Consider the following 57,671-nt stretch of genomic DNA (forward strand, 5'->3'; position numbering starts at 1 on the left):
AATCGACCCTAAGCGCTCGCGTCGCATCGCGACAGGCCCGTGTGTCGGACCGTCTCGGGAGGTGCGTCGTGTCAGTTCGTCGACGGGGGCAGCGAGTCCGGCGCGTACAGCGCGCGGGCCAGCCCGTCCATGATGTCGGGGATGCGGGTGCCACCGGCGAAGATCTCGGTGTCGGGGGCATCGACGATGCGGCGGTTCTCACCGGCGGCGGTGAGGGCGATGCTCGGCTGCGCTTCCAGCAGGCCGTCGATGCCACCGGCGCTCTCGAGCCCCTTCGTCATGACCAGGATCACATCGGGGTCGATCTCGATGAGCGCCTCGGGAGTCATCGGACGCTCGCCCTGCCAGCCGATCTCGGTGGCGACGTCGATCGCCCCCACCGAGCTGATGAGCGAGTCGGCACCGCTGCCTTCGCCGAAGAGGTAGTAGATGCCCGCGGTGCCGCGCACGTAGAGGAAGGCGACCCTGGGCAGCAGGGCCGGGTCATCGGGCAGCAGTGTAGTCGTCGAGCGAGCCTTTGCCGCGCATGAGGTCGGCCATGAAGCTCGCACCCTCGCTGTCGCCGTGGTCGCCCCAGGTCGCCGTGCGCAGGCGGTGGGCGAACCCCTCCCCCGCCGGCACCTCATGGGCCCCCGGATGCGCGTGCGCCGCCGCCAGACCCGGGTGTGGGTGAGCAGGGGCCGGCGCATGCTCCTCGCGCGGGGAAACGCCGAGCATCTTGCACGCAGCCCGGTAGATCGTGACCACCTCGCGCCGGATCTGCGAACGCTCGGTCACTTCGCCGCCGGGCCAGTCAAGCGTGAGTGTGTGCTCGCCGGCCGCATCGCTCACCCGCCAGGTGCCGCCGTGCACGTCGAGCGAGGTCATCACCGACGACGTGGCCTCGGGATGCCCGAATGCGCGCGCGATGAGCAGACTGTCGCCGGTGTGGCCGACCGCGCACCAGGATTCAGTCGCCGTCGATGTCGATCGCCAGCACCAGCACCGCGCTCAGCGAATCACGCCCGACGGCCAGCGACGGTCCGCCGATGTCGACGATCACACCCGCGATCTCGGAGTGGTCGCTGAGCACCTTGGCCAGCTGCTCGGGCTGGAACGGCATCGGCCGGTCGTTGCGGCCGAGTGCCACCACCTCGAGCGGGTGCGAGAAGACCTGCAGGAAGCGCGCTCCCTCTGGCGTGTGCACCTCGGCGATGCCGACCGGCTGGCCGTTGGCGCCATCGTTCACGGCCACCCAGCTGCGGGTCTTGGCCAGCGCCTCGGCGACCTTCACCGGCGTCTGCTCGTCGCGCGGGGATGCCAGCAGCGTCTTGATCGCCATGTTCTCATCGCCCTGCTCGAGCGCCTTCTGCAGCAGCTCGGTCGGGAAGACGGCACGATGCGGGGCGGAGGAGTTGTCGAGGATGATGCCCGCGAATTCACCGGTGACGACCTGCTTGTACACCGCGGTGACCGGCTGGGCGATCGCCGAGGTCGAGGCGGCATCCTCAGAGCCCTCCACGGAGTCGCGCAGCGCCTTGCCCGACGTGTAAGCCAGCATGAACGCGCGATCGCCGTCACGCACGACGCCGACCGACAGCGGCTTGCCGGCGTTCAGCTGCTCACGGGCGTCGCCGCTCACACGCAGATAGAGGTGGCCCTGCAGCGACTGGCGCATGACGCCGATCAGCTGCTCGTTCGTGGCGCCCTCCACCAGCTCTGCCAGCGCTTCGCGCAGCAGCACGTTGTCGTTCATCCCGTCGACGGTCTGCGTCGGCTTCGGCGGCACGGCAGCCGCCAGCGGCAGGCGCGGAGGGGTCTGCTCCTGGCCGGGCATCCGGGCCGAGGACGGGGAGGTGGGCGCGGTGCGTTCGCCGGATGCTGCGGGCCTGGCCGCGGCGGATTCGTCGGTCAGCTCGACCTCGGGTCCGGCGTCGGCGCCGACACCGCGGAACGCCTGCACCGAGATGCCGACGTCGGGCACGGACTCGGACGGGGCCGGTTCCGAGGTCATCTCGGCATTCGCCTGCTCCGGCCCCTCCGGCTGGTCGGCAGCGAGGTCTTCCGGCGCGGCGGCGGGCTGGTCGACGGACTTCTTACGGCGGGAGAAGAGGGCCATATCTGCCAGCCTAACCGCCCACGTGGTCGGCCCACTCCCCTCATGTCCGCGGGAACGTCGAGCGACCGCTACAGCTTGGCGATCGGGGCGATCTTGATCAGCAGCTTCTTCTGACCCGCGGTGTCGAAGCGCACATGCGCGATGCGCTTGGCGCCCTCGCCCGTGACCGCCTCGACGCGACCCTCGCCGAAATCGTCGTGGCGGATGCGATCGCCGGCGTTCAGCTCGAGGTCGCCGTTGTCGCGCACCTTGCCCGTGACCTTGTTCGGGAAGCGGTCCATCGCCGTGGAGAGCGGCTTGAGCCCGCCGCCCTTGGGCAGCGCCTTCGCCGCGAAGGGATCGTTCCCGCGACCGCCGAAGCCGCCGGGCCGGCGTGCGTTGAGCGCCCTGGACTGCGTGCCGCCGCGCGAGTTCACATCGCCCGGCGACTGCCGCCAGTCGACGAGATCGGCGGGGATCTCCTGCAGGAACCGGCTGGGCATCGCGACCGACACCTCGCCGAACTGGGCACGGGTCATCGCGAGAGACAGGTGCAGGCGCTTGCGGGCTCGGGTGATGCCGACGTAGAACAGCCTCCGCTCCTCCTGCGGACCGCCGGGCTCCCCCGCCGAGATCCGGTGCGGGATGAGGTCCTCCTCGACACCGGTGACGAACACCGCGTCGTACTCGAGGCCCTTGGCGGTGTGCATGGTCATCAGCGAGACGGTGCCCGACTCGTCGTCGAGATCATCGGCATCCGACACGAGCGCGACCTCGGTGAGGAAGTCCGCGATCGTGCCGTCCGGGTTGTTCCGCGCGAAGTCGCGGGCCACGGCGATGAACTCGTCGAGGTTCTCGAGCCGTGCCTCGTCCTGCGGATCGCGACTCGCGCGCAGCGACTCGAAGTACCCGCTCTTGTCGAGCAGCACGGTCAGCGCATCGGCGACCGATGTGGCAGGGGGCACCTCCCCCGAGGGTGGCAGCATGATGCCGGTCGCCTCGTTCAGCACCTCGTCGAGGCGCGTGATCGCCGCCTGGATCTTCGGCCCCACGCCGAGGGATGCCGGCGAGCGCAGCGCATCGCGGAAGCTGATGGTGTTCTGCTCGGCGAACAGCGCGATCTGCGCCTCGGTGACGCCGCCGATGCCGCGTCGGGGCTTGTTGAGGATGCGCCGCACCGCCATCTCATCGGCGGGATTGGCCACCGAGATCAGATACGCGAGCGCATCCTTGATCTCGGCGCGCTCGTAGAACTTGGTGCCGCCCATGATCTTGTACGGCACGGCCGCGCGGATGAAGATCTCCTCCAGTGCGCGGGACTGCGAGTTGGTGCGGTAGAACACCGCCATCTCGGAGTACGGCACACCCGCCCGGCGCAGCGACTCGACCTCGTCGGCGACGAACTGGGCCTCGTCGTGCTGCGAGTAGCCGGTGAATCCGACGATCTTCTCGCCCGCACCGCGATCGCTCCACAGATTCTTGGCCTTGCGGTCGAAGTTGTTGCCGATGACGGCATTGGCCGCCGAGAGGATGTTCTGCGTCGATCGGTAGTTCTGTTCGAGCAGCACGACCTTCGCGCCGGGGAAGTCGCGCTCGAACTCGGTGATGTTGCGGATGTCGGCGCCCCGGAACGCGTAGATCGACTGGTCGGAGTCGCCCACGACGGTCAACGACGCGCCTTCTGCTCCCCCTTCGTCCGGTTCCGCACCCGCAGAAAGCTCGGGTTCGAAGATCATCATGCCGTTCATGGCGTACGGATCGGGGGCGGTACCCTCACCGGCCGGCGGGCGGGTGAGCTCGTGGATGAGCGCGTACTGGGCGTGGTTGGTGTCCTGATACTCGTCGACGAGGATGTGCCGGAAGCGCCGACGATAGGTGTCGGCGACACGGGGGAACGCCCGGAACAGGAACACCGTCTGGGCGATGAGGTCGTCGAAGTCGAAGGCATTCGCCTTCTGCAGCGCGCGCTGGTAATCGGCGAAGATGTCGGCGAACTTGCGTTCGGCCGGATCGCTGAGGTTGGCCTGGCGTGCGTGGCCCTCGGCGTCGGTCAGCTCGTTCTTCAGCTTCGAGATGCGCGACTGCACCGCCGCGGGAGTCAGACCGAATGCGTCTGCCTCGTGCTCCTTCACCAGCCGCTTGATCAGCGCCCGCGAGTCGCCGGAATCGTAGATGGTGAACGACTTCGTGAACCCGAACTGCTCGGCCTCGCGGCGCAGGATGCGCACGCACGCGGAGTGGAAGGTCGAGATCCACATGCCGCGCGCCGTCTCACCGACCAGCCCTGCGACGCGCTCGCGCATCTCTCCCGCGGCCTTGTTGGTGAACGTGATCGCCAGGATCTGGCTCGGCCACGCCTCGCGCTGACGCAGCAGCAGCGCGATGCGCCGGGTGAGCACGCTCGTCTTGCCCGATCCGGCGCCGGCGACGATGAGCAGTGCCCTGCCGCGATAGGTGACGGCTTCGAGCTGCTGGGGGTTGAGCCCAGCCAGCAGCGGATCTTCGCCCTGGGCCGGACCGGCGGATCCGGAAACGATGAGAGGTGCTTCGGTCATGTCGTTACGAGTCTAGAGCGGGCCTCGGACGCCGGGTACGCTCGAAGGCCCGGGAGAACAGGAGCCGGAGATGGTCACAGAGCTGAATGAGCAGGAATGCCTCGAGCTGCTCGAGACGACGACGGTCGGACGGGTCGGATTCGTCGACGACGACCGGGTCCTCATCATCCCGGTCAACTTTCTGCTGCACGGTCGCGACATCGTGATCCGCACCTCGCCCACCGGCGTGCTCAGCACGCTGCCCTCGCATCGCGAGCGGGTCGCGTTCGAGGTGGACCACCACGACGACCTCGCCGGCGCAGGATGGAGCGTGCTGCTGAGCGGCCGGATGGTCCAGATCACCGCGGACGCGGTGGAGGGCATCCCCGGCGCCTCGCGCAAGCATCCCTGGGCCGGAGGCGACCGCTCGCTCGCACTCCGGCTCGCCACCGAGACGATCTCGGGGCGGCGCGTGCGCCGAGAGCGCACCTGACGCTGCCGCAGCCGGTGCCGCTGCCGCTCAGGCGATGCGCGTGCCCGGCGGCAGGTGCCGTGCGGGTGTGCGCGTCCGCGCCCAGGCGCCGGAGAACAGGCCCCCGGCGATCAGCACCTGCAGCCCCAGGCCGGCGAACCAGCTCGGCACCGTCCCCTCGATCTGCTCCTCGGGGGTCGGTCCCGCGTACCAGCCGCGATCGCAGGCATCCCAGCGATCCGCTTCCGGTGGCAGCTGAGTCATGCGCACGCCGACCTTGATCTGGCCGAACAGGTCGTTCGGGCGTCCGTCCACGAAATCCGTCGGTGTGGCATCGGCGAGCACCACGAACGGGTTGGCCGCCAGAAACCCCCACACCAGGTCGAAGCGCGGCTGCTCGTAGGTGTACTCCTGCCAGCTGTCGCAGATCGGCTCGCCGGTGGTCTCATCCCAGGGCCGCTCGTAGTGCGTCACGTCGCTGCGGATCGCCGCACCCCCGAGACCGAACGCGATGAGCGTGCCGATCACCAGTGCGGCGACGGCCAGATAGGTCGCGGCGATGGAGAACAGCGGCCGGGCGATCAGTCCGCTCAGGCCGACGCCGATCGCGGCGACGATGATGATCTCGGCGAGCAGCACCAGAATCGACACGAAGAACATGCCGGCGGTCACCCCGCCGCCGAGCATGCCGATCAGCAGGAACGGCACCGCGATCAGCAGGAAGGCCGATCCGGTGGCGACGGCTGCGAGCAGCTTGCCGAGCATGATGTCGCCGGTCGTGGCGGCCGTCACCTGAACGGGTGCGAGCGTGGCCGCATCGCGGTCGCCGTTGATGGCGTTGCCGCTGAGCGTGGGCGAGACCAGCACGACCAGCAGCAGCACGAAGTTGACGACGATCGAGTAGACGCCGGCGTTGGGCTGATCCTGGAACGAGAAGACCATGAACGCCAGCGCCGTGATGCCGATCAGCAGGAGGGCGAAGATCCCCAGCAGCACGTACCAGCCGACGCTGCGCAGACGCTGCGTCAGCTCGAGTCGGGCGATCGTGGTGATGCGCGCGAGGCTCATGCGCCCGCTCCTTCCTGCGGCGTGGCGCGTGGCGCGGGTGTGGCGGGTGGCGCGGGCGTGGCGCGTGGCGCGGGTGTGGCGGGTGGCGCCGGCGGGGCGGGCTGTGGCGGTGAGTCGGATGCCGGCGCCGCCGGCTGCCGCAGCGCGAGGAACGACTCCTCGAGCGAGCTCTGTGCCGGCGAGAACTCCAGCACGGCCAGCCCTGCGGTCACCATGCGCCGCAGCCCCTCGACCGCCGCGTCGTCGTCCGTGAACGAAACCAGCGCGTCCCCGCGGTCGTGCCCGACGCTTGCGTCCGGCACGCCCAGCGCGTGGGCGACGGATGCTGCAGCATCCGACCCCGACAGCCGCACGCGGTACATGCGCGCCGACGGCGTCCGCCCGGGATCGGCGACGGCGCCCGCGACGAGGAAGACGGCATCGTCGATGACCTCTTCGAGCTCCGACAGCACGTGACTCGAGATCAGCACGGTCTTGCCCTGCGCGGCAAGGGCGCGCAGCATCACGCGCAGGTGCACGCGTGCCTCGGGATCGAGGCCCGACGCGGGCTCGTCGAGCAGCAGCACCTGCGGATCGTGCACGAGGGCGCGGGCGAGGCCCAGCTTCTGCTTCTGTCCGCGGGAGAGCACCCGCGCCGGTGAGGATGCGTGCTCGGCGAGCCCGACGACGCGCAGCAGCTCGTCGGCGCGCGCAGCCGCATCCGCGGCCGGCATGTCGTGCAGTCGCGCGGTGGTCACGATGCTCTCGCGGGCGGTCAGCGATGGCCAGGCGCCCAGCGCGTCGGGCATCCACCCCAGCATCCGCCGCGCCGATGCCGGGTCGGCGACCGGGTCGACATCGCCGATGCGGATGCTGCCGGCATCGGGCGCCAGCAGCGACGCGAGCATCAGCAGCAGGGTGGTCTTGCCGGCGCCGTTGGGGCCGACAAGACCGGTGACGCGACCGGCTTCGGCACGGAACGAGGCGTCGGTGACCGCGTGCACGTGACCGAACGAGCGCCGGACACCCTGCGCGACGATTCCACTCATGCCCGAAGCCTAGGGCAGGGGGTGCGAGAATCAGCGCATGCGCACCATCCTCAACATCATCTGGGTCATCTTCGCCGGGTGGTCGATGTTCCTCGGCTACGTCGTCGCGGGCATCCTGCTGTGCATCCCGATCGTGACGATCCCGTGGGCGATCGCCTCGTTCCGTCTGGCGAACTACGCGTTCTGGCCGTTCGGGCGCGACGTCGTCGACCGGTCGACCTCGGGCATCGGCTCGATGCTGGGCAACATCATCTGGGTGGTGCTGGCCGGGTGGTGGCTGGCGATCGGCCACATCGTGACCGGTGTGGCGATGTGCCTGACGATCATCGGCATCCCGATGGGCATCGCGGCGTTCAAGATGGTGCCGATCTCGCTGATGCCGCTCGGCAAGGAGATCGTGCCCGCCGCCCGCTGACCGCCGAGCCGCGCCTCCAGGTCGCACTCGTTGCCGCTATTCCGGGCGATGAGCGGCATCCATTGCGACCTGGACGGGTCGTCGTCGGATCAGCGGCATCCATTGCGACCTGGACGGGGTCGTCGTCGGATCAGCGGAAGAACGCCACGCCGAGGTCGGGGTGGTCGACGAACACGCCGTCGACGCCGGTGCGCGCGATCGCGCCCCACTCCGCCTCGTAGTCGCCGAAGGCGGCCTTGCCGCCACCGGCGCGGAACGGCGCGGACAGGAACGCATTCTCCGGACGGCATGTCCAGGTGAACACGCGCAGGCCGCGCGCGTGCGCGTCGGCGACGAGGGTGGTGTCGGATGCCAGCAGCATCCGCTTGTTCACGCTGATGCCGTCCACCGTGCCGGCCAGCCGGTCGAGTCCGCGCGGCGCGACCGCCGCGGCGTAGGTCGGTGCCGCCTTGCCCAGTGCGGTGACGAGGTCGAACGGCCTGCCGGTCGCCTCGATGAGATAGACGAAGGATGCGGCGATGCCGGTGCTCTTCAGGCGGGTCAGCACCGTCGACTCGAACGCCTCGACGATCAGCGGCAGCTCGCCGTCGGCCCAGCCCGATGCACGCAGGTCGCGCTCGATGAGCGGCACCAGGTCGAGTCCGATGCGCTCGAAGTAAGTGGCGTGCTTGACCTCGAGCACCACGCCGATCTCGCGGCCGTGCTCGACCGACGCGCAACGCACCATGTCGAGCAGATCGGTGAGGCGCAGGATCGGCTGGGCATCGTCGAAGGTCGCGCTGGCGCGGCGGATCTTCGGCAGCCGCTCGCGGGTGCGCAGCGTGGCGAGCTCGTCCCAGGTGAAGTCCTCGGTGAACCAGCCGGTCAGCGAGACCCCGTCGATCTTCTTCGTGGTGCGTCGAGCCTCGAACTCCGGATGGTCGGCGACGTCGGTCGTGCCGGAGATCTCGTTCTCGTGCCTCAGCACGAGCACCCCGTCACGGCTGGCGACGATGTCGGGCTCGACGGCGTCGACCCCCATCGCGAAGGCGAGCTCGTACGACGAGCGGGAGTGCTCGGGTCGGTAGCCGGGGGCGCCGCGATGCCCGATGACGAGCGGAGATCTCCTGGGCACGTTCTCAGCGTAAAGCAACGCACACATAGCATCACGCCGGTATCGTAGGAGAAAGCGTTGACCGATCCCTCGGGAGTAGAGGCCACCCCATGAGCAATTTTGCATTCAACAACCCCGCGTTCCAGAAGCAGGACGCCCGCGGCGGGGCGCAGACGCAGTACGCGCCGCCGCCCCCGCCCACGGCACAGCACGCCGCAGTGGATGCGGCCACCAACGCGCAGCTGGAGGGCATGTACACCGCACCGCCCGCCGGCGCCATCGAGACCGACCGGATGACGGTCGAGGACACGATCTGGAAGACGGTCGGCCTGTTCGCCATCCTGCTGGCCACCGCGGTCGTCGGCTGGGTATGGACCGCATCGAGCTTCTACAACACCGGCCAGGCGAACCTCGTGCCGTGGATGGTCGGCGCCCTGGGCGGCTTCGTGCTCGCCATGGTGATCACGTTCACGTCGCGCAAGAAGGTGCGCCCCGCGCTGATCTTCGCGTACGCGGCCTTCGAGGGCCTCTTCGTCGGCGGGATCTCGGCGTTCTTCGAGATCATCTGGCCCGGTATCGTCATGCAGGCGACGCTCGCCACCCTGGCCGTCGTCGGTGTGACCCTCGCTCTCTTCGCCAGCGGCAAGATCCGCGCATCGAAGAAGGCGACCAAGATCTTCATGATCGCGATGTTCGGGTACCTGGCGTTCTCGGTGCTGAACCTCATCCTGATGTGGACCGGTGTGCTGCCCGAGGGGCAGGCGTTCGGCATGTACAGCGCGACCATCGCCGGCATCCCGCTCGGCCTGATCATCGGCGTCCTCGTCGTGATCATGGCGGCGTACTCGCTGGTGCTCGACTTCGACCAGATCCAGCAGGGCGTGCGCAATGGCGCACCACGCAAGTACGGCTGGCTCGGCGGCTTCGGCATCATGGTCACGGTCGTCTGGCTGTACGTCGAGATCCTGCGCATGATCGCGATCCTGCGCGGCGACAACTGACATCGTTCACCGCGAAAAGGGGCCGCTCTCCTCGGAGGGCGGCTCTTTTTGCGTCTCATCGCCGGCGCGATCGCGAAGCTGATCCTGCCCGGCAAGCAGGGTGGCGGATGGATCGTCACGCTGCTGCTCGGCGTCGTCGGCGCCCTGCTGGGCGGCTGGCTCGGCAGCATCCTGTTCAACGCTCCGCTAGAGGAGTTCTGGAGCCTGCAGACGTGGCTGCTCGCGATCGGCGGATCGATCGTCGTGCTCCTGATCTACGGGCTCATCGTCGGACGCGGAGACCGCAGCAGGACCTGACCCTCAGCTGCGCGCCTTCTGCTGCAGCAGAGCACGTTCGCGGTCGTTGCCCGACAGTCGGGCAGCGGCCGCGAACTCGTCTCTGGCCTCGGCGTCGCGGCCCAGCCGCAGCAGCAGCTCACCCCGCGTGGCGGGGAGCAGGTGGTAGCCACGCAGAGCGCCGTCCTCGACGAGGCGGTCGATGATGTGAAGAGCGGATGCCGGGCCGGTGGCCATCGCGACGGCGGCCGCCCGGTTGAGCTCGATCACCGGTGACGGAGTGAGCTGCCCCAGCGCCTCGTAGAGCAGCACGATCCGCTCCCAGTCGGTGTCGTCGACGGATGCCGCCACGGCATGGCACTCGGCGATGGACGCCTGCAGTGCATAGCCACCGCGACCCCGCCCCAGGGCATCCACGCGGGTGAGCGCAGCCCGGCCACGGGCGATCGCGCTGCGGTCCCAGCGGGTGCGGTCCTGCTCGGCGAGCAGCACCGGATCACCGTTCGCGTCGGTGCGCGCGGGGAAGCGCGCGGCTGTGAGCTCCATCAGGGCGAGCAGACCGTGCACCTCGGGCTCGCGCGGCAGGAGCCCGGCGACGATCCGGGTCAGCCGGGCGGCCTCGCGCCCCAGGTCGGGACGCAGCCAATCCTCCCCCGAACTCGCCGTGTGCGCCTCGTTGAAGATCAGGTACAGCACACCGAGCACCGCGGCCAGCCGCGCCGGCTGCTCCTCGCGCGGCGGCAGCTCGAAGGGCACGTGCGCCGCGCCCAGAGTCTTCTTCGCGCGCACGATGCGCTGCTGCACGGTCGCGACCGGAACGAGGAACGCCCGGCCGATCTGCTCGGAGGTCAGGCCGCCCACCACCCGCAGGGTCAGTGCGACCTGCGCCTCGCGGGAGAGCACCGGGTGACAGGCGATGAAGATCAGTCGCAGCAGGTCGTCGTCGATGGCATCCGGATCCCACGGCGCAGCATCCGACGCCTCCTCCTGCTCCCGCTCGAGATCATGCGCGAGCGTCGCGATGCGCTCGTCGTACCGCTCCCGGCGCCGCCAGCCATCGATGGCGCGGCGCTTGGCGACGGCAGTCAGCCACGCGGCCGGATTGGCCGGAACACCGGCATCCGGCCACTGCTGCAGCGCCTCGGCGAGGGCATCCTGCGCGAGATCCTCGGCGAGCGCGAAGTCGCCGGTGAGGCGGGTGAGCGTCGCGACGATCTTGGCCGAATCGATGCGCCAGATCGCCGCGACGGCGCGGGCGGCGGCCTCCGCGCCGTCGCCCACGCCGTTCGGGTCGCTCACGTCAGTCCTTCGCGGCGCGCTGGGCCTGCTCCTCGCGCCAGCCCTCTTCCTTCTGGATCCACTCGTTGTCGGCGGGGAAGTCCTCCATCTCGGTCACGCGGCGCACTTCGAGGAAGCTGCCAGGGCCGAGCGGGGCGCGGCTCGCCCACTCGGCGGCCTCCTCGCGTGTGGAGGTCTCGATGATCCAGAAGCCGTTGAACAGCTCCTTCGTCTCGCCGTAGGGGCCGTCGGTGACGAGCGGCTTCTCGGCGCTGAAGTCGACGACGAATCCCTCGGCGGCATCGGTCAGGCCCTCGCCCGCCAGCAGCACGCCGGCCTTCATCATCGATTCGTTGTACTTGCCCATCGCCTCGATGACCTGCTCGAAGGGCATCTGCTCGTATGCCTTCACAGCCTCATCGGTCGCGCGCATGATCAGCATGAACTTCATGGTGTCTTCTCCTTGTGTGCGGGGCCGTCGTTCGACCCTCTCACTGAAGACGTCGAACGGGAAAGACCGAGATCGACATCGTCGGAGAAAAACTCTCAGCGAGCCGCGCAGGTCACTCCCACTCGATGGTGGCCGGCGGCTTCGACGTCACGTCGAGCACCACGCGGTTGACCTCGCGCACCTCGTTGGTGATGCGGTTCGAGATCTTTGAGAGCACGTCGTAGGGCAGGCGGGTCCAGTCGGCGGTCATCGCATCTTCCGACGAGACCGGACGCAGCACGATCGGATGCCCGTAGGTGCGGCCATCGCCCTGCACGCCCACCGAGCGCACGTCGGCGAGCAACACGACGGGGCACTGCCAGATGGTCTGGTCGAGGCCGGCCTTCGTCAGCTCCTCGCGAGCGATCGCGTCGGCCTCGCGCAGGATCTCGAGGCGCTCGCGGGTCACCTCGCCGATGATGCGGATGCCGAGGCCGGGGCCCGGGAAGGGCTGGCGTCCCACGATCGCCTCGGGGATGCCGAGTTCACGGCCGATCGCACGGACCTCGTCCTTGAACAGGGCGCGCAGCGGCTCGACGAGCTCGAAGTCGAGGTCGTCGGGCAGACCGCCCACGTTGTGGTGCGACTTGATGTTCGCGGTGCCCGCTCCCCCGCCCGACTCGACGACGTCGGGGTAGAGGGTGCCCTGCACCAGGAACTTCACCGGCGCACCGCCAGTGGCCTTGGCCTCTTCGACGAGATCGCGCTGCACCTGCTCGAACGCGCGGATGAACTCGCGGCCGATGATCTTGCGCTTGGTCTCGGGGTCGGTCACCCCGGCGAGGTGGCCGAGGAAGGTGTCGACAGCGTCGACCGTGATCAGACGCACACCGGTGGACTCGACGTAGTCCTTCTCGACCTGCTCGCGCTCGCCCTTGCGCAGCAGTCCGTGGTCGACGAAGACCGCGGTGAGCTGGTCGCCGATCGCCTTGTGCACCAGAGCGGTGGAGACGGCCGAGTCGACGCCGCCCGACAGTGCCGAGATGACTCGGGCATCGCCGACCTGTTCGCGGATGCGCTCGACCTGCTCAGCGATGACGTTGTCGCTGTTCCAGTCGGCGGGCAGCCCCGCACCCTTGTGCAGGAAGTTCTCGATGATCGCCTGACCGTGGTCGGAGTGCTTGACCTCGGGGTGCCACTGCACGCCGTACAGGCGGCGCTGCTCATCGGCGAAGGCCGCGACCTTGGTCGCGTCGGTGGTGGCGAGCACCTCGAAGCCCTCGGGAGCGCGCGCGACCTGGTCGCCGTGGCTCATCCACACGTTCTGTTCGGCGGGCTGGCCGGCCAGCAGCGTGCTGTCGTTCGCGGGGATGTGCGCGTCGGTCGCGCCGTACTCGCGCAACCCGGTGTGGGCGACTTCGCCGCCGAGGGTCTGCGCCATGTACTGGAACCCGTAGCAGATGCCCAGCGTCGGCACGCCGAGCTCGAACACGGCCGGGTCGAGCTTCGGGGCGCCGTCCTCGTACACCGAGGAGGGCCCGCCGGAGAGGATGAGGGCGACCGGGTTCTTCGCGGCGATCTCCTCCGCCGTGGCGGTGTGCGGCACGATCTCACTGTAGACGCCGGCCTCGCGCACGCGACGGGCGATCAACTGCGCGTACTGCGCTCCGAAGTCGACGACGAGCGCCGGGCGCTGCTGGGTCTCGGTCTGCTCGGTCACCGGGTGCCTTCCGTGGTGGTGGAGATCTGGGAGTCGGTATCGGTGACGGCGTCGCCGGGAGCGTCGGATGCTGCCGCTTCGCGCCCTGCGAGATACGCCTTCACATCGCGCGCGACGCGCGTCTCCATGAAGAACGACAGCAGCGGGATGACGCCGCCGAGCGCGAGCATGATGAAGCGCAGGAACGGCCAGCGCATCATGCTCCACATGCGGAAGCAGGCGAACAGGTACACGACGTAGAACCAGCCGTGCACGATCAGGATGCCCAGCGACAGGTTGATGCCGTCGCCGGTCGATTCGAGGCCCTCGGGGCCCTCGACCACGTCGGCGAACCAGAGGAACCCGCCGGATCCTCCGAGGAAGAGTTCGAGGCGGATCGGCGTGTACTTCAGAACCATCTCGGCGCAGAGCAGCAGCAGCATGACGCCGGTGATGATCGATGCGATCTGATAGAACTTCAGCGCTCCGCGGATCGCCGGAAAGCTGGCGACTCTGGGCTCGGGCATGCCCTCCATTCTAGCCGCCGCACGCGGGCCGGCGATCCGGTGCGGATCGGCCGCCCGCAGCGGCGGCGTGCGGCCCTGCATCGGATTGCCCATCGACGGGCATCCGGAATGGGGCATCCTTCCGATGCGCGCAGGACGTCCCGCTCGTAGCGTCGGAATCAGCCGACGGAACAGGTCGGCGATGAACCGACGGAACACGTCGGCGATGAACCGAGGAGGGGTCATCATGGCCGAGCACATCGAGACGGTGATCATCGGCGGCGGGCAGGCCGGGCTGTCCACCGGATTCGCTCTGCAGCGGCGGGACCGACCGTTCGTGATCCTCGAGGCGCGTGCGCGCATCGGCGACCAGTGGCGCGGTCTCTACGACTCGCTGGCCCTGTACTCGCCGGCGAAGTACGACGGGCTGCCGGGGATGGACTTCCCGGGTGACCCGTGGTCGTTCCCCCGGGGTGATGAGGTCGCCGACTACCTCGAGGACTACGCCGTCACGAAGGCGCTGCCGGTGCGCACGAACACTCCTGTGCGGCGGGTCGGCCGCACCGACGAGGGCTTCGTCGTCGAACTCGACGGCGGCGCCACCACATGCGACAACGTGGTGGTGGCCAGCGGGCGCTTCGGCCCGCCCGCCGTCCCGGCCGAGGCCGACGACCTGCGCGGCGACATCGTGCAGCTGCACTCCAGCAGCTACCGGCGGCCGGATCTTCTGCCGCCGGGGCGCGTTCTCGTCGTCGGAGCGGGGCACTCGGGCACGGATATCGCCCATGAACTGGCGGCGACCCATGCCGTCACACTCTGCGGCCGCGTGCACGGGCAGCTGCCGTTCCGCCCCGAGCAGCGCAGGGCGCGCGTCATGATGCCGCTCATGGTGTTCGCCTGGCGGCACGTGCTGACCCGCCGCACACCGATCGGCCGGCGGATGATGCCCGATGTCCGTCATGGCGGAGGACCGATGATCCGCGTCCACCGCGACGATCTCGACGCACGCGGCGTCGTGCGCACCGCCAGCCGCCTCGTCGGGACCCGTGACGGCCTCCCGCTGCTGGACGACGGCACCGTCGTGGACGTCAGCAGCGTCATCTGGGCGACCGGCTACCACCTCGACCTGAGCTGGCTCGACATCCCGGTCGTCGGCGATGACGGGTACCCCCGCGAGTACCGCGGGGTGGCGGAGGACGTGCCGGGACTGTTCTTCTGCGGGCTGCCGTTCCAGTTCGGCTTCGGCAGCATGGTGTTCGCCGGCGTCGGGCGCGATGCTGAGTACGTCGCCCGTCGCGTCGCGGAGCGGAGCGCCGCTCGCACACAGCCTGTCGCCTGACCGAGGCGCGCCGTATCGTCGAGGTGATGGACATCGTCGAGGCGCTGCAGCGTGCTCGCGACGCTTACGAGCGCCACGAGTGGCTCACCGCGTACCAGGTGCTGTCCCACGCCGGCGATGCGCTCACGGCCGCCGACCTGGCCGACCTCGGCACGGCCGCACTTCTGGTGGGCCGGCACGACGACTTCGTCCACACGATGTCGCAGGCGTACCGCCAGTACGAGCAGAACGGCGAGGTCGCCAGGGCCGTGCGCTGCGCCGCGTTCCTGGTGGACGCGCTCGTGCTGCGCGGCGAGATGGCGGTCGCCGGCGGCTGGCTCGGCCGTGGCGAGCGTCTGGCCACCGGCCTTCCTCCGGATGATGCGGCCACCGGACACCTGGTGTTCAGCGGCATCGTGCCCGACCTGCAGGCCAGGCGCCCCGACGCGGCTCTCGAGCGCGCGGAGCGCGCGCTGCGGATCGCCGAGCGGAGCGGCGACGTCGAGCTGCGTGCGAAATCGCTGATGGGGCTGGGACGCTGCCGCATCCTGTTCGGCGACGTTCCGGCCGGGCTCGCGCTGCTCGACGAGGCCATGATCGGGGTGCTCACCGGTGAGCTGTCACCCGTCGAGGCGGGGCGCGTGTACTGCTCGTGCATCGAGGCGTGCCAGGAGATCGGCGAGCTGCGCCGCATGGCCGAGTGGACGCGGGGGCTGACCGCCTGGTGCGACGGGCAGCCCGAGCTGGTGGCGTTCACCGGGCAGTGCGCGCTGCACCGCGGTCAGATCCTGTGCGCACACGGCGCCCTGAGCGAAGCGGCGGAAGAGCTCGAGAGCGCGGCCCGGCGCTACGACGCCGGGGAGCTGCCGCGAGCGGCCGGCGCGGCCTTCGCCGAGCTGGCCGAAGTGCATCGGCGGCGCGGCGACCTGCCCGCCGCCGTGGTCGCGCTGGAGCGCGCGCGGAGCCGCGGGTACGTGTCCCGCGTCGAGGAGATGCTGGTGCGGCTGTCGAGCGGTGATCAGGACGAAGCGGTCGCGAGCGCCCATCGGATGCTGGAATCGCGGGCACCCGCCGCGCGCCGCGCGCGCCTGCTGCCCGCGGTGGCGGAGGTGCTCGTGATCGCCGGTGACGCCAAGGACGCGGCCGACGCGGTGACCGCGATGGAGCAGGCTGCGACCGCGATGGGCACTGCGACGGCATCCGCTCACGCACTGCTCGCGCGCGGTCGCCTTGCCGCGCGCGAGGGGTCGGATGCTGCCGAGACGGCACTGCGCGATGCGGCGGCGGCGTTCCGCCGGGTGGGATGCCCGTGGGAGGCGGCGCAGGCCCATCTGACGCTGGCCGACCTGCTGGGCGATGACGGCGAGCGCGCCGCGGCCGAGGAGCTGCTCGGTCGCGGCGACCGGACGAGCAGCAGCCCGTTGAGTGCGAGGGAGGGCGAGGTGCTGCGCCTCGTCGCGGCAGGAGACACCAACCGGCAGATCGCCCGAAACCTGCACCTGAGCGAGAAGACCGTCGCGCGGCACCTGTCGAACATCTTCGTGAAGCTCGAGGTGTCGTCCCGCACGGCGGCGGCGGCCTGGTGGCACGCCCACGGAAGTCTCTGACGCGCGGACGAACGTGCGAACGCACGGACGAGGGCCGCCGGGATCACTCCCGACGGCCCTCGCCTCAGTGGATGCGGTGGATCACCACCAGCCGGTGAAGAGGCTCCACACCCAGTCGATGATCTGCTTGATGATCGAGCTGATGCCGCCGGCGCGGTTGACGTGCACGGTGGCCGTCGCCTCGTCGCCGTCGGCCTGCTGCACGGCCACGGTGTACTTGCCGGGGTGCGTCGACCGCGGCACGTTCACCATGGTGTCGAAGGTGCCGTCATCGCCGACCTCGATCGTTCCGAGCTCGATCGGCTCGCCCTTCTTCGGCCGCAGTTCGACGGTGACGGTCTCGCCCGGCTCGTAGGCCTCGCCGGTGATCGCCAGCATGCCGCCCGCGCTCACCTTCTTGGCACCCAGCGAGATGGTTCCCTCGAACGGTCCGGGCTCACCGCCGTCGCCCTCGGCGAAGACGACCGGCAGGGTGACGGCCGCGCCGACGTCCGGCGTCGCCGTGAGCGGCTGACCGGCAGCATCCGACGGCACCGTGAAGGTGAACGACGCACGTCCGACCTCGTCGGTCGTGTCGACGACCGCGGTGTCGACCGCCGCCGTGCCGAGCTGCGCGTCGCCGATCGCGAAGGCGACCTCGGTGGGCTTCTGCTCACCGGTGCTGAACGCCAGCGACGAGATGTCGACGGTCACCGAGTCGCCGGCCCGGTAGCCGTCGGCCGGCTGTGCCGGGGTGAGAGTCGCGCCGACCGCGCGCTGGGCGAGGTCGGGCGTCGCCGTGCCGTTCTCGGCGAACCAGTCCACCGTCGACTGCAGGTCGATCTTTCCGGTGTCGCGCTTGTCGGTGCCCTCGCGGAAGGTCACGAAGTTGTCGCCACCCGACGCGAGGAACGAGTTCGCCGCCACCGTGTACGACGCTGCCGGGTCGATCGGAGCACCGTCGAGCGTGATCGAGGTGATGCGCTCGCCCTGCGCCGCCGCCGGGTCGTACGTGTACGACAGGTTCTTCGACACGCCCAGCTTCAGGAACGGACGACTCGCGCCGGCCGGCTGCCACTGCTCTTCGAGCACTCCCTTCAGCTGTGCCCCGGTGAGCTGCAGCGTGACCAGCGTGTTGGCGAACGGCTGCACGGTCGCCGCCTCACGGTAGGTCACGTTGCCGTCCGGGTCGCTCTCCGCACCCGATGATGCGTAGGTGAGGTTGGCTCGGATGCCGCCCGGGTTCATCAGCGCGATGTCCGCGTCGGTGGCCCATTGGTGCACGTCGGCGACGAAGTTGCCGATCGTCGACTCTCCGCCGCGGTTCTCGGTCGTGCCGTCACTCTGACGTGCGCGGTTGAAGTCCGCCGCGATGTCGCCCACCTTGACGGCGCCGAGCACATCGGCTTCTTCGACGGCTGCGTCGACGATGTCCTGCACCGCGTCCACGGCCGGGTAGTTGCCCACCCAGATCGTCTCCTCGGGATCTTCCGGGTCGGGGATCTCCCGCGCAAGCGGGCGGATCTCGTTCTCGATCGAGAGCAGTTCCTTGGTGTCGCGGTCGACCTGCAGGTTCATCACGCCGAGGTTCTGACCGTACTCACCGGCCGAGATCACAGGGCGTCCGTCGATGACGTGGTTGTACGCCAGGTGCGTGTGCGCCGAGACGATGGCATTCACGTCGTCGTCCACGCCGTAGACGATCTCACCCAGCGGCGAGTCCGGAGAGATGCTGTCGACCTCGACGGTCGCCGCGCCCTCGTGCACCAGCAGGATGACGACATCCGCCTCGCCGTTGGCCGCGCTCCCGTCGGTCAGGTCATCGGCGACGTCGTTGACCGAATCGACGATACTGCGCACCTCGAGGTCGGCGATGCCGTCGGGCGAGACCAGCGAGGGGAGATCCTCGGTGACTGCGCCGACGAAGCCGACCCGCACACCGTCGAGTTCCTTGATCCACGCCGGCGCGAGGGCCGGCTCACCGGTCTCGGTGAGGAACACGTTCGACGCGATGTACTCCCAGTCGGCACGGTCCTGCACGCGGTCGCGCAGGTCGTCCCAGCCCTGATCGAACTCGTGATTGCCCGCCGCGCTGACCTCGAGGCCGGCGGCGTTGAGCGCGTCGATCGTCGGCTCGTCGTTGTTGATGAACGACGTGAACGTCGACGCACCGATCAGGTCGCCGGCGGCGGCGAAGATCGTGTTCGGGTTCTCATCGCGCACCGCCTGGACGGCACCGGCGAGTACGGCCACACCAGCGCTGGCGCCATCGGCCTCGATCCGACCGTGGAAGTCGTTGATCGTGGCGACGTCGATGCTCACCGGCGGCTCGTCGGCCAGGACTCCGACGAGGATCGGGTCGTGGTCGCTGGAGCGGAACGGGGTGCCGGTGTCGGTCGCACCGTACGCGTACCCGCGGTCGCTCCACTCGGGCGAGTTGATCGACCAGACCGCCGCGCCGTCGATCGACGACGCCAGCGAGGGCGATGCGAGCACGTGGTCGAGCGAGCCCAGCTCACCGTCGAACGTGTACGTGTACTGCCCGTCGGTCTCGTCGGCGACCAGATCGCTCCAGCCCTGCGACGTGAACACGTTCATCGGGTCCTCTTCGCTGTACGCGTTGAAGTCGCCGATGAGCAGCATGTCGTCGCTGCCCGAGCTGTCTGCCAGCTCGTCGGTGAAGGCCAGCAGCGACTCCGCCTGTGCGACGCGCTCGGTGTTGAAGTGCCCCTGTCCGTCGGCGGGCTCTGCACCGTCGCCGCCCTTCGACTTGAAGTGGTTGGACACGACCGTGACGGTGCGACCGTCGATGTCGAAGGCCTGCGCGATCGGCTCGCGAGCGATGTTCCACACGGACTCGTCGCTGATCGTGGCGCTGTCGCCGACCGTCTCGACCTCATCCTTCTTGTAGATGATCGCGTTGGTGATGAAGTCGGTGGTCGCCGCGTCGTGCAGGGCGGTGGGCGTGGGCACGTAGTCCCACACCTCGCTGCCCGCGTCGGCGTTGAGCCCGTCGACGAGGTCGGCGAGCGCAGTGTCGGCCGGGTCACCGAACTTGACGGAGTTCTCGATCTCCATCAGCGAGACGATCTCGGCGTCGAGGCCGTTGATGGCCGCCACGATCTTCGACTTCTGGATCGCGAACTGTGCCGCGTCGCGCGCGCCGCGGGCATCCCCGTTCTCGGACTGCAGCGTCGTGAAGTAGTTGTAGACGTTGAACGATGCCACCTGCACGTCACCGCCCACCGTGGGAGCATCGGCAGGACGCTCGTTCTTGGCCGTGAACCCGACCTTCGCCTCGTCGGGCGACTCGCTGCTCAGCGGGGTGGTCGGCTGCAGGCGCCAGTCGTCGAAGCCGTACTGCAGCACGAAGCCCGTGTCGCCGAAGTCGACGACGTCGCCGTTGCGCACGACGACGTCCTTCGTGAAGTACGGCTGGTCGCCGGGGTGGGCGTTGTTGCCGACCTGGATGCTGTAGCCGTCGTCGAGCAGGATGCGGTCCGCGCGGTTCGCCGCTGCGAGCGCGTCGGCCTCGGCACCCGGCCGGTGCACCTCGGTGCTCTTCACGTTCAGCTCGCCGGGGTTCAGCCACAGCGTGCCGAAGTTGTAGAGCTGGTGGCTCGAGGCCACGACGTAGTCGCCGGAGGGGGCGACGAGCATGCTCTCGTACGCCTCGCGGGCATCGCCCACGACGTCGCCGGGCAGCGGGGTCGGCTCGGGCACACCTGCGTCTGCGGTCACCACGGTGACCTCGGATGCCGCGCTGGGGCTGATCTGCGTCTGACCGAAGTACTCGCTGACGGTGCCGGTGACCGACACCAGATCGCCGATCTCACCGGGAACGCTCTTGCCGTCGAGGTAGACGAACACGCCGTCCGAGGCACCGTCGGTCGCGGCGTCGCCGCCCGATCCTGCGGTCTGGATGACGATGCCGTCGTAGCCGCCGGTGCGGTAGTCGGCGGTGATGACGCCCTCGACCGTGACCCGCTGGCCGACGAGCGGCGATTCCGCGCCGTCGCCCTGCACCTCGGCGATCGTCTTCTCGACCGCCGGGTCGGGATCGGGGTCGGGGTCCGAGTCGCCACCGGTCTCGCCGGCCGCGTTCGTGGGCGTGATCGTCGCCGACAGCGAGAAGTCGTCGGCGTTGACGTCGGTGTCGCCCCCGTCCGTGCGGTTCAGCGACCGGACGTCGGTGTTGCTCGAGGGGGCGCCGGCGGCCGTCGTCTCGTAGGTGTTCGACGTGCCGTAGCCGAGCAGGTCGATGACACCCGCGTCTGCGGCGGCGTCGCCGATGAGCGAGTCGATCGGCAGCGTGGAGGCCGCATCGCTGCGCACCAGGGCGATCGTGCCCGAGGATCCGCTGAAGTTGAGGCTGCCGCTGGTGGCGTTCGGCGTCGGCAGGGCGTCGCCCTGAGCGCTCGAACCGCCGTTCTGCCCGCCCTGCACGAGGAAGTACCCGCCCGCCGGGATCGTGCCGGTCAGCGCGACGAAGCCCGACGACGCACCGGAGCCGGTGGCTGACCGATACTGCAGCGACATGCCGTCGAGCACGATGTCCTGGTCGGTCGGGTTGTACAGCTCGACGAACTTGTTCTTGAAGGCGGCGCCGGAGCTGCCCCCGGAGAGGTAGGCCTCGTTGATGACGACGCCGGTTCCGGCGGTGTTCGCGAATGCGGGGGCGGCGATGAGCGTCCCGAAGGCCATCGCACACGCAGTGGTCAGCGCGAGAGCGCCGATGCGCCCCCCGCTGCGGTGAACTGGGACGTGAGCTCTGCGGCTCTCGTCTCGGGGGGCGGAAAACATCGTTGCGGTCTCCTCGGTCAAGGTCCGGTCGCGGATCTTGTGGGTCCGCCACCAGCGCGACGCACGCGCATGAATGTGACCATAGAGCGCCCCGGCGACATTCGACAAGGGTGTTCTGCGTCCGGTCATCGAACGGTCATCCGGGTGAACGCCCGGCGAACAGCATCCGATCAGGCGTCGGCAGCGCCCGACGCGTCTTCGAACTCCTCGACCTCGCGCTCCCATGCATCGCGCGCGAGCCGGTACCAGAGGTAGAAGGCGAAACCCGCGAAAACGGCCCACTCGGCGGCGTAGAAGATGTTCAGCCAGTTGATCGGCGACTTCAGCTCGGGGGCCGGCGAGCTGATGTCGTCCAGCCCCGACGGCGCCTCGATCGATGCCAGGTACGGCCGGTACACGTTCAGCTGCTCGGTGTCGTGCCAGCGACTGAGCAGCGCGGCCGGCGACATGCGGTCCAGCCGCATGGGCTCGGTGCTCGGCGGCACCTCGACGCCCTCGTCGTCGATCACGCGACCGCTGACCTCGGCCTGCACGGCGCCGGCCTCGGACAGGGCCTGCACCGCGGCATCCGCCTGCTCGCGCGTCTGCGCCCAGCCGAGCGCCACCGCGATCGAGGTGCGCTCGGCCACGCGCAGCTGACCCGACACCCAGTAGCCCTCGACGCCGTCATTGACCCGCGACGAGACCACGATGAAGTCCTCCGGCACCCACGTGCCGCTGGTCTCGACGCGCTGACCGCCCAGGGTCTCGGCGAGATACTGCCCCGGCTCGACCACCTCGGTCAGCGGGCGCACCTGCTCGGTCGCACCCGGCAGCGGCGGATCGGTGTCGATCGCACGTGCGAGCTGCCACTGCCCGAGCCACGCGAAGACGCCCGCCACGACCAGGCACAGCGCGAGCACGCCGATCCAGCGGCCGCGCAGCATGACCTCGCGCAGCGTCGGCGGGAACTGCTGCGGCACGAGCGGCGGGGGCGTCGTCATCCGAGCTCGTACGGTGCCAGCACGACCTCGACCCGCTGGAACTCCTTCAGATCGGAGTAGCCGGTCGTGGCCATCGACTTGCGCAGCGCGCCGATCAGGTTCGCCGTGCCGTCGGCGACGGGGGCCGGCCCGTAGAGGATCTCCTCGAGGTTCGCGACGCGGTCGACGGCCACGCGCCGGCCGCGGGGCAGCTGCGGGTGGTGCGCCTCGGCGCCCCAGTGGAATCCCTGGCCGGGGGCATCCGTGGCGCGCGCGAGCGCGACGCCCAGCATGACGGCATCCGCACCCATCGCGAGCGCCTTGACCATGTCTCCCGACGTGCCCACCCCGCCGTCGGCGATGACGTGCACGTAGCGTCCGCCCGACTCGTCGAGGTAGTCGCGGCGGGCCGCGGCGACGTCCGAGACGGCGGTGGCCATCGGGGCGTGGATGCCGAGGGTGACGCGCGTGGTCGATGCCGCTCCCCCGCCGAAGCCCACCAGCACGCCGGCAGCCCCCGTGCGCATCAGGTGGAGAGCTGCGGTGTACGTCGATGCGCCGCCGACGATGACCGGCACGTCGAGGTCGTAGATGAACTTCTTCAGGTTCAGCGGTTCGAGGGCGCTGGAGACGTGCTCGGCCGAGACGGTGGTGCCGCGGATCACGAACAGGTCGACACCGGCGTCGACGACGGTCGAGTACAGCTCCTGCGTGCGCTGCGGGGTGAGGGATCCTGCGACCGTGACGCCCGCCTCGCGGACTTCGGCCAGACGCTGCTTGATCAGCTCGGGCTTGATCGGCTCGGCGTACAGCTGCTGCATGCGCACCGTGGCCTTCTCGGCCGGCAGCGCGGCGATCTCGTCGAGCATCGGCTGCGGGTTCGCGTAGCGGGTCCACAGGCCCTCGAGGTCGAGCACGCCGACGCCGCCCAGCTTGCCCAGCATGATCGCGGTCTGCGGGCTGACCACCGAGTCCATCGGCGCGCCGATGACCGGGATGTCGAACGAGAACGCGTCGATCGTCCACGCGGTGGACACGTCCTCGGGATTGCGCGTTCGCCGCGAGGGTACGACCGCGATGTCGTCGAACGTGTATGCGCGGCGCGCGCGCTTGCCTCGGCCGATCTCGATGTCCATGCTCACCCCTCCAGCCTACCTGGCGGGTCTATGCGGGCCGTGCGGTGGCTGCGTCGGGGCGTCGGGGGCGTCGGGGGCGTCGGGGGGCGTCGCCGCCCCTGCTCAGCGTCGCCGCCCCTGCTCAGCCGCGTAAATGACCGGGGGCGGTGTAGCTCAGCAGGGGCGGGGACGCGGGCGGGCGGCTTGCGCAGCGCACGTGGCGGCACGGAACGACGTCGGATGCCCGGATCCGGGCATCCGATCACCGCGCGCGCACCACCCGCCGCTCGTCCCACACCGGCGCATCCGATTCATACACCTCGCCGTCCTCGCCGAACACCAGGAACCGGTCGAACGAGCGCGCGAACCACCGGTCGTGCGTGACCGCCAGCACCGTACCCTCGAAGCGGGCGATGGCCTGCTCGAGGGCCTCGGCCGACTCGAGGTCGAGGTTGTCGGTGGGCTCGTCGAGCAGCAGCATGGTCGCCCCGCTGAGCTCGAGCAGCAGCACCTGGAACCGCGCCTGCTGGCCGCCGGACAGCTGGTCGAACGCCTGCTGCGCCTGCCGCACCAGACCGTAGCGGTCGAGCGCCGAGCTCGCCGCGTCGCGGGGCAGCCCCGAGCGCCGGTCGTCGCCGCGGTGCAGGATCTCGAGCAGCGTGCGCCCGACGAACTCAGGATGCGCGTGCGTCTGCGCGAAGAGCCCTGGCACGACGCGCGCACCGAGCACGGCCGTGCCGGTGTGCGGCGCGGGGAGCAGTGCCTCGGATGCCGATGTGAGATGCCCCATGGTCGGATCCGGGTCGCTGCCCCCGCACGCCAGGAGGCGCAGGAAGTGCGACTTGCCCGAGCCGTTCGAACCGAGCACGGCCACCCTGTCGCCGAACCAGACCTCGGCGTCGAACGGCTTCATCAGCCCCGTCAGCTCGAGCCGGGTGCATACCAGTGCGCGCTTGCCCGTGCGCGCGCCGCGCAGACGCATGTCGAAGTCCTGCGCGGGCGGGCGCTCCTCGGGCGGACCCGCCTCTTCGAACTTGCGCAGCCGGGTCTGCGCCGCCTGGTACCGCGAGGCGAAGCCGTCGTTCGCCGATGCCTTGACCTTGAGGTTCGCCACGAGGGTCTTCAGCTTCTCGTGCTGCTCGTCCCAGCGACGGCGCAGCTCGTCGAGCCGGTCCATCCGGTCGCTGCGCGCCCGATGATAGGTGCCGAAGCCGCCGCCGTGCACCCAGGCGTTCGCGCCCGCTCCCCCGACCTCGAGGGTGATGATGCGGTCGGCCGCCCTGGCCAGCAGCTCGCGGTCGTGCGAGACGAGCAGCACGGTCTTGGCGCTCTCGCGCAGACGGCCCTCGAGCCAGCGCTTGCCCGGCACGTCGAGGTAGTTGTCGGGCTCGTCGAGCAGCAGCACGTCGTCGGGACCGCGCAGCAGCGCCTCCAGCGCGAGCCGCTTCTGCTCTCCGCCCGAGAGGGTGTCGAGGCCGCGATACCGCGCGCGATCGTAGGGCACGCCGAGGGCGGCGACCGTGCACTGGTCCCACACCGTCTCGTGTTCGTACCCACCGGCATCCGCATAGTCGGCGAGCGCGGTCGCGTACTGCATCTGGGTGCCCACGGTCTCGTCCTCGATCAGGGCGTTCTCGGCGGCATCCAGCGCTTCGGCCGCGGCGCGGATGCGCGCCGGCGCCACCCCGACGAGCAGGTCGTGCACGGTCATGTCGCCGTCGCCGTGGCCGACGAACTGGTCCATGACGCCGAGCGATCCGTCGATCGTGACGACGCCGGCATCCGGCGCGAGCTCGCCGCGGATGATGCGCAGCAGGGTCGTCTTGCCGGCGCCGTTCGGTCCGATCAGTGCGCTCGTCTTGCCTGCGCCGACGCGGAACGTCACCTCGTCGAGCAATGGACGACCGTCAGGGAGGGTCAGCGACAGAGCGCTGACGTCGATGTGGCCCACGGTGGATTCCTTCCGCCCACCGAGTGGCGAGCCGATCAGGATATCAGGATGCCGGGCGCTGTCATCCCGGCATTCGACGCCGCCGGCCGCCCGGGTGTCAGCGCGGGTCCGACAGCCTCGCGAGCAGCTCCGAGAGCAGTGCCTCCGAAACGGGCGCCGGCAGTCGCTCGATCAGCGCCATCAGGGTCGCCAGCGGTGCGTCGGCGTCGACCTTGGCGGCGCCGGCGAGGCGCAGCAGCATCCACGCCGCGCGCGGGCCCGGCACCCGCCCGCCCTCGCCGTAGCCCAGTGCACGCATGGCCGCGGCGAGCGCGCCGGCGTCGGCGGGCGGCACGCCGCGCACCTCATCGGATGCTGCCGCCAGCGCCGCGGTGAACTCGCCGATCCCCTGCTCGAGCGCCGGAGTGAGGGTCAGGTGCGCGCTGTGCGGGATGCGCACGCCGCCTGGCTGGGTGAAGCCGGGCTGATGCTGGATCTTCCAGCCGCGCCCGACGAGGGCATCCGCCAGTCGGTGCGGATCGACGCGATCCGCCGGCGGCACCGTCTCGTCGGCGACGACCGCGATCGCCGGCCCCACCGGGTCGCCGAGCACGACGAGGCCTCGGATGCCCGCGACGGTGCGTCGCACGGCCGTCGCAGTCCTGCGGATCGCGCCGGTCAGCTCGGCGTAGCCGGCATCGCCCAGGTGCTGCGTGATCGCCCAGCCGGCGGCGAGCGGAGACGCCGATCGCGACCCCAGCAGCGTGGGGTTGACCACCGGATATCCCGCCCAGCGCGTGGTCGCGAAGAACTGCGCACGACGACTGCGGCGTCCGTCGCGGCCGCCGTGCAGCAGCACCGAGACGCCCTTGGGCGCGTAGCCGAACTTGTGCAGGTCGGCCGAGATGCTGGTGACCCCGCGCACGCGGAAGTCCCACGCGGGCAGCTTCGGCCACCACGGCAGCACGAACCCGCCGAAGCAGGCGTCGACATGACACGGGATGCCACGATCGGCGGCTGCGGGGGCGACGGCGCCCACCGGGTCGAGCAGACCCGTCGGGTACGCCGGGGCCGAGACGACCACCAGCGCCACATCATCATCGAGGCGGGCGATGATGTCGGCGGGGTCGAGGGTGCCGTCGGGAGCGCACGGCACCGGGTCGTAGTCCAGGTCGAACAGCAGCGCCGCCTTCTGGAACGCGGCGTGCGCTGTGGCTGGCGCCACCAGGCGCGGGCGCCCCTCGTGCCCGTGCCGTGCCCGCCACAGCTCGCGCGCGGCCTTCACCGCGAGCAGACAGCTCTCGGTGCCCCCGCTGGTGACCGAACCGACCACGGATCGCCCGCCGTGCAGCATCCGACGGGCGAAGCCGATCACTTCACGCTCCATCGCGGCGATCGACGGGAAGACGGTCGGGTCGAGTCCGTTCAGCGGGCGCGCGAGGCGCGCCGCGGCGTCCGCGAGCTCGTCGAGCTCGTCGAGACCCGAGTCGTACACGTACGACAGCACACGGCCGCCGTGGGTCGGCGCGTCGGCGGCACGCAGCTCGCGCAGCCGGTCGAGAACGTCACCGGCCCGTCTCATGCCGACGTCCCGACGATGTCGTGCTCGCGCAGCCGGTAGCGGGCCAGCACGATCAGGCTGAGCAGCATCAGCGCGGCGGGCAGCAGGCTGAACGCCACCGCGATGCCGGTCACGGCCGCGTCGGGCTGCGCCACCTCGACCTCGGCGGTCGTCTCGATGTACCCGGTGATGGCCAGCACGATCGACAGCACCGTGGCGCCCAGCGCCATGCCGGTCGTCTCACCCGCCGTCCACACCCCGCCGAACACGCCCGAGCGTGCGGCACCGCCCGCCCCCTGCCGTTCCTGCACCGTGCGGTCATGGGCGATCACGTCGGGCAGCATGGCCATCGGCAGCGTCTGCATGCCGGCGTAAGCGGCACCCGCGAGTGCCACCGGCGCGAGGATCCACCAGCCGGGCAGCCACACCATCGCGGTGAGCGCCAGCGTCGCCACCACGAAGATCGTGCTGGCGAGCCGGAACCCGCGCTCCTTGCCGATCCGGTCGGCGATCGCCTTCCAGACCGGGGCCATCAGCAGCGCCGGGGCGATCAGCGACGCGAACAGCGGCGTCACCGCCCCCTCGTCTCCCAGCACCCAGCGCGCGACGAACTGCGCGGCGGCGAGCATCAGTCCGGTGGCCAGCCCCTGCAGCATGAAGGTGGCCAGCAGCGTGCGGAACGGCTGACTCTCGCGCAGCACGGCGATGCCGTCGCGATAGTGTCTCCCGATCGACACGCCCGCACGCACCGGCAGCAGCGGACGCTGCGGGGCGACCGTCGACCCGATGTACAGGCCGATGCCGAGCACGACGGCGGCGACGACGGCCATCGCCAGGTATCCCACCAGCGGATCGTCGAACATGCCGCGGATCTCGGGCCCACCCGCTCCGAACAGCAGGATCGCGACGGTGAGCACGACCACTCGCCACGTCAGCAGCCGGGTGCGCTCGCGGTAGTCATCGGTGAGCTCGGCCGGAAGGGCGATGTAGGGCACCTGGAACAGGCTGAAGCAGGTGGCCGCCAGCATGAACGCGATCAGCACCCAGATCGCCGACGCGACCGCACCGAACTGCGCCGGTACGGCGAAGGTCAGCACGAAGGCGATCGGCAGTCCGATGGCGCCGATGCGCATCAGTCCGCGACGGGTGCCCGTGCGCGCGAGGGCGTTGTCGCTGAGTCCGCCGATGACCGGGTCGATGATGACGTCCCAGACCTTGGCGGCGGTCACGATGGCGCCGGCGGCGAGAGCTGTCACGCCGAGCGAGTCGGTGAGATAGTAGACGAGCACCAGGCCGGGCAGGGTGGCGAAGCCGCCGGTGCCCAGCGATCCCATGGCGTATCGGGTGACCTGGCCGCGGGTCACGTTCGACGCTGAATCCATGGGCTCACTCTATCGGCGGGCCCTCCCTCGGCCCGGCCCCGGCCCCGCGCCGGCCCCGGCGGAACGGAACGGATGCAGGGAGAAAATACACCTGCAGGGCGACACGCCGCAGAATCCACCTGCAAGCGTTCAATCTCCCTGCAAACGTTCCCCGAAGCGGTGTCAGGCGAGGCTGCCCGTGACCGGCACCCGGTTCGCGAACAGGTCGAGCACGGGGCAGTGCTCCTCGACGACAGCGCGCAGGCTGTCGTACTCCTCGGCCGTGTTCGGCCCGGTGATGTCGACCCGCACCCGCACGTCGTGGAACCCCGCGCGACCCGACTCGTCGATGCCGAACAGCTTGCGCACGTCGATGTCGCCCTCGGCAGTGATCTCGATGTCGTCGATCGTCAGTCCCAGCGCCTGGGCGTAGAGGCGGAACACGACCACCTGACACGAGATCAGCGAGCCGAGCGCGTATTCGACGGGGCTCGCGGCGGCGTCGTCTCCGGCGAGGGCCGCGGGCTCATCCACGAGGAAGCGGTGCTTGCCCGAGCGGATCTCGGTGCCGACCGAGCCGATCCCGCGTCCCGTGACGCGGTAGGTGAGCTCGGCGTTGGCGGCGTCGCGGGCGATGCGATCGCGCCAGGTCGCACCCGCCTCGGCGAGGCGCTGCGCGCGCTCGTCGGCGGTGACATCGGCGATGACGGGAAGCTGGTCGTTGAGAAGAGTCATGCGGCGACCGTAGCGGGATGCCCGATGCCGGGCGACGCCCATCGTCATGCCCCGCAATGCAGCGTCATCGGCCGCAATGTTCGCGGCCTGGCGCTGCGGCTGCGACCTCAGGCTGCGTAGCGGCCGGAGGCGATCGCCTTGGCCCGCGCCTTCGCCGCTTCCTCCTCACGGTTCTTCGGCGGTCTGGTCGCCACCAGGTCGTTCAGCAGGTGCTGGGTGGCGTGTGCGATCTCGGCGACAGCCCGATCGAACGCCTCCTGATTCGCCTTGGACGGCTTCGTCGTCCCGGCGATCTTGCGCACGTACTGCAAGGCCGCCGCCTGCACCTCATCGGTGGTCGCGGCGGGCTCGAAATTGTGGAGAGTGTGGATGCTGCGGCACATACCGGAACGCTACGCCGGGCATCCGACGTGCGAAAGGGGCGGATGCTGATCAGCATCCGCCCCTCCGGAGATCTCGCGGTCTCGACTTATCTCTTGTAGTTCGGCGCCTCGACCACGATCTGCACGTCGTGCGGGTGCGACTCCTTGAGCCCCGCGGCGGTGATGCGCACGAACTTGCCGCGCGCCTTGAGCTCCTCGATGGTGCGCGCGCCGACGTAGAACATCGACTGACGCAGTCCGCCGACCAGCTGATAGGCGACAGCCGAGACCGGCCCGCGGTAGGGCACCTGGCCTTCGATGCCCTCGGGGATGAGCTTGTCGTCGCTGGGCACGTCGGCCTGGAAGTAGCGGTCCTTCGAGTACGAGGTCTGCTTGCCCCGGGTCTGCATCGCGCCCAGCGATCCCATGCCGCGGTACTGCTTGAACTGCTTGCCCGACTGGAAGACGATCTCACCCGGCGACTCGTCGGTGCCGGCGAGCAGCGAGCCGAGCATGACGGCGTCCGCACCCGCGACCAGCGCCTTGGCGATGTCACCCGAGTACTGCAGCCCGCCATCGGCGATCACCGGAACGCCGGCGGGTGCGGCGGCGAGCGATGCCTCGTACACGGCCGTCACCTGCGGCACACCGACACCAGCGACCACGCGGGTGGTGCAGATCGAGCCGGGGCCCACGCCCACCTTGACGGCGTCGACACCGGCATCCACCAGCGCCTGCGCGCCCTCGCGGGTCGCGACGTTGCCGCCGATGACGTCGATGTGCGCGAACGACTGGTCGGCCTTCAGTCGCTTGACCAGATCGATCACGCCCTGCGACTGGCCGTTGGCGGTGTCGACGACGAGCACGTCCACGCCCGCGTCGCGCAGCGCCTCGGCGCGCTCCCACGCGTCGCCGAAGAAGCCGATCGCAGCACCGACGCGCAGGCGACCCTGGTCGTCCTTCGTGGCGAGCGGGTACTTCTCGCTCTTGTCGAAGTCCTTGATGGTGATGAGCCCGGCGAGCTTGCCGGCGTCGTCGATCAGCGGCAGCTTCTCGACGCGGTGCTTCGCGAACAGCGCGATGACGTCGCCGGCGGCCACGCCGACCTTGGCAGTGACGAGGTTCTCGCTCGTCATGACGTCCTTGACCTTCGTGGTGCGGCGCTCCTGGCCGGTGACGAAGCGCATGTCGCGGTTGGTGATGATGCCGACCAGGTGGCCCGCGTCGTCGACCACGGGCAGGCCCGAGATGCGGTACTTGGCACACAGCGCGTCGACCTCTTCGACGGTCGCGTCCGGGTTGGTGGTGATGGGGTCGGTGATCATGCCCGACTCGCTGCGCTTGACCCGGTCGACGTCGGCGGCCTGGTCGGCGATCGAGAGGTTGCGGTGCAGGATGCCGATGCCGCCCTCACGCGCCATCGCGATGGCCATGCGGGCCTCGGTGACGGTGTCCATCGCGCTGGAGAGCAGCGGGGTGGCGACCGAGATGCGGCGCGTGATCCGGGACGACGTGTCGGCGTCGCTGGGGATCACGTCGGTGTGCCCCGGCAGCAGCAGGACGTCGTCGTAGGTGAGTCCGACGAAACCGAACGGATCGTGCTGCTGCATGGAACCTGCTCCTCTGCGCCGTGACGGCGCCGTGTCGTGGCGAGCGCGCAGTGGCGGATGCGCGCAGGCGGAGCGGGACGGCCCGACTCCGTCGTGTTATCGATTCTAAACGCGAGAAGCCTGCAGTTATTCCGTGAGCCGACCCGCCCGCGGTTTCGATCCGGCCACGGATGATGCGATTTCCGCCCGGCGCAGGTTACGCTCAGTGCGACGTCCATGACCGAACGGCTGCCCGATGCCGTTCGCGGGCACTCGATGTGGAGGATGCGTGGGACTCAGATCAATGGCGCTTCGGCGTCCCCGAAACGGGCTGATCGCGCTGTTGACAGCGCTGGTGGCCGCCTTTCTGGTGCTCGGTGTACCCGCCGGCGCCGCTCTGGCCGAGACGACCGACGACGGCCAGGAGGTGACCGACTTCTACTTCGCGGGGAACATCACCTTCGAGGGCGAGCCGATCCCCGGTGTCGGAGTATCGGTCGAAGGCCACGGCTTCGAAGGCGAGACCGAGACGGACGCCGACGGCAAATGGCGGCTGTACGTTCCCGAGAAGGAGAAGTTCACCCTCTCGATCGATGAGGACTCGCTGCCCGACGGCGTGATCGTCGACCCCGAGCAGCTGCCGGAGGGCGTCGCGCCGGTCGACGGCACCAGCGGCTCGTTCGAGGCGGAGTTCGGGCTCACCGGCACCAAGATCATCAACCTCTTCCTGGGTGAGGGCGAACGGGTCACCGTCTCATTCGTCGACCAGCTGATCTCGCGCACCGTGGGCGGCATCAACTTCGGCCTGCTGCTGGGACTCGCCGCGATGGGAGCCGCCCTGATCTACGGCACCACCCGGCTGTCGAACTTCGCGCACGGCGAGATGGTGACGTGGGGCGGCGTGGTCGCGGTGCTGGTCACCTCGTTCTGGCAGCTGCCGCTGTGGCTCGGTCTGATCGCGGCGGTGATCGCCGGCGGTGCGCTCGGATGGGCGATGGATGCCGGTCTCTGGCGCCCCCTTCGGCGACGGGGTCTGGGCATCGTGCAGCTGATGATCGTCAGCATCGGCCTCTCGCTCGCCCTGCGCTACGCGATGCAGTACATGATCGGCGGCGGCACCCATCAGCTGGCGGGCGCGAGCCCGACACCCATGCAGCTGGGCCCGATATCGCTGTCGTACATCGACCTGATCGGCATGACGATCAGCATCGTGGTGATCCTCGGCATGGCCTACTTCCTCACCCGCACGCGCGTCGGCAAGGCGACCAGGGCGATCTCCGACAACCCGCAGCTCGCGGCGGCGTCGGGCATCGACGTCGACAAGGTGGTGCGCATCGTGTGGATCCTCGCCGGATCGCTGGCGGCGCTCTCGGGCATCCTCTGGACGTACTTCCGGCCGGGCGTGAAGTGGGACATGGGCATGCAGATGCTGCTGCTGATCTTCTGCGCGATCACGCTCGGCGGCCTCGGATCGGCGATCGGCGCACTGATCGGCTCGATCATCGTCGGCATCGCCGTGGAGGTGTCGACGCTGCTGGGCGTGCCCTCCGACCTCAAGTACGCCTCCGCTCTCGTGGCGCTGATCGTGATTCTCCTCGTCCGACCGCAAGGTCTGCTCGGGCGCAAGGAAAGGCTGGGCTGACCCATGGACTTCGGATCGATCTTCGGCAACACCGCGGCCTACCTGTTCAGCCCTGTCACCATCGCCTACGCCCTCGCCGCGACCGGCCTGGCCGTGCATTTCGGCTACGCCGGCCTGCTCAACTTCGGTATGGCGGCCTTCATGGCCATCGGCGCCTACGGGTACGCCATCCCGATCCTCATCTTCGGTATGCCGTGGTGGGTGGGCATGCTCATCGGATTGGCCGGCGGCGCCCTGTTCGCCCTGCTGCTGGGCATCCCGACGCTCCGCCTGCGCGCCGACTACCTCGCCATCGCGACGATCGCGACGGCCGAGGTGGTGCGCCTGCTGTTCCTCACGCAGCTGTTCGAGGACGTCACCGGAGCGGCCGGTGGCCGCACGGGCTACCACACCAGCTTCCGCGACGCGAACCCGTTCCCGCCGGGGACGTACGGCTTCGGTCCGTGGACGTACAACGCCACCGAGCTGTGGGACCGCGTGTTCGGCCTGATCCTGCTGGCGATCGCGATCCTGCTGGTGTGGGCGCTGATGCGCAGCCCGTGGGGACGCGTGCTCAAGGGCATCCGCGAAGACGAGGATGCCGTGCGCTCGCTGGGCAAGAACGTGTTCTCGTACAAGATGCAGGCGCTCGTCATCGGCGGCGTGATGGGCGCCGCGGGCGGCATCGTGTTCGTGCTGCCCTCGGCGGTCGTGCCCGGCAGCTACTCGACGTCGCTGACGTTCTTCCTGTGGACCGTGCTGCTGCTCGGTGGCGCGGCGACCGTGCTCGGCCCGACGCTCGGCGCCGTGCTGTTCTGGGTGCTGTTCGCCTTCCTCGGCAACCTGCTGCCGCAGATGGCCGCCGCCGGATACCTGCCGATGTCGACGTCGCAGGCCGAGGTGGTTCGCTGGATCCTCGCCGGTGTGGCACTGATGCTGATCGTGATCTACCGCCCGCAAGGCATCCTCGGAGACAAGAGGGAGATGACCTTTGTCAAGTGAGCAGCAGTCCCCCCAGAAGCGTCAGAAGTCGACGGGCCTCGCGCAGGGACCGGCCGAGCCCGGTGTCGCGAAGGTCGATCCGATCCTCGTCGCCGACGGCGTCGAGCGGCACTTCGGCGGTCTGACCGCCGTCAACGTCGAGCACCTCGAGATCCCCCGCGGTGCGATCACCGCGCTGATCGGCCCGAACGGTGCCGGCAAGACGACCCTGTTCAACCTGCTGTGCGGCTTCGACAAGCCCAACAGCGGCACGTGGCAGTTCAACGGCAAGAACCTCGCGGGCGTCCCCTCGTTCAAGGTCGCGCGGATGGGACAGGTGCGCACGTTCCAGCTCACCAAAGCGCTGTCGCTGCTGACCGTGCTCGAGAACATGAAGCTCGGATCGCCCGAGCAGCCCGGTGAGAAGTTCTGGGTGAGCCTGTTCCCCGGTCTGTGGCGCAAGAAGGAAGCCGAGATCGAGCAGAAGGCGCGCGAGCTGCTGACGCTGTTCAAGCTCGACGCCAAGGAGAAGGACTTCGCCGCGTCGCTGTCCGGAGGTCAGCGCAAGCTGCTCGAGATGGCGAGGGCGCTGATGAGCGACCCGCAGCTGGTGATGCTCGACGAGCCGATGGCCGGCGTCAACCCCGCGCTGACGCAGTCGCTGCTCGATCACATCCTGGGCCTGAAGGACCGCGGCATGACGGTGCTGTTCGTCGAGCACGACATGCACATGGTGCGCCACATCGCCGACTGGGTGGTCGTGATGGCCGAGGGTCGCGTGGTCGCCGAGGGTCCGCCCGAGACGGTCATGGAGGACCAGGCGGTCGTCGACGCGTATCTCGGCGCCCATCAGGACGTCGACCTCGGCGAGGTCACCGGACGCATCTCGGTCGTGTCCGATGCGGCCGCGACGCGCGTGCGCGAGAAGATCGAGGCGGAAGCCGAGGCGGAGCTCGAGGAGGAGCAGAAATGACGGATGCTGCGAACGAGGCCCCCTCGACGGGTCCCACCCCTGACGATCGTCGCGTCGTCGTCGAGCTGACCGACGTGCACGCCGGGTACCTGCCGGGCGTCAACATCCTCAACGGCGCGAACCTCGTCGCCCGCGAGGGTGAGCTGATCGGCATCATCGGGCCGAACGGCGCGGGCAAGTCGACCCTGCTGAAGTCGATCTTCGGCATGGTGCAGGTGCGCGACGGCGAGATCACCGTCGACGGGTCGAGCATCCTGGGGCTGAAGGCCGACAAGCTCGTCGCGAGGGGCGTCGGCTTCGTGCCGCAGACGAACAATGTCTTCCCGTCGCTGACGATCGCCGAGAACCTGCAGATGGGGCTGTATCAGAACCCGAAGATCTACAAGGAGCGTCTCGAGTTCGTCACCGGGATCTTCGCCGAGCTGGGCACCCGCTTGAACCAGCGTGCCGGCTCGCTGTCGGGCGGTGAGCGCCAGATGGTGGCGATGTCCCGGGCGCTGATGATGGATCCCTCTGTGCTGCTGCTCGATGAGCCCTCGGCGGGTCTGTCACCGGTCCGTCAGGACGACGCGTTCATCCGCGTCTCCGACATCAACAAGGCCGGAGTGACGACCATCATGGTCGAGCAGAACGCGCGGCGCTGCCTGCAGATCTGTGATCGCGGCTACGTGCTCGACCAGGGGCGCGACGCCTACGAGGGCACCGGCCGTGAGCTGCTCGAGGATCCCAAGGTGATCGGCCTGTACCTCGGCACGCTCGGCCAGGACGCCGCCTGACCCCGTCCGACAGCGTCGCTTTCCCGAGAGACCACTTCCCGCGTGAGAAACCACGCCGGAGGTGGTTTTTCGTGCGGAAGGTGGTTTCTCACCGGGAGCGGATGCTGGGGAGCAGGCCAGGGCATGCGAACGGGGCCCGGATGCTGACGCATCCGGGCCCCGTTCTCATGTCTTACTTGATGCGGGTGTGGGTGTTGCCCTCACCGTACTCGTAGACGCCGATCGCAGCGCCCTTCGGGTCGTTGTTCTCATCGAACGTGACCGAGCCCGACAGACCCTCGTAGTCGGCGGTGCCGCCGTCGTTGATGATCGCGGCGCAGTCGGCGAACGTCGAGCACTGCTCGCCCTCACCCTCGCCACCGGAGACCTCGCGCATCTTGCCCGCGATGTCCTCGCCCTCGACCGACTGGGCGGCCAGCGCGGCCAGCGCGATCAGGATCGTGGCGTCGTAGGCCTCGGCCGAGTAGGTCACGGCGTCGATCGGGTCGTTGCCCTGGGCGGTCCAGACCTCGTTGAGCTGGTCGATGAAGTCACCGGGCAGCTCGGCTCCGGCGCGGGTGCCCTTCGAACCGGTCAGGTCGACGGGCAGGTCGGGCCAGTCCTTCAGGTTGCCGTCGACCAGGTACAGCTTGCCGGTGTCGACGCCCGCGTTTCCGAGCAGCGGTGCGATGGTGGCGAACTGGTCGTACGAGACGATCGCGACGGCGTCGGGGTTGGCCGCGGCGACCGCCTCGACCTGCGCGTTGAACTGACCGTCACCCTGGTTGTACGACTCCTGGGCGACGACCTCACCGCCGGCCGCCTCGAACGTCGCGCCGATGGCGTCGGCCAGGCCGGTGCCGTACGGGTCGTTCTGGTAGATGATGCCGAGCGACGTTCCGCCGTCCTCGGCGATCTGGTTGCCGAGCACCTCGCCCTGCAGGTTGTCGCTGGGGGCGGTGCGGAAGTACATCGGGCTGATGCCGGTGAAGTCCGCGGAGGTGTTCGACGGCGAGACGGTGACGATGCCCGCGCCGACGTTGCCGTCGAGGATGAGCTTCGAGACGCTCGACGACGCGGCGCCGACCATGGCGGTGATGCCCTCGCTCTGCAGCTTGGACACCGACGTCTCGTAGGCCTTGTTGTCGAGGTCGCCTTCGTCACCGGTCGAGAGCTCGACCGTGACGCCGGCGTCGGCCTCGTTGATCTGCGCGACGGCGAGCTGCACGCCGGATTCCATCGGAGCCCCGAGGAACGCGAGCGTGCCGGTCGACGGCAGCAGCGAGCCGAGCTTGAGCGTCAGATCGACGGCGGCCGGCTTGTCGGCGCCGTCATCGGGCTCTTCGGCGGGTGTGCTGCTGCAGCCGGAGATGATGAGTGCGGACGCGCTGACCATCGCAGCGGCCGCGAAGATCCTCGCGGTGCGCGAGCCCTTCATTGCGTTCATGTTGCTCCCTTGCGTAACTGAACGTGGATAACCACTTTCGGGTGCCTCTTACCCTATGTGGTCGGATGCCCTAACGGACGGCGCTTCTGTCTCGGTCACTTAACGATCCGCGTGTCACGCCGGCGGGGCCGGCTGCTGACGCCGTCCGCGGCGTCGCTGCAGCAGCAGGTCGACGATGAACACGACGATCGCCAGCCACACCAGCACGAAGCCGATCCAGCGCTCGAGCGGCATGGGCTCGCCCAGCAGCGCCCATCCGACCAGGAACTGCAGCACCGGGGTGATGAACTGGAACATCCCCACAAGGCTCAGGTCGATCCGTCTCGTGCCGGCGGCGAACAGCAGCAGCGGCACGGCGGTGGCGATGCCCGCGCCGGCGACCAGTGCGGTGTGCAGCGGCGAGACACCCCCGAACGTGATGCCGGTGGTCTGGCCGACGACGATCAGCATGACCACCGCGATCGGGATCAGCCAGAACGATTCCAGCGTGAGGCCGCTGACAGCATCCACCGCCGCGCCGACGCGCTTCTTCACCAGGCCGTACAGGCCGAACGACAGCGTCAGCGTGACAGCGATCCAGGGGAAGTCGCCGTACGCGGCGATGATGACGACGACCGCGATCGTCGCGATGCCGATCGCGACCGTCTGCAGTCGTGTGATGCGCTCCCGCAACACGACGACACCCAACAGGACGGTGAATATCGGGTTGATGAAATACCCCAGACTGGTCTCGATGACCCGATCACTGAGGGTCCCGATGACGAAGGCCTGCCAGTTGACGTAGATGAGCACGCCGGCCAGCGCCGACCATCCGAGCAGCGCAGGACGGCGCATGATCGCCCACAGCGACGACCAGCCCCGCGTCAGCGTGAGCAGCACGAGACAGAACACGAACGACAGCAGGACGCGCCACGCCACGACCTCCCACGGTCCCATCGGCGCGAGCACGACGAAGTACAGCGGCAGCACGCCCCACAGCAGGTAGGCGCCGATCGTGAACGCGATGCCGGAACGGGATGGGGCCGTCGTCGCACGCGCCGTCGTCGAGAGGTCGGATGTCACTGCAGCACCTTACTGCGTTCCACGCGTGCCAGGTGGCTACCCGCGTAGATTGCTCTTCCGCTGGGCGGGGGAAAGGCTTATAGTGGGCGGCATCCAAGAGTTGGATGACTGGGGAATTCGGCGGAAGTGATGGGCGAGTCGGAATACGTACTCGCGCTCGACGTAGGCACGACCAGTGTGACGACGGTCTTTGCCAACGCTGCTGCGCGTGGAGGATTGCAGGTGGTGCCGCTCGCGGTGGGGCGCGAGCGGGCAGACATCCCGGTGCAGGCTTATGTCACCGATGACGGTGACGTGATGTTCGGCGCGGAGGCGGTGGAGCGCGGGCTGGAGCGGCCCGAGCGGGTGGTGCGGGACTTCACCCGATCGGTGGGCGATGCTGTGCCCATCGTCGCGGGCGGATACGCCGTGAGCGCCGATGAGCTGGTGGCGCGCCTTGCGCTGTGGATCGTGTCGACCGTCGCCGCAGAGCGCGGCCGTGGGCCCGGCGCGATCGCGATCGCGCACCCGACGGCCTGGGCGGGGCATCGGATGGATGCCCTCAGCCGGCGACTTCGTGAGGTCGGCCTCCCCGATGTCGTGCTGGTGCCGGCGGCCGTCGTCGCGGTCGAGCAGTTCGCCACCGACGACGCGCGCGGACATCGCGTGGGCGTGTACGACCTCGGCGGCAGCACGTTCGAGGCGAGCGTGCTGCGTGGTCTCGAAGTGCTGGGTGAGCCGCAGGTGCAGCAGGTCGGCGGAATCGACGTCGACGAGGCGCTGATGCGTCATGTGCTCGCCCTGGCCGGCTCGGTGGAGGCGATCGCCGAGAGCACGCCGGCCGAGCTGCGCGCAACGCGCCGTTCGGTGACGACCGCCAAGGAGGCGCTGTCGTTCAGCACCGGCGCGCCGGTGCCGGTCACTCTCGCGGGCGCATCGTCCAGTGTTCGCGTGAACCGCTCCGAACTCGACGCGATGGCGCGTCCGACGATCGCCGCGACGATCGAGACCCTGGAGCAGGCGATGGATGCCGCGGGCTTTGCCGCATCCGATCTGCACGAACTGATCCTCATCGGCGGATCGGCGCGCATCCCGCTGATCGCCCAGGTGCTCTCCGAGCGACTCGATCTGGCTCTCACGGTGCCCGAGAACCCGCAGTACGCCGCCGCGATCGGCGCCGCGCACGCGGCGTGGGCTCGCCGCTCGCGGACCGCGACGCCCGTGCTGTCGACATCGACCGAGATCGCCGCGCGTCCCGAGCCGCAGCCGGCGGCGCTCGCTCTGCGGCCGGTGACGGCCCGACTGCGCATGCCGTACGGCGCTGCCGCGCTCGTCGCCGGCGCGGCGATCGTCGCGGCCGGCATCGTGTTCGCGTCCACGACGCCTCTGGGCGGTGGGACGGATGCCGCCAAGGGCGCCTCGCCCGGTGACCCCTCCGCTGGTCCGGGCACGCTGTCACTGCTGCGCTCGGCCTCGGGCTACTCGGTGCACCAGGCCGCCGCTGAGAAGGCGGACGATACCCCTGACTGGTCCGACAACGACTCCGACGACGTGCCGCGGCGTGACAGGGATCGCCGCGATGATGATCGCTCATCGGCATCCGACACCCCCAGCGACCCGCCCTCGCCGCCCGGTCGAGGCGGACCGAGGGCCACGGCCCCCGATTCGGGCGACAGTGGCGGTGGCAGCACCAGCAAACCCGTGGCGCAGCCCGTCTCCGAGCCGGTCGGCGGACCCCAGGTCGAGAACCCCGACCCGACGCCGACGCCGACGCCGGATCCCACCCCGGACCCGACGCCGACCACCGACCCGACGCCGGATCCCACCCCGGACCCGACGCCGACCACCGACCCGACGACGGATCCCACCCCGGATCCCACGCCGACCACCGATCCGACGCCCGGACCCACGGCCGAACCCGCCGATCCGACTCCGGAACCGACGCCGGAACCGACGACCGCGCCCTCCCCCGAGCCCGAGCCGTCCTCCGATCCGACGCCGACGACCCCGCCGGCCTCTCCAGATCCCCAGCCGTCGCCGACGTCGACGGAACCTCCCGCCGGCGATCCGGCACCCTGACCTGAGGCGGCCCCCGACGCCATGACAATCACCTCCGCTGCACTTGACGAGCGCTCCGCCACCGGCGGCCCGCTCACCTGGGAGCGCCAGCTGCGCCCCGCGCTCGACGCGATCAACCACAGCACCCCCAGAGTCGCTCTGGTCGGCACCGCCGGATCGGGCAAGTCAACCGGCCTGCGCCACCTGCACGACCTGTTCCTGGAGGACTCGCGCGAGGCCCTGTTCTGCCACGACGCGGCCGAAGCGCTCGGTGATGTGCCTCCCGACCACGTGCTGCTCGTCGACGATCTGCATCTGCTTTCGGAGGCGCAGCTGATGCAGCTCGGCGAGCGCGCCGAAGACCCCACGGCGGCGCTCATCATCGCGCGTCGTCCCTGGCCGGCCGTGCCGGCTGTGCGCGACATCGCGCGACGCCTCGAGCAGCACGTGCCCGCGGTCGTGCTCGGTCATGTGTCGCGATCGGATGTGCTCGATCACCTCGACGCCCTCGAGCTGACGATGGCCGATGACTGTGTGGAGCACATCCTTCGGGTGACGCTGGGGATGTCGTGGCTGGTCGCCGCGGCCGTGCAGCACCACGACCCGCGAGACTGCGGATTCGACGGCACGCACGCAGAGCTCGACCGTTCGCTCGCGGAGTTGATCGTGCACCGACTCGACTCCGCCGATGACGATCTGCGGCGCATGGTGGAGCAGGTCTGCGTGACAGACGCCGGTCAGGCCGGCCCGCCCACGGGCTCGAGCGACGATGACTGGGTGCTGCAGGGGTACGCACAGGGACTGCTGCTGCGCAGCGGCGACACGGCTCCCCTGGTGCGCATGGCGGTGCGCGAGGCACTGCCGACCCGGCGTCTGATCGACCTGTGGACGCTGTTCCCCGAGGCGCTCGAGCACCGGGAGGGGCTGCGCGCCGTGCGCGACGCGCGAGTCGCCGATGCCCTCATGGCCGGCGGTGATCGGATGCTGCCGACGCAGCCCGCCCTGGCCGGCGAGCTCTACGACGCCTCGGTGCAGAGCGGCGCCGACCCGCATGACCTCTCGGCACGCCGCGCGCACGCCGCATGGTCTGCCGGAGACCTCGATCACGCGTCGTCGTTCGTCGACGATGCGCTGCGCACGGCATCGGCCACCGCGCTCTCGTCGATGTCCACCGTGTCGGCGGCGATCTGGTCGGCGCGGGGCATGATGACCAGGGCGCACGAGGTGTACCGCCTGGCTCCCCCGCAGGACGACACGGCACGCACGAACGCCGCGGTCGCCGCGATCGGCGTCGGCGACCGGGTGGACGAAGCCGACCATGCCGAACCCGCCCTGCCGTCGGCCGCCGGCGTCGCGATGGAGCTGCTGCGCACCGGCCTGCGGCACACGACGGCATCCGATGGCGAGGACGAGGCGCTGTCCACGCTGGTGCGGTCCGCCGAGCTGTACTCCAGTGCGCAGCGCACTGACGCGCTGGTCGAGCTGCCCGCGGTCGTCGCGGCGATCGCCGCGCTGAATCTGGGTCGGCTCGCCACCGCGCAGACCGTGCTCGACGACGCGGTCGCCCGCGATCACGGCGGCCCGTGGGCTCGTCCGCGCCTGCTGCTGTGGAGCGCGTGGGTGGCGGTGCAGCGTGCGCAGCCCGCCGACGCGCGGGAGCTTCTCGACCGCGCGCTGGCGGCATCGGCCGCGCAGCCCACGCCGCGGGATGTCTTCCTGCAGCACGCCGTGCGGGTCGCGATCGCCCGCCGCTACGACGATGCATCCGGTCTGGAAGCCGCATGGCTCGAGGCCCGCGGCGTGCTGCTGCGCGTCGACGTCGACCTGTACCTGCTGCATCCGCTCGCCGAGCTGATCAGCGCCGCGGCGCGCGTCGGCGACGCCACGCGCATCGAGGCGCACGTGACGCGCGCACTGCGGATCGTCGAGGATCTCGGCGACGCGCCGACCTGGTCGGCGCACGTGCACTGGGCTGGTGTCCAGCAGGGCATCCTGCTGAACGCTCCGGAGCGGCTGGCTCCGCATGCCAAGGCGCTCGTCGCTGCTTCCGCGCGCAGCCGCGTCGCCGCCCGCATGGCGAAGGCCGGGCGGGTGTGGACCGATGTGCTCGCGGGCACCGTCGACGCGGATGCCGTCGTGAGCGCTGCCGAAGGACTTGCCGAGATCGGACTGATCTGGGATGCCGCGCGGCTGGCCGGCCACGGCGCAGCCCGCAGCGGCGACCGCCGGGTGTCAGCACAGCTGCTGGCGTGCGCCCGCGAACTGCATCCGAAGGACGGTACGCGTCGCCCCGCTGCGGCAGCCGGCGACGACGCCGAGAGCGCGACGCAGGCACCGGCCGAGCAGGTGCTCAGCGAACGCGAGATCGAGGTCGCGCGCCTGGTCGTGCAGGGCAAGACCTACGCCGAGATCGGCGAATCGATATTCATCTCACCGCGCACGGCCGAGCACCACATCGCGCACATCCGGCGCCGGCTGGGCGCCGGATCACGGTCCGAACTGCTGGCCAGACTGCGTCAGCTTCTGGGCGACGGCGGAGTCGGCGCGGGGTCTTCGGACGAACCCCCGTGAACCCCCTATTCGGTATCGGGCAAACCCCCGATGCCGTGAGCGCGCTGCCGCGCATACGATCCAAGCACATGCGTCACCGGCTGCTGAGGGGCACTGAGCCGGGCGAAGAGAGTTCGAAGAAGTTTGAAGGGGGACAACGGAGATGACTTCACCAGTCGAAACCATTGCGGACGCTCTGATCGCGTTCATTCTCAGCCTGCTGCGGGACCCGAACGCCGCCGAGAGTTTCGCCGCGCAGCCGAGCGCGACTCTGGCCAACAACGGACTGCAGGATGTCTGCATGGCCGATGTGGCCGCGGTGCGTCCTGTCATCATCGACAACCCCCGCGTGGTCCATCACGACACTCCTCCGCCGCCTCCCCCGCCCGGTCCGGACGATGGCGACAACACCGAGACCGTCCGCGAGATCGTGCGCATGGTGCAGCAGTTCACCACGGTCGATGCGCGCTCGACCATCGTCGACCAGTCGGTGAACCAGAACATCTGGACCGAGGGCGGCGACGTCACGCAGGTGTTCGATCAAGAGGCGAACGTCGCCTCGGGCGACGACTCGATCGCCGCCGGCGACGATGTCTCGGTGGTCGACTCCGACCTCGACGTCACGGTGGGAGACGTCTCGATCGGCAACGAGACCAACGACGGCAGCTTCAACCAGACCGGCACGGTGCCGGACGACGACGCCGAAGCGGCTCCGGAAGGCGCGGTCGCCGACGGTGCGGCCGATGCCGCGTCCGACGAGCCTGCCGAACAGACCACACCCGACGACGCCGAGGCTCAGGGCGCGTCGGTTCAGGACGCGGTCGACACGGCCGTGGATGCGGCGGGCGCCGCGGCACAGCAGCCGGCGGCACCTCCCCCGCCCCCGGCCGATGTGCCGGAGCCGGCGGATCTGCTGGAAGGCGATATGACCTCCGGCGGAGGCGACAGCTACGATGCCGACGCATCGAACGCCGCGCTCGAGGATGTGCCGGTCGATATCCCCGTTGAGGATGACTGACACTCCGCGCACGCCCCACCCGGCGCCCCTTACCTCGTCCCAGGAGGGGGGCGCCGGGTCGGCAGCGCCGTACGGGTCTCGTGAGCTGCCGGCTCGTCCGACGCTGGCGAGCCCCAATCTGCCGCCGGTCATGGTGAAGGCGACGCCACCGTTCTCGATCCGGCTCAGCCTGTTCCTCTGGATCGTCAGCTTCGCCGTCGGCGCGTTCACCGCGGTGTACATGTTCGTGATCCGCAAGGATCTGCTTCCCGAGATCGTCGAGGTCGCCAAGACCGTGACCGCCGGGCGTCAGGAGGCGACCTACGAGTCGGCGGCGGACATCGTCTTCTGGGTGGTGTTCGGGCTGATCGTGGCGTTGCTGTTCACACAGATCACGCTGCTGGTGTCGTTCATGGGGCGCCGCCCGCACATCCGGTGGTGGCAGCTGCTCACACTCGGGCTGCAGGCTCTGCTGGTGCTGCTGTCACCGGAGTGGGTGGCGCTCGGTGCGCAGGGGGAACCACTGCAGCCGCTTCTTGCGGCGCAGGCCGCCCTGGTTCTGCTTGCCCTGCTCAGCAGCGTCCTCCCCGGCGCCATCGCCTGGTCCGCCCGGCGCTTCGATGTGCGGCGCGGGCCGCAGGGAACGGGCCAGCCCGACCTCTGACGCGATCGCCGCGAGGCTGCGCAGCACCGCCTCGTACACGTCCGCCGTCTGCCGCTCGATCATCGGCGACGCCGCGAGTGCGCGCCAGCGATCGATCTCGGTCGACGCCCGCCCGGCGATGTCGGCGCTGGTCGCGTCCGCGGCGAGGCCGAGCCGATCGGATGCTGCGATGCCGGCCGCCCCGAGGATGCGAGCCGCGTCGGTGGCCTCGGATTCGTCGAGCGGCAGCCCACTCGATCGAGCCTGCGCCAGCAGGGAGAGTTCGCGCAGCATGTGCGCCGATACGGTGAAGCGCTCGATGCCGGCACGGATGCGCTCTGTGCCGGCTCGCGGTGCCCGACGCAGCAGCGCCTGCAGCTGGAGCACCACGCCACGGGCCTTCAGCGTCTCGGCGCGCGGGTGGAACTGCGTCTGCACGAACTGCTGCAGTTCGATCATGCCGCTCTGCTGCACGAGGGCATCCGACAGCTCGGACGAGCTGCTCACCCCACCGCGGATGATCGCGGTCGCCAGACGAACACCGAAGATCCCGAACCGGCCCAGCAGGTCCTGACGCACGGCGACGCTCAGTCCGGTGGCGTCGCTCGCACGCGTGAAACGGTCGGCCGAGACGAGCAGCCGCTCGCGCTCGGTTCGCTCGAGACCGGCGAGCTCGCGGAACGCGATGTACTCGCTCTCGCGCAGCGTGCGGGCTCCCTCGGCGAGCAGACCGGCGACCGGCACCACCCCGAGGGCGAGTGCCGACAGGTTGCCGTCGCGCTCGTACCGCCCCGCCACGCGCCGGGCGCTGAGCAGCGAGTCGATGCGCCCCGAGCCGATCTCGTCGGTGCGCGAGAGCACGGCCACCGCGGCGACGCTCTGCGCGGCCCCGGCGGCGGTGTCGCGGAACGCCTCGAGGAACTTCACGTCGGAGCCGTGCAGGTGGCGCATCAGGTACACCACGGCGTCGGCCGCCGACGGCGAGTCCTCGGGCGTGAGGAAGCGCGCGGTGCGGGCGGAGGTCTCCCCCGACAGCGAGGCGATGCCGGGGGTGTCGATGAGGATCAGCGACTCGAGACCGTCGAGTGGCCATCCCACGTCGATCCATTCGATCTCCTCGGCGGTGCGCCCACCGAGGTCGAAGACCAGCAGCCCGTGCTCACGTCGGATGGGCATCCGCTCGGTGCCGCCGTCGCGCAGGTGCATGGTGATCGTCGGCGTGGCGGAGTAGCGGTACCAGGTGACGATGCGAGTGCACTCCGCGGTGTCGGTGGCGGCGATCCGCTCGCCCAGCAGCGCGTTCATCAGCGTCGACTTGCCGGCCTTGACCATGCCGGCCAGGGCGAGCCGCAGCGGCTCGTGCAATCGCACCTCGAGCTGGTCGATCAAGGCTGTGGCCTCGCGATCGCCTGCGTACACCGAGCGGGCTGTGCGCAGCAGATCCTCGGTGTCGGCGATCAGCGCGCTCTGCGGCGCATCGTCGATGACCGAGGCGAACGGTGCCGTCGGCGTCATCATCGCCCTGCCTTCGCCGCGATCCCGGCCATCGGCTTCGCGCCGGCGCGCAGTGGCTCGGGGGCGGCCGGCAGGGCGGGGATCGCCTTGCGCACGGCCTCGAGCTCGGCGATGCGCGCGCGCAGCGCGACCACGCGCTGGTCGCGGGTCGCGGTGTATCCGGATGCCGCCTGCTTGGCGCGCTGCAGGGCATCCGCCAGCGAGCTGTGCAGCTCCTCGGCGAGCGATCCGAAGTGGTCGCGGGTCGCGCGCTGCACCAGCCGCAGCCGGTCCTTCAGCTGCTTGCCGACCTGGAAGGTGACTTCGTCGATGTAGCGCCGCACGATGGTCTTGGCCTCCTGCTGGCGGCGCGAGAGCCGGTTGCCCATGTCCTCGCGGTAGGCACGGCGGCCCACGAGCACACCGGCGAGCAGTGAGAGCGGGTTGATCAGGGCCATGCCGATCAGTCCCGTGGCCAGTCCCACCATCAGCACGCCGCCGTACGAGCCGCGCACGCCGATGTACATCTTCTCGGCGGCGCTGAGCTGCCCGGTGTCGATGCCGGCGATGTCGTCGACGGGGTCGAGCACGCCGTGCGTGTCGGAGACGTCGTGGATGGGGATGTCGGACTCGTCCTGGCTGAACAGCTCGGCGACCTCTTCTGCCAGCCAGCGCGATCGCTCGTCGGTCCAGACGAAGGTCTCCGAGACGGCCGCGGTCACGCGCTGGTCGAGCCATTCGCGGATCTGGTCCCAGATCGGTCCTGGATCACCCTCGTCGATGGCGCGCTCGGCCTCGCGCTGCACCTTGCGCAGCCGGTCACGCACGTCATGCTCCATGTCGGCGACCAGGTCGGCGATGCCGTCGGTGAGGGTGACCTGCCAGCGAGCGGAGCGCCCGCGGAACTCGTCGGCCTTCGCCTTCGCATTCTCGAGCTCGGCGATCATCCGAGGGGTGTCTTCGGGGTTGATCAGCGCGTTCAGCTCGGCGCGCAGCGAGACCTCGAGCTGATCGACGACCGAGATGAGCTCGTGCACGGCGCTGCGCTCGTGGATCACCTCGGCGCGGCCCAGCACCTCCCGGCGCAGATGCGCCACGAGCGCGGGGAAACCCGACTCGTCGTTGAGCGTGCGATCCTGCAGCTCGGCCGCCAGCAGGCGCAGATCGCTCGACACCGAGAAGATGGGCACGTCGTCGTGTCCGGCGAGGTGCCCGCGGTCGATCTGCTCGATGCGCCGCCACTCCGGGTAGAGGTCGGTCTTGGCCAGCACGGCCGCGACGTTCGGCGAGATCCGCATCGCGTGCTGAAGGAACTGCACCTCTGGCTCGGTGTACTCCTGTGAGGCATCCGAGACCAGCAGCACGGCATGCGCGGTCGAGAGGGCCGCAAGGGTTGCGAGCGAATTCGATGACTCCAGTCCGCCGACGCCCGGCGAGTCGACGAGCTTCAGTCCGCCGCGCAGGATCTCGCGTGGCAGCAGCACCTCGGCCGAGAGGATGCCGCGCTCGTTGCCGGGGTTGCCGCGCTCGGAGACGTACTCGACGAGGGAATCGAGCGGGATCTCGCGCCGCGCGGGTTCGGGATTCTGCTCGGTCGGGCGGTCGATCACCCAGGCCGATGGCTTTTCGGCGTATCCGACGACGGTCGGCACGCTGGTCGCGACGTCATCGTCGACCGGGCAAGCGGGAGCGTTCACCAGTGCGTTGATGAGTTTGCTCTTGCCCTGCTTGAACTCCCCGACGACGATCACGCGCACCGACGGATCCGCCAGCCGTTCACGGGTGTTGGCGAGCCGTGCGGCGAGGTCTTTGCGTCCTGCGGACGCGGCGAGATCGCCGACGTCGTGGATGACGTCGACGATCCTGTCATCGGTGTTGATGCGTCTTTCCGGCACGGGTCCCCCTCTGGCGCGCGGATGCGGTTCAGCCGAGCAGATCGGCGTCGGATGCGTCACCGCCCTGGTCGACGACGCCGATGGCGTCGTCGCCCCAGAGCAGGTCGGCATCTCCCCAGTCCGACTCGTCGATGCCGGCGAGTTCCTGGCTGAACGAATCGGTCGAGAGCGGGTCGAACAGTGCGCCGTCTCCCCAGACGGTCTCCGGCATGTCGTCATCGGCCCAGGGGCCGGTGTGTTCCTCAGACATGGCTCTCGCTCCGGATCAGGTGATTCAGGATTCTAGTGGTGTGCCCGGCCGTCCACCAGAGGGGACGGCCGGGCAGGTAGATCGTCTTCTGTGCGTCAGAAGACGTCGAACTCGTTCGCGTCAGCACCCGGGCTGAGCACGTTGGAGTTGTCGACGTCGACATCGACGTCGGTGTCGACGGCGTTGTCCTGGAACGAGTCGTTGACGCTCCAGTTGTCGGAGTTGTCGGTCATCGAGTTGTCCTGGAACGAGTCGTTGATCCGCCAGTTGTCGGAGAAGTCGTCGTTGAAGGAGTCGGTGTTCCACGTGTTCCCGATCGAGATGTCGCCGAGGTCGATGTCGGTGTCGATGTTGCGCACATCGACGTCGCCGCCGGCCGCGATCGAGTTGTCACCCGAGGCGATGTTGCTGCTCTGGCCGAAGTACTGACCGACGTTGCCGCCGCTCGCACTGCCGCCCATCGCACCCGTGTCGCCGGTGGATCCGCCGTTGGCGTTGCCGCCGAACGCACCCGAGCCTGCACCGCCGCCGTCTCCGGCCGCGCCACCTGCGCCGGCTGCACCGCCGGGGCCGTCGCCACCGTCGCCACCGTCGCCACCGTTGCCGCCGCCGAGGCCGGCTCCGAGGCCGCCGTCGCCGCCGTCACCGCCGGCACCGTCGCCGCCGTCCCCACTGGCGCCGCCCGATCCGGTGCTGCCGCCGGCCGCTCCGGCGAATGCCGGGCCGCCCCAACCGCCGTCAGCGTCGCCGCCGACCGCGATCGCCGCTCCACCGCTGCCGGAGGAGGTCGAGATGTTCTGGCTGACCGACTGGTCGTTGATCGTGGTGCGCGCGTCGAGGTTCAGGTCGAGACGGCCCATGCCGCCCATGCCCGTCATCGTGCTGCCACCGCCGGCGAGACCGATGTTGATGTCGCCCACACCGGTGTCGTACTGCCGGATGCCGGTGTTGACCGAGTGGTCGTACAGCGTCTGGTTGCCCGAGTCGTTCACCGAGTTGTCCTGGAACGAGTCGTTCACCTGGAACGAGTCGTTGATGGACTCGTCGTCGTTGAACGAGTCGTCGTTGTTCGACAGCATGTCCGAGTTGTCGGAGTTGTCCGAGTTGTCGCTGTTGTCCGAGTTGTCGGTCGTGGAGTTGTCCGAGTTGTCGTTGAACGAGTCGTCGGTGTCGTTGTTCGACAGCAGGTCGTTGTCGCTGTTGTCCGAGTTGTCGTTGCCCGAGTCGCTGACGTCGTTGTTCGAGAGCAGGTCGTTGTTCGAGTTGGTGTCCGAGTAGTCGTTGCCCGAGTCATCGACGTCGAGGCCCAGGTTCCACTGTGCACCGAGAACGTTGAGGTTGTCTTCCGCAGCCATGATTGATTCCCCTTCATCGTGAGTGCCGATTGGCGCTTGTCATAGAGTCTGCGACTCGGCGAAGGCTGCGGCATCGGGGGTCACCCCGAGGGTTGTCGGGGGCGCCCGGGGGATCTATAGGGGGAGCATGGGGGCCGATAGGGGAAAGCAGAAGGACCCGGATGCCGCAGCATCCGGGTCCTTCTGTCGAGTCGAGGGGCGTCAGCGGACGACGACCGCCAGCACGTCGCGGGCCGAGAGCACGAGGTACTCGTCAGCGCCGAACTTGACCTCGGTGCCGCCGTACTTGCTGTAGAGCACGCGGTCGCCCACGGCGACATCCAGCGGGACGCGGTTGCCGTTGTCGTCGATGCGGCCGGGGCCCACTGCCACGACCTCGCCCTCCTGGGGCTTCTCCTTGGCGGTATCGGGGATGACCAGACCGCTTGCGGTGGTCTGCTCTGCCTCGACCTGCTGGATGACGATGCGGTCCTCGAGCGGCTTGATGGAAACCGACACGGTGTACCTCTTCTTTCGTGACTGAGATCAGAAGATTATTAGCACTCTCATGCCGAGGGTGCTAACACCAGTGTATGCCGACGGCTGGCACTCACGCAATGCGAGTGCCAGCTCCACCCACTTCATATCGCTTGAATTGCTGCGATTCGGAGGAGAACACAGCAACTCGCGCGACATGAACTCGAAAGCGCCCGGCCGTAGGCTGGGCGGGTGGAGATGTCTGAGCTGAGGGCGCTGCTCACCAGAGAGGGCCTCGAGCTGCTCGATGAGGTCGGAGAGATCGCCTCGCCCGCCGATGTGACGCGCGCCGTGTCGCGTCTGCGTGCCACCGGGCACTCCCCCGATCTCGTGTCGGCCGTGGTGGGCCAGGCGCACCTGCGTGCCAGAGCCCGCGCGAAGTTCGGCGCGTTCGCCGAGCGGATGCTGTTCACCCGGGCCGGCCTCGAACAGGCCACCCGGCTGAACGTCGCCACGCTGCACGCGGCGCGCATGCGACAGGCCGGCATCACGCACGTGACCGATCTCGGCTGCGGCATCGGCGGCGACAGCCTGGCTTTCGCGGGCGCGGGCCTGGAGGTGACCGCGGTGGATGCCGATGAGGTGACCGCCGCGATCGCGGCGTACAACCTCGCCCCGTTCGGCGACGACGCGACGGTGCACCAGGGCCTCGCCGAAGAATTCGCGAGCACCAGCCGCGGAGATGTACGCCTGCCGCGGACAGATTCCCCCGATTCATCCGCGGGAAGCGCGCATCCCCGCGGCAAGCGCACGGGCACGGGCGCGGCGGATGGCGGCGAGAGCTCGGCGGTCTGGCTGGATCCGGCACGGCGCACCGCCGGGCACGGCGAGACGCGGCGCACATCGGCATCCGACTGGTCTCCGTCGCTGGACTGGTGCTTCGAGGTCGCGCGACAGCATCCGACCGGCATCAAGCTCGGTCCGGGGCTCGACCGCGGCCTCATCCCCGACGACGTCGAGGCGCAGTGGGTCAGCGCCGACGGCAGCGTCGTCGAGCTGGTGCTGTGGAGCGGCGTGCTGGCGCGCCCTGGCATCCGACGCGCCGCGCTCGTCACCCGCGACGGCGCGACGCACGAGCTCACGGCGGCGGCGGATGCCGACGACGTGCCCGTGCGCGAGCTGGGGGCGTTCCTGCACGAGCCCGACGGCGCAGTCATCCGCGCCCGGCTGATCGGCGAGGCGGGGCGGATGCTGGAGGCCGGCATGATCGACGAGCAGATCGCCTACCTGACGGGGGATGCTGCCGTGACCAGTCCGTTCGTGCAGTCGTTCCGGGTGCGCGAGACCATGCCCGCGCACGTGAAGACGATCAACGCCGCGCTGCGCGCGAATGACATCGGGCGTCTCGAGATCAAGAAGCGCGGCATGGACGTCGACCCGGCGGTCTACCGCAAGAAGCTCAACCTGAAGGGCTCTCAGGCGGCGACGCTGCTCCTCACCCGCACCGCGGCCGGGCGGGTGGCGATCCTCGCCGACCGGGTGTGACCGGCGCGGCTCAGCCGCCGAGTTCGCCGGTCTTGTCGTCGGCCGTCGCGCAGTATCCCGAGTCGACGTCGCACACCACGGGGTCCGGCGTGCGGATGATGGTCAGCGTCGGCCCGCGCATGCTGCCCATCGTCACGCGGTAGACACGGTCGGGCAGTTGCAGCTCGATGTTCTGCTCGGTGTCCGGCTCGTCGCAGGCCTGTGCGATCATCTCGTCGGCGGTGGCCACGAGCAGGCAGGCGCTGTTGTACTGCGACAGCCAGACGGGTGTCTTCTCGTCGTAGCCGAGAAGCGTGAGCGAGTTGCCGTCGAAGCCCTCTTCGTCGAGGAACTCCGCGATCGGCAGCTCCTCCTCGGTGTACGTCGATCGCCAGTCCCATCCGTCGCTGACGTTCTGCCTCTGCATGGTCACGGTCCGCTCGCCGTGGATGTCTTCGATGATGCTCGCCCAGACCATGATCTGGGCGCCGTCCTCTTCGAAGTTCGTGGAGGCCTGCAGGGCATAGGGGTTTTCGCGCGCCAGGTTCTGCGGCACGCAGGCCGGGCTGGGGTCGTGATCGGGGCCCGTGAGGATGAGGCACTCGTTGTCGCCGTCCTCGCTCAGGGCGTGCCAGGCGTCGACACCATGCTGCGCGCCGATCAACTCGACCGAACCCGGGTCATAGCGGTCGGAGGCCTGCAGTTCCAGCCAGATCTCGCGCTGGGCGTCGGTCATCGGCTCGGCGTCTTCGCCGCCGAAGGCGAGCCATCCGCCGCCGAAGCCGATCAGCAGTGCCGCGCCGGCTGCGACCGGGGCGAGCCAGCGGCGGCGGCGTTTCGGGGGCGCGGGGGCGTCAGGCTCGGTGGGTGCCTCGGGGTCTGCGGGAGCTCCTTCGTCTCGTCGCTCCGCTCCTCGCTCAGGAACCGGGAGTGGGGAACGCACGTCCTGGTCAGGAACCGGGGCGTCGCCCACAGCGGTTCCTGAGCGCCCTTCGTCTCGTCGCTGCGCTCCTCGCTCAGGAACCGCGGAGCGAGACGAAGGGCGCTCAGGAACCAGCGGGAGCACCACCGGGCGGCGGCTCAGCTCGCGAAGCTCCTCGGCCTCAGCATCCGACAGGGCTCCCCCGGGCGCGTAGGCCCGACGTTCCAGCTCACGTCGTCGTGCGCCGTCCGCCTCGTCGTACATTCCTCACCCCAGATTCTCGAACTGCATCGTCGCCCAGATCAGCCATCCCGCGCTGAACAGCGTGGCGCAGAGTCCCAGCACCAGCGCCCAGACCGCCATCGACCGGCTCTCGACCGGGCGCCGCAGCGACATGATCGCCGCGATCACCGCGACGATCGCGACCGGGATGCCCCATCCGACGAACATCGACGTCGCCAGCGCGACGATCGCCGCGAACAGCGCCCACGGCGCCAGGCGTCCATCGTCGGCCGGAGCGGGCGCCCATTCGTAGGGAACGAACTCGTCGGCATCCGCCGCCGTGCGCGTGGCATCGGTCGGCACCGGACCGGTCGGCAGCTTGCCGTACCCCTTCGCCGCGCCGGGCAGCGCCGCCGTGCCCTTGGGTCTCTCGATCTCGGGCGTGGGCCCCTCGATGCGCGGATCGGTCATGTCGCGCTCACCTGGATCTCGGTCACCGGCAGCGTCGAGTCGGCGCCGAACGCGAGAGTCGACGGCTGGCGTCCGCTCGAGATCAGCTCGGCGGCGAGCCCGGCGATCATCGCGCCGTTGTCGGTGCACAGCGACAGCGGAGGAATCCGCACGGCCACACCCGCCGCAGCCGCACGCTCGAGCGCGACTTCGCGCAGGCGCTTGTTGGCGATGACGCCGCCGCCGAGCAGGAGTCGCGGCACGCCGCGGTCCTCGCACGCGGCGAGCGCCTTGGTCACCAGGATGTCGACGACCGCCTCGCGGAAGCTCGCGGCGACATCAGCCAGGGGCACCTCGTCTCCGTTCAGCTGCGCGCGTTCGACCCAGCGTGCGACGGCCGTCTTCAGCCCTGAGAATGAGAAATCGTAGCGGTGCTTCGCCATGTCGGATGCCTTCGACAGCCCACGCGGGAAGCGGATCGCCTTCGGATCGCCGCTCACGGCGGCCTTATCGATCTGCGGGCCGCCGGGATACGGCAGCCCGAGCAGGCGGGCGACCTTGTCGAAGGCCTCGCCCGCGGCGTCGTCGACGGTCTCGCCCAGCAGCTCGACATCGGTGGTCAGATCGCGCACGTGCAGCAACGACGTGTGACCGCCCGAGACGAGAAGCGCGATCGTCGGGTACTCGAGGGGCGCCGATTCCTCGGCGTCGGATGCCAGGATGTCGGCCGCGATGTGCCCGACCAGATGGTTCACGGCGTACAGGGGCTTGTCGAGCGAGACGGCCAGACCCTTGGCCGCACCGATGCCGACCATCAGTGCTCCCGCGAGACCCGGTCCGCTGGTGACGGCGATGGCGTCTAGATCGTCAAGGCCAACCTGTGCTTCGGCGAGAGCCTGCTCGATCGACGGTTGCAGCGCCTCGAGGTGCGCTCGAGCAGCGACCTCGGGCACGACGCCGCCGTAGCGGGCGTGCTCGTCCATGCTCGAGGCGATGGTGTTCGACAGCAGCCGGCGACCGCGCACGATGCCGATGCCGGTCTCGTCGCAGCTGGTCTCGATGCCCAGCACCAGGGGTTCAGAGGTCATGTGCCGGCCTCCTGCTCAGCATCCGGCACGTCCTGCTCAGCATCCGAGCCGTCCTGCTCGGCATCCGAGCCGTGTGCCGCAACCGAATCGTCGGAGATCGCACGAATCGCAGGAGCAGAACCAGCATCCGCCCCTGCATTTCGTGCGTTCTCCTGCGTTTCGTGCGCGGCCCAGCCGCGCAGGTCGAGGCGCATCACCACGGCGTCGACGTCATCGGGCTGGTAGTACCGCGGGCGGCGGGCCAGTTCGACGAAGCCCTCCGACAGATAGAGCGACTGCGCGACGGGGTTGTCGGCGCGCACCTCGAGGAACAGTTCGCGGGCGCCCCGATCGCGGGCCCGGGCGATGAGGGCGCGCAGCAGCATCCGCCCTCTGCCCCGCCCGCGCAGCGCGGCGTCGAGCGCGATGGTCTGGATGTCGGCGTCCGCGCCGCCCGGCAGGGCGCGCACCCCGCCGTAGCCGACGATGCGGCCCCCCTCCTCGTCGACGAGGTAGACGTTGTGCGCGCTGGAGATCTCGGTGCCCATGGTCTGCTCGCTCCAGGCGTCGGAGGGGAAGCTCCGGCGCTCGAGGCTCATGATCGCGTCGAGGTCGTCGACGGTGACGACGCGCAGGGTCATGCGCCCACCCGCTTCGGGACGCCGGGCTGCACCACATCGGGCGAGCGCAGGTACAGCGGCTCGGCGTCGGTGAGGGTGCGGCCGGCGGCGATCGCGCGCTGCGCGACCCGCGCGAGAGCGGATGCCGACAGCTGCGCCGTCACGGGTTCGTCGTCGCGGCGCCGCAGGTGGGTGGGTTCGATCAGACGCGGGATGCCATCAGCATCCGATCCGTCGAAGACGCTCACCGCGATCTCGCGACGGCGCGCATCGGTGATGACGGTGAAGGCTCCCGTGGCGCCCTCGTCGAGCAGGGTCTGCGCGATCGCGAAGTGGCTGGGGATCGGCACGAGCGGGATGCCGCGGCCCAGCGCGAAGGCGCGCGCGGCGGCGATGCCGATGCGCAGTCCCGTGAACGGCCCCGGCCCCATGCCGGCGACGACGTGCGTGATGCCGGGCCGGGCGGCCTCGGCCAGCAGGTCGCCGATCACCTCGGCGTGCCCGAGCGGGTCGGTGGTGGCAGCCTCGGCGAGCGGGCGCCCGTCGGCGTCGATCACGGCGACGGCCGTGCCGAGGGAGGTGTCGACGGCGAGAATCACTCTTCCAGGTTAGTCGTCAGCGACGGAGCGGGAGACGCACTCGATGGTGACGAAGCGGGGTGCGTCGGCGTCGAGGTCCTCATCGGCGACGTCGGCGCCGCCGACGGGTCGCTCGATCTCGATGTCCCACCACGAGTCGGCGACGGCGGGGGCCATCGGCCTCCCCCACTCGATCACGACCACCGACCGTGCGAAGTCGACGTCGAGGTCGTCGAGCTCGGCGGCGGATGCCAGTCGGTACGCGTCCATGTGCACCAGCGGCGCCCCGCCGACGAGCGAGGGATGCGTGCGGGCGATCACGAAAGTGGGGCTCTGCACGGGACCGCGCACGCCGAGTCCCTCGGCCAGCCCGCGGGTGAAGGTCGTCTTGCCGGCGCCGAGCGGCCCGGTCAGCACGATCAGGTCACCGGGCTGCAGCTGTTCGCCGATGCGGAAGCCGAGGTTCTGCATCGCATCCGAGGTCGCGATCTCGTGCCGGCCGAGAAAGGCGGGGTCGACGCTCATGACACGGTCCTGCGGGGCACCCGCGGGCCGATGCGGGTCACGATCTCGTAATTGATGGTGCCGGCGGCGTCGGCCCAGTCGGTCGCGGCGGGCTGGCCGAGGGTCGGGTCGCCGAAGAGGATCACCTCGTCGCCGACCTCGACGGGCTGGTCGCCCACGTCGACGACGAACTGGTCCATCGCGATGCGTCCGGCGACGGTGTGGCGGCGGCCGCCGATGAGCACGGGTCCTGTGCCCGAGGCCTGGCGCGGGACCCCGTCGGCGTAGCCCAGCGGCACCAGCGCGAGAGTCGTGTCGCTCGCGCACCGGTAGAGGTAGTCGTACGAGACCCCGGCGCCGGCGCTCACGTGTCGCACGGCGGCGACCGCGGCGCGCAGGGTCATCGCCGGGCGCAGCCTGAGGTCGGCCGAGCTGCGGTCGGCGAACGGCGAGAGGCCGTAGATCCCGATGCCGACGCGTACGGCGTCGAGCCGCGCCTCGGGCAGGTCGATCGCGCCGGCGGTGGCGGCGAGATGGCGGATCTCGGGGTGGATGCCGAACGACGCGGCCTGCTCGATGATGGCCAGATACCGGGCGAGCTGCTCGCGGTCGTCGTCGAGCGACGCACCGGAGAGGTGGCTGAAGATGCCGACGACGCGGATGCGGCCGATGCGCTCCAGGCGCGCCGCCTCGGCGAGCACCCGGTCGAGTTCGTGCGTGGCGATGCCGTTGCGCGAGAGCCCGGTGTCGACTTTGAGGTGGATGGATGCCGGTGGCGTCGCGACCTCGGATGCCGCGATGAGCTGCTCCATCGACGAGATGCCGATCTCGATGCCGGCCTCGACGGCGTCATCGAAGCGCTGGCCGGGTTCGTGCAGCCAGGCCATCAGCGGTGCGGTGATGCCGGCGCGACGCAGGGCGAGTGATTCGTCGAGTGTGGCGGTGCCGAGGCGGGTGGCCCCACCGGCCAGCGCCGCGGTGGCGACGGCGGGGGCGCCGTGGCCGTAGGCGCCGGCCTTGACGACGGCGATCACCTGCACCCCGGTGAGGGCGCGGAAGTGCCGCACGTTGTCGGCGATCGCGTCCAGGCTGATGGTCGCTTCGCGGAAGGGGTTCATCGGGCATCCTCTCCCTCGGTCGTGAGCCTCTCGGCGACGACGTAGGCGGCGGCGAGGCCGGCGTCGTGGGTCATCGTCAGGTGCAGGGCGTCGATGCCGCGCTCGACGACCACGGCGGCGGTCGATCCGCTCAGCACGTAGTGCGGACGACCCGATGGCTCGCGGGTGATCTCGATCTCCGACCAGTACACGCCGTCGCTGCCGCCGAGGGCCTTGATCAGCGCTTCTTTGGCGGCGTACCGGGCGGCCAGCGAACGCAGTTTGAGCTGACGCTCGGCCGGGGTGAACAGCCGCTCGAGCAGCCGCGGCGTGCGGGTCACCGACCGCTCGAACCGCGCGACGTCGACGAGGTCGATTCCGGTGCCGATGATCACGACATCAGCCTACTCGCCGCCGATTCCGGGAACGGATGCAGGGAGTCTGAACGCTTGCAGAGCGACACGCCGTGCCTGGGCTTCACAACCGTTCAATCGACCTGCATTCGTTCCCGCACCGCGCCCGGAGATCAGGTGCCGGCCAGTTCGCGACGCACCTCGTCGCGCAGCCGGCCGAGGTTCTCGGGTTCGGGCGCCGCATTCAGCAGGCGCTTGGTGTAGTCGTGCTGCGGGTTGAGGATGACCTCGTCGCTGGGCCCGCGCTCGACGACGTCACCGTGGTAGAGCACCATGATCTCGTCGCTGAAGTGCCGCGCCGTGGCGAGGTCATGGGTGATGTAGAGCACCCCGAGGTCGTCTTCGCGCTGCAGATCGGCGAGCAGGTTGAGCACCCCGAGGCGGATCGACACGTCGAGCATCGACACCGGCTCGTCGGCCACGATGAACCGGGCGCTGGGCGCGAGTGCGCGGGCGATCGCGACACGCTGACGCTGCCCGCCCGACAGCTCGTGCGGGCGGCGGTCGATGAAGCTCTCGGCGGGGCTGAGGCGCACCCGCTCGAGCAGCTCGAGCACGC

The 57,671-nt window shown here is 69.7% G+C and carries 49 protein-coding genes and 1 pseudogene (1 of these 50 running past the window's edge); 14 read left to right on the forward strand and 36 right to left on the reverse strand.

Features of this window, described 5'->3' with window-relative positions:
• Positions 1-71 precede the first annotated feature (71 nt).
• The 4 genes and pseudogenes from WDU99_RS13185 to WDU99_RS13200 all read right to left on the reverse strand — a co-directional run bounded on the left by WDU99_RS13185 (position 72) and on the right by WDU99_RS13200 (position 4,632).
• The gene (locus WDU99_RS13185; protein ID WP_337332919.1) at positions 72-551 is read right to left on the reverse strand and encodes an ABC transporter substrate-binding protein; all 480 of its coding nucleotides are present in this window, start codon (positions 549-551) and stop codon (positions 72-74) included.
• A pseudogene (locus WDU99_RS13190) lies at positions 484-918 on the reverse strand (DUF2470 domain-containing protein); the annotation flags it as partial. The gene WDU99_RS13185 and the pseudogene WDU99_RS13190, both read right to left, overlap by 68 nt.
• Before the next feature lie 31 nt (positions 919-949).
• Positions 950-2,098 carry an SseB family protein gene (locus WDU99_RS13195; RefSeq protein WP_337332920.1) on the reverse strand — a complete coding sequence of 383 codons (1,149 nt, stop codon included), beginning with the start codon at positions 2,096-2,098 and terminating at the stop codon, positions 950-952.
• 68 nt (positions 2,099-2,166) lie between these two features.
• A complete protein-coding gene (locus tag WDU99_RS13200; protein WP_337332921.1) occupies positions 2,167-4,632 on the reverse strand; it encodes an ATP-dependent helicase in 2,466 nt (821 codons plus the stop codon).
• Between the two features lie 70 nt (positions 4,633-4,702).
• Between WDU99_RS13200 and WDU99_RS13205 the strand changes: the two genes are divergently transcribed.
• A complete protein-coding gene (locus WDU99_RS13205; RefSeq protein WP_337332922.1) occupies positions 4,703-5,104 on the forward strand; it encodes a pyridoxamine 5'-phosphate oxidase family protein in 402 nt (133 codons plus the stop codon).
• 27 nt (positions 5,105-5,131) lie between these two features.
• Here WDU99_RS13205 and WDU99_RS13210 read toward each other — a convergent pair whose 3' ends face one another.
• Both WDU99_RS13210 and WDU99_RS13215 read right to left on the reverse strand, forming a co-directional pair.
• Positions 5,132-6,151 carry an ABC transporter permease gene (locus tag WDU99_RS13210; RefSeq protein ID WP_337332923.1) on the reverse strand — a complete coding sequence of 340 codons (1,020 nt, stop codon included), beginning with the start codon at positions 6,149-6,151 and terminating at the stop codon, positions 5,132-5,134.
• The gene (locus tag WDU99_RS13215) at positions 6,148-7,179 is read right to left on the reverse strand and encodes an ABC transporter ATP-binding protein (protein WP_337332924.1); all 1,032 of its coding nucleotides are present in this window, start codon (positions 7,177-7,179) and stop codon (positions 6,148-6,150) included. Before WDU99_RS13215 ends, WDU99_RS13210 begins: the two co-directional genes overlap by 4 nt.
• 37 nt (positions 7,180-7,216) lie before the next feature.
• Here WDU99_RS13215 and WDU99_RS13220 point away from each other — a divergent pair, with 37 nt between their 5' ends.
• Positions 7,217-7,594 carry a YccF domain-containing protein gene (locus WDU99_RS13220; RefSeq protein ID WP_337332925.1) on the forward strand — a complete coding sequence of 126 codons (378 nt, stop codon included), beginning with the start codon at positions 7,217-7,219 and terminating at the stop codon, positions 7,592-7,594.
• A gap of 130 nt (positions 7,595-7,724) precedes the next feature.
• Here WDU99_RS13220 and WDU99_RS13225 read toward each other — a convergent pair whose 3' ends face one another.
• Complete coding sequence (locus WDU99_RS13225) at positions 7,725-8,708, reverse strand: glycerophosphodiester phosphodiesterase family protein (RefSeq protein ID WP_337332926.1); 984 nt, start codon at positions 8,706-8,708, stop codon at positions 7,725-7,727.
• An 89-nt stretch (positions 8,709-8,797) separates the two neighbouring features.
• Here WDU99_RS13225 and WDU99_RS13230 point away from each other — a divergent pair, with 89 nt between their 5' ends.
• Positions 8,798-9,688, forward strand: a complete 891-nt coding sequence (locus WDU99_RS13230; RefSeq protein ID WP_337332927.1) for a Bax inhibitor-1/YccA family protein — start codon at positions 8,798-8,800, stop codon at positions 9,686-9,688.
• Between the two features lie 48 nt (positions 9,689-9,736).
• On the forward strand, positions 9,737-9,985 hold the full coding sequence (locus WDU99_RS13235) for a GlsB/YeaQ/YmgE family stress response membrane protein (RefSeq protein ID WP_337332928.1): 249 nt from the start codon (positions 9,737-9,739) through the stop codon (positions 9,983-9,985).
• Between the two features lie 3 nt (positions 9,986-9,988).
• On the opposite strand, the gene WDU99_RS13240 is transcribed toward WDU99_RS13235, so the two are convergent.
• From WDU99_RS13240 to WDU99_RS13255, 4 genes are all read right to left on the reverse strand, one after another.
• On the reverse strand, positions 9,989-11,263 hold the full coding sequence (locus WDU99_RS13240) for an RNA polymerase sigma factor (protein ID WP_337332929.1): 1,275 nt from the start codon (positions 11,261-11,263) through the stop codon (positions 9,989-9,991).
• A gap of 1 nt (position 11,264) precedes the next feature.
• Positions 11,265-11,693: a YciI family protein gene (locus WDU99_RS13245; protein ID WP_337332930.1), complete on the reverse strand. Its 429-nt coding sequence runs from the start codon at positions 11,691-11,693 to the stop codon at positions 11,265-11,267.
• Positions 11,694-11,805: 112 nt separating this feature from the next.
• Entirely contained in the window at positions 11,806-13,392 is a 1,587-nt protein-coding gene (gene guaA / locus WDU99_RS13250) for a glutamine-hydrolyzing GMP synthase (protein ID WP_337332931.1), read from the reverse strand.
• On the reverse strand, positions 13,389-13,898 hold the full coding sequence (locus tag WDU99_RS13255; RefSeq protein ID WP_337333002.1) for a DUF3817 domain-containing protein: 510 nt from the start codon (positions 13,896-13,898) through the stop codon (positions 13,389-13,391). The genes guaA and WDU99_RS13255 overlap by 4 nt, the downstream gene beginning before the upstream one ends.
• Before the next feature lie 226 nt (positions 13,899-14,124).
• Here WDU99_RS13255 and WDU99_RS13260 point away from each other — a divergent pair, with 226 nt between their 5' ends.
• Complete coding sequence (locus tag WDU99_RS13260; protein ID WP_337332932.1) at positions 14,125-15,216, forward strand: flavin-containing monooxygenase; 1,092 nt, start codon at positions 14,125-14,127, stop codon at positions 15,214-15,216.
• 26 nt (positions 15,217-15,242) lie between these two features.
• Positions 15,243-16,802: a LuxR C-terminal-related transcriptional regulator gene (locus tag WDU99_RS13265; RefSeq protein WP_337332933.1), complete on the forward strand. Its 1,560-nt coding sequence runs from the start codon at positions 15,243-15,245 to the stop codon at positions 16,800-16,802.
• A gap of 81 nt (positions 16,803-16,883) precedes the next feature.
• Here WDU99_RS13265 and WDU99_RS13270 read toward each other — a convergent pair whose 3' ends face one another.
• From WDU99_RS13270 to guaB, 9 genes are all read right to left on the reverse strand, one after another.
• Positions 16,884-21,485, reverse strand: coding sequence for an ExeM/NucH family extracellular endonuclease (locus tag WDU99_RS13270; RefSeq protein ID WP_337332934.1), 4,602 nt, complete (start codon positions 21,483-21,485; stop codon positions 16,884-16,886).
• A gap of 269 nt (positions 21,486-21,754) precedes the next feature.
• Positions 21,755-22,567: an SURF1 family protein gene (locus WDU99_RS13275; RefSeq protein ID WP_337332935.1), complete on the reverse strand. Its 813-nt coding sequence runs from the start codon at positions 22,565-22,567 to the stop codon at positions 21,755-21,757.
• Positions 22,564-23,682 (reverse strand): GuaB3 family IMP dehydrogenase-related protein, encoded by a 1,119-nt coding sequence (locus tag WDU99_RS13280; RefSeq protein WP_337333003.1) that lies wholly within the window; start codon positions 23,680-23,682, stop codon positions 22,564-22,566. The genes WDU99_RS13275 and WDU99_RS13280 overlap by 4 nt, the downstream gene beginning before the upstream one ends.
• A 241-nt stretch (positions 23,683-23,923) precedes the next feature.
• Positions 23,924-25,612 (reverse strand): ABC-F family ATP-binding cassette domain-containing protein, encoded by a 1,689-nt coding sequence (locus tag WDU99_RS13285; RefSeq protein ID WP_337332936.1) that lies wholly within the window; start codon positions 25,610-25,612, stop codon positions 23,924-23,926.
• Between the two features lie 97 nt (positions 25,613-25,709).
• A complete protein-coding gene (locus WDU99_RS13290; protein ID WP_337332937.1) occupies positions 25,710-27,173 on the reverse strand; it encodes a pyridoxal phosphate-dependent decarboxylase family protein in 1,464 nt (487 codons plus the stop codon).
• The gene (locus tag WDU99_RS13295; protein ID WP_337332938.1) at positions 27,170-28,534 is read right to left on the reverse strand and encodes an MFS transporter; all 1,365 of its coding nucleotides are present in this window, start codon (positions 28,532-28,534) and stop codon (positions 27,170-27,172) included. Before WDU99_RS13295 ends, WDU99_RS13290 begins: the two co-directional genes overlap by 4 nt.
• Positions 28,535-28,696: 162 nt before the next feature.
• On the reverse strand, positions 28,697-29,248 hold the full coding sequence (locus WDU99_RS13300; protein WP_337332939.1) for an OsmC family protein: 552 nt from the start codon (positions 29,246-29,248) through the stop codon (positions 28,697-28,699).
• Positions 29,249-29,355: 107 nt separating this feature from the next.
• The gene (locus tag WDU99_RS13305; RefSeq protein WP_337332940.1) at positions 29,356-29,631 is read right to left on the reverse strand and encodes a DUF2277 domain-containing protein; all 276 of its coding nucleotides are present in this window, start codon (positions 29,629-29,631) and stop codon (positions 29,356-29,358) included.
• An 86-nt stretch (positions 29,632-29,717) separates the two neighbouring features.
• Entirely contained in the window at positions 29,718-31,220 is a 1,503-nt protein-coding gene (gene guaB, locus WDU99_RS13310) for an IMP dehydrogenase (protein ID WP_337332941.1), read from the reverse strand.
• A gap of 283 nt (positions 31,221-31,503) precedes the next feature.
• Here guaB and WDU99_RS13315 point away from each other — a divergent pair, with 283 nt between their 5' ends.
• From WDU99_RS13315 to WDU99_RS13330, 4 genes are read left to right on the forward strand one after another with little or no spacing between them, the layout of a single operon-like run.
• On the forward strand, positions 31,504-32,841 hold the full coding sequence (locus tag WDU99_RS13315; RefSeq protein ID WP_420064015.1) for an ABC transporter permease subunit: 1,338 nt from the start codon (positions 31,504-31,506) through the stop codon (positions 32,839-32,841).
• Positions 32,842-32,844: 3 nt separating this feature from the next.
• Positions 32,845-33,822: a branched-chain amino acid ABC transporter permease gene (locus tag WDU99_RS13320; RefSeq protein ID WP_337332943.1), complete on the forward strand. Its 978-nt coding sequence runs from the start codon at positions 32,845-32,847 to the stop codon at positions 33,820-33,822.
• Entirely contained in the window at positions 33,812-34,774 is a 963-nt protein-coding gene (locus WDU99_RS13325) for an ABC transporter ATP-binding protein (protein WP_337332944.1), read from the forward strand. The genes WDU99_RS13320 and WDU99_RS13325 overlap by 11 nt, the downstream gene beginning before the upstream one ends.
• Positions 34,771-35,550, forward strand: coding sequence for an ABC transporter ATP-binding protein (locus tag WDU99_RS13330; protein ID WP_337332945.1), 780 nt, complete (start codon positions 34,771-34,773; stop codon positions 35,548-35,550). Before WDU99_RS13325 ends, WDU99_RS13330 begins: the two co-directional genes overlap by 4 nt.
• 172 nt (positions 35,551-35,722) lie before the next feature.
• On the opposite strand, the gene WDU99_RS13335 is transcribed toward WDU99_RS13330, so the two are convergent.
• Positions 35,723-36,976 (reverse strand): ABC transporter substrate-binding protein, encoded by a 1,254-nt coding sequence (locus tag WDU99_RS13335; protein ID WP_337332946.1) that lies wholly within the window; start codon positions 36,974-36,976, stop codon positions 35,723-35,725.
• 114 nt (positions 36,977-37,090) lie between these two features.
• Positions 37,091-38,038, reverse strand: coding sequence for an EamA family transporter RarD (gene rarD, locus WDU99_RS13340; protein ID WP_420064013.1), 948 nt, complete (start codon positions 38,036-38,038; stop codon positions 37,091-37,093).
• A gap of 222 nt (positions 38,039-38,260) precedes the next feature.
• On the opposite strand from rarD, the gene WDU99_RS13345 reads away from it, so the two are divergent.
• The 3 genes from WDU99_RS13345 to WDU99_RS13355 all read left to right on the forward strand — a co-directional run bounded on the left by WDU99_RS13345 (position 38,261) and on the right by WDU99_RS13355 (position 43,643).
• Positions 38,261-40,096 (forward strand): Hsp70 family protein, encoded by a 1,836-nt coding sequence (locus WDU99_RS13345; protein ID WP_337332947.1) that lies wholly within the window; start codon positions 38,261-38,263, stop codon positions 40,094-40,096.
• A gap of 21 nt (positions 40,097-40,117) precedes the next feature.
• Positions 40,118-42,646: a LuxR C-terminal-related transcriptional regulator gene (locus tag WDU99_RS13350; protein WP_337332948.1), complete on the forward strand. Its 2,529-nt coding sequence runs from the start codon at positions 40,118-40,120 to the stop codon at positions 42,644-42,646.
• A 142-nt stretch (positions 42,647-42,788) separates the two neighbouring features.
• Entirely contained in the window at positions 42,789-43,643 is an 855-nt protein-coding gene (locus WDU99_RS13355) for an IniB N-terminal domain-containing protein (RefSeq protein WP_337332949.1), read from the forward strand.
• A 463-nt stretch (positions 43,644-44,106) separates the two neighbouring features.
• Here WDU99_RS13355 and WDU99_RS13360 read toward each other — a convergent pair whose 3' ends face one another.
• The 5 genes from WDU99_RS13360 to groES all read right to left on the reverse strand — a co-directional run bounded on the left by WDU99_RS13360 (position 44,107) and on the right by groES (position 49,757).
• Positions 44,107-45,780, reverse strand: coding sequence for a GTPase (locus WDU99_RS13360; RefSeq protein WP_337332950.1), 1,674 nt, complete (start codon positions 45,778-45,780; stop codon positions 44,107-44,109).
• The gene (locus WDU99_RS13365; RefSeq protein ID WP_337332951.1) at positions 45,780-47,654 is read right to left on the reverse strand and encodes a dynamin family protein; all 1,875 of its coding nucleotides are present in this window, start codon (positions 47,652-47,654) and stop codon (positions 45,780-45,782) included. Before WDU99_RS13365 ends, WDU99_RS13360 begins: the two co-directional genes overlap by 1 nt.
• A gap of 28 nt (positions 47,655-47,682) precedes the next feature.
• The gene (locus WDU99_RS13370; protein ID WP_337332952.1) at positions 47,683-47,904 is read right to left on the reverse strand and encodes a hypothetical protein; all 222 of its coding nucleotides are present in this window, start codon (positions 47,902-47,904) and stop codon (positions 47,683-47,685) included.
• Between the two features lie 95 nt (positions 47,905-47,999).
• Positions 48,000-49,259, reverse strand: a complete 1,260-nt coding sequence (locus WDU99_RS13375) for a hypothetical protein (protein WP_337332953.1) — start codon at positions 49,257-49,259, stop codon at positions 48,000-48,002.
• A 201-nt stretch (positions 49,260-49,460) separates the two neighbouring features.
• On the reverse strand, positions 49,461-49,757 hold the full coding sequence (gene groES, locus WDU99_RS13380) for a co-chaperone GroES (RefSeq protein WP_067242196.1): 297 nt from the start codon (positions 49,755-49,757) through the stop codon (positions 49,461-49,463).
• 210 nt (positions 49,758-49,967) lie between these two features.
• Here groES and WDU99_RS13385 point away from each other — a divergent pair, with 210 nt between their 5' ends.
• On the forward strand, positions 49,968-51,260 hold the full coding sequence (locus WDU99_RS13385; RefSeq protein ID WP_337332954.1) for a class I SAM-dependent methyltransferase: 1,293 nt from the start codon (positions 49,968-49,970) through the stop codon (positions 51,258-51,260).
• Positions 51,261-51,270: 10 nt separating this feature from the next.
• Here the strand turns inward: WDU99_RS13385 and WDU99_RS13390 are convergent, their stop codons facing one another.
• From WDU99_RS13390 to WDU99_RS13430, 9 genes are all read right to left on the reverse strand, one after another.
• A complete protein-coding gene (locus WDU99_RS13390) occupies positions 51,271-52,425 on the reverse strand; it encodes a hypothetical protein (RefSeq protein ID WP_337332955.1) in 1,155 nt (384 codons plus the stop codon).
• Positions 52,426-52,428: 3 nt separating this feature from the next.
• The gene (locus WDU99_RS13395; protein WP_337332956.1) at positions 52,429-52,854 is read right to left on the reverse strand and encodes a hypothetical protein; all 426 of its coding nucleotides are present in this window, start codon (positions 52,852-52,854) and stop codon (positions 52,429-52,431) included.
• Positions 52,851-53,921 carry a tRNA (adenosine(37)-N6)-threonylcarbamoyltransferase complex transferase subunit TsaD gene (gene tsaD, locus WDU99_RS13400; protein WP_337332957.1) on the reverse strand — a complete coding sequence of 357 codons (1,071 nt, stop codon included), beginning with the start codon at positions 53,919-53,921 and terminating at the stop codon, positions 52,851-52,853. Before tsaD ends, WDU99_RS13395 begins: the two co-directional genes overlap by 4 nt.
• Positions 53,918-54,541, reverse strand: a complete 624-nt coding sequence (gene rimI / locus WDU99_RS13405) for a ribosomal protein S18-alanine N-acetyltransferase (RefSeq protein ID WP_337332958.1) — start codon at positions 54,539-54,541, stop codon at positions 53,918-53,920. Before rimI ends, tsaD begins: the two co-directional genes overlap by 4 nt.
• A complete protein-coding gene (gene tsaB, locus WDU99_RS13410; protein ID WP_337332959.1) occupies positions 54,538-55,119 on the reverse strand; it encodes a tRNA (adenosine(37)-N6)-threonylcarbamoyltransferase complex dimerization subunit type 1 TsaB in 582 nt (193 codons plus the stop codon). Before tsaB ends, rimI begins: the two co-directional genes overlap by 4 nt.
• A 9-nt stretch (positions 55,120-55,128) precedes the next feature.
• Positions 55,129-55,623 (reverse strand): tRNA (adenosine(37)-N6)-threonylcarbamoyltransferase complex ATPase subunit type 1 TsaE, encoded by a 495-nt coding sequence (gene tsaE, locus WDU99_RS13415; protein ID WP_337332960.1) that lies wholly within the window; start codon positions 55,621-55,623, stop codon positions 55,129-55,131.
• Positions 55,620-56,720, reverse strand: a complete 1,101-nt coding sequence (alr, locus tag WDU99_RS13420) for an alanine racemase (RefSeq protein ID WP_337332961.1) — start codon at positions 56,718-56,720, stop codon at positions 55,620-55,622. Before alr ends, tsaE begins: the two co-directional genes overlap by 4 nt.
• Positions 56,717-57,094 carry a holo-ACP synthase gene (locus WDU99_RS13425; RefSeq protein ID WP_337332962.1) on the reverse strand — a complete coding sequence of 126 codons (378 nt, stop codon included), beginning with the start codon at positions 57,092-57,094 and terminating at the stop codon, positions 56,717-56,719. The genes alr and WDU99_RS13425 overlap by 4 nt, the downstream gene beginning before the upstream one ends.
• 131 nt (positions 57,095-57,225) lie before the next feature.
• Positions 57,226-57,671, reverse strand: partial view of an ABC transporter ATP-binding protein gene (locus WDU99_RS13430; protein ID WP_337332963.1) — the 3' portion only. Its footprint extends 394 nt past the window's final position; the window shows 446 of its 840 coding nt (coding positions 395-840); its start codon lies beyond the right edge, outside the window; its stop codon occupies positions 57,226-57,228.

Origin of the sequence: Microbacterium bandirmense (genome assembly GCF_037204185.1) — a bacterium.
Classification (GTDB): domain Bacteria; phylum Actinomycetota; class Actinomycetes; order Actinomycetales; family Microbacteriaceae; genus Microbacterium; species Microbacterium bandirmense.

Excerpts from the sequence above, each read along its gene's own strand:
- WDU99_RS13245 (WP_337332930.1), bottom strand. The coding sequence starts at position 11,693 with ATGAAGTTCATGCTGATCATGCGCGCGACCGATGAGGCTGTGAAGGCA.
- WDU99_RS13330 (WP_337332945.1), top strand. The coding sequence starts at position 34,771 with ATGACGGATGCTGCGAACGAGGCCCCCTCGACGGGTCCCACCCCTGAC.
- WDU99_RS13220 (WP_337332925.1), top strand. The coding sequence starts at position 7,217 with ATGCGCACCATCCTCAACATCATCTGGGTCATCTTCGCCGGGTGGTCG.
- WDU99_RS13360 (WP_337332950.1), bottom strand. The coding sequence starts at position 45,780 with ATGACGCCGACGGCACCGTTCGCCTCGGTCATCGACGATGCGCCGCAG.
- alr (WP_337332961.1), bottom strand. The coding sequence starts at position 56,720 with ATGAACCCCTTCCGCGAAGCGACCATCAGCCTGGACGCGATCGCCGAC.
- WDU99_RS13210 (WP_337332923.1), bottom strand. The coding sequence starts at position 6,151 with ATGAGCCTCGCGCGCATCACCACGATCGCCCGACTCGAGCTGACGCAG.
- guaB (WP_337332941.1), bottom strand. The coding sequence starts at position 31,220 with ATGCAGCAGCACGATCCGTTCGGTTTCGTCGGACTCACCTACGACGAC.
- WDU99_RS13205 (WP_337332922.1), top strand. The coding sequence starts at position 4,703 with ATGGTCACAGAGCTGAATGAGCAGGAATGCCTCGAGCTGCTCGAGACG.
- WDU99_RS13295 (WP_337332938.1), bottom strand. The coding sequence starts at position 28,534 with ATGGATTCAGCGTCGAACGTGACCCGCGGCCAGGTCACCCGATACGCC.
- WDU99_RS13265 (WP_337332933.1), top strand. The coding sequence starts at position 15,243 with ATGGACATCGTCGAGGCGCTGCAGCGTGCTCGCGACGCTTACGAGCGC.
- WDU99_RS13390 (WP_337332955.1), bottom strand. The coding sequence starts at position 52,425 with ATGTACGACGAGGCGGACGGCGCACGACGACGTGAGCTGGAACGTCGG.
- WDU99_RS13270 (WP_337332934.1), bottom strand. The coding sequence starts at position 21,485 with ATGGCCTTCGGGACGCTCATCGCCGCCCCCGCATTCGCGAACACCGCC.
- WDU99_RS13375 (WP_337332953.1), bottom strand. The coding sequence starts at position 49,259 with ATGGCTGCGGAAGACAACCTCAACGTTCTCGGTGCACAGTGGAACCTG.
- WDU99_RS13275 (WP_337332935.1), bottom strand. The coding sequence starts at position 22,567 with ATGACGACGCCCCCGCCGCTCGTGCCGCAGCAGTTCCCGCCGACGCTG.
- WDU99_RS13315 (WP_420064015.1), top strand. The coding sequence starts at position 31,504 with ATGGCGCTTCGGCGTCCCCGAAACGGGCTGATCGCGCTGTTGACAGCG.
- WDU99_RS13370 (WP_337332952.1), bottom strand. The coding sequence starts at position 47,904 with ATGTCTGAGGAACACACCGGCCCCTGGGCCGATGACGACATGCCGGAG.
- WDU99_RS13300 (WP_337332939.1), bottom strand. The coding sequence starts at position 29,248 with ATGACTCTTCTCAACGACCAGCTTCCCGTCATCGCCGATGTCACCGCC.
- WDU99_RS13355 (WP_337332949.1), top strand. The coding sequence starts at position 42,789 with ATGACTTCACCAGTCGAAACCATTGCGGACGCTCTGATCGCGTTCATT.
- WDU99_RS13280 (WP_337333003.1), bottom strand. The coding sequence starts at position 23,682 with ATGGACATCGAGATCGGCCGAGGCAAGCGCGCGCGCCGCGCATACACG.
- WDU99_RS13200 (WP_337332921.1), bottom strand. The coding sequence starts at position 4,632 with ATGACCGAAGCACCTCTCATCGTTTCCGGATCCGCCGGTCCGGCCCAG.
- WDU99_RS13215 (WP_337332924.1), bottom strand. The coding sequence starts at position 7,179 with ATGAGTGGAATCGTCGCGCAGGGTGTCCGGCGCTCGTTCGGTCACGTG.
- WDU99_RS13395 (WP_337332956.1), bottom strand. The coding sequence starts at position 52,854 with ATGACCGATCCGCGCATCGAGGGGCCCACGCCCGAGATCGAGAGACCC.
- WDU99_RS13260 (WP_337332932.1), top strand. The coding sequence starts at position 14,125 with ATGGCCGAGCACATCGAGACGGTGATCATCGGCGGCGGGCAGGCCGGG.
- tsaE (WP_337332960.1), bottom strand. The coding sequence starts at position 55,623 with ATGAGCGTCGACCCCGCCTTTCTCGGCCGGCACGAGATCGCGACCTCG.
- WDU99_RS13305 (WP_337332940.1), bottom strand. The coding sequence starts at position 29,631 with ATGTGCCGCAGCATCCACACTCTCCACAATTTCGAGCCCGCCGCGACC.
- WDU99_RS13350 (WP_337332948.1), top strand. The coding sequence starts at position 40,118 with ATGACAATCACCTCCGCTGCACTTGACGAGCGCTCCGCCACCGGCGGC.
- WDU99_RS13255 (WP_337333002.1), bottom strand. The coding sequence starts at position 13,898 with ATGCCCGAGCCCAGAGTCGCCAGCTTTCCGGCGATCCGCGGAGCGCTG.
- tsaD (WP_337332957.1), bottom strand. The coding sequence starts at position 53,921 with ATGACCTCTGAACCCCTGGTGCTGGGCATCGAGACCAGCTGCGACGAG.
- WDU99_RS13320 (WP_337332943.1), top strand. The coding sequence starts at position 32,845 with ATGGACTTCGGATCGATCTTCGGCAACACCGCGGCCTACCTGTTCAGC.
- rimI (WP_337332958.1), bottom strand. The coding sequence starts at position 54,541 with ATGACCCTGCGCGTCGTCACCGTCGACGACCTCGACGCGATCATGAGC.
- WDU99_RS13230 (WP_337332927.1), top strand. The coding sequence starts at position 8,798 with ATGAGCAATTTTGCATTCAACAACCCCGCGTTCCAGAAGCAGGACGCC.
- WDU99_RS13335 (WP_337332946.1), bottom strand. The coding sequence starts at position 36,976 with ATGAACGCAATGAAGGGCTCGCGCACCGCGAGGATCTTCGCGGCCGCT.
- WDU99_RS13195 (WP_337332920.1), bottom strand. The coding sequence starts at position 2,098 with ATGGCCCTCTTCTCCCGCCGTAAGAAGTCCGTCGACCAGCCCGCCGCC.
- WDU99_RS13290 (WP_337332937.1), bottom strand. The coding sequence starts at position 27,173 with ATGAGACGGGCCGGTGACGTTCTCGACCGGCTGCGCGAGCTGCGTGCC.